Source organism: Porphyromonas loveana (assembly GCF_003096695.1).
Taxonomy (GTDB): Bacteria; Bacteroidota; Bacteroidia; order Bacteroidales; family Porphyromonadaceae; genus Porphyromonas; species Porphyromonas loveana.
In genome coordinates, this window is the sequence record NZ_QEKY01000015.1 from 1 (window position 1) to 55,396 (window position 55,396).

Annotated in this window: 46 protein-coding genes, 1 tRNA gene and 1 pseudogene; 16 read left to right on the forward strand and 32 right to left on the reverse strand. The window is 52.1% G+C overall.

Features of this window, described 5'->3' with window-relative positions; translation table 11 throughout:
- The 25 genes and pseudogenes from C7382_RS08190 to ribD form a co-directional block, all read right to left on the reverse strand.
- Positions 1–523, reverse strand: a pseudogene (locus C7382_RS08190) (hypothetical protein); the annotation flags it as partial.
- A 101-nt stretch (positions 524–624) separates the two neighbouring features.
- Positions 625–2,424, reverse strand: a complete 1,800-nt coding sequence (typA, locus tag C7382_RS08195; protein WP_116679802.1) for a translational GTPase TypA — start codon at positions 2,422–2,424, stop codon at positions 625–627.
- 580 nt (positions 2,425–3,004) lie between these two features.
- Positions 3,005–4,279, reverse strand: a complete 1,275-nt coding sequence (locus tag C7382_RS08200; RefSeq protein WP_116679803.1) for an MgtC/SapB family protein — start codon at positions 4,277–4,279, stop codon at positions 3,005–3,007.
- Positions 4,280–4,420: 141 nt separating this feature from the next.
- Positions 4,421–6,568: a peptidylprolyl isomerase gene (locus C7382_RS08205; RefSeq protein ID WP_116679804.1), complete on the reverse strand. Its 2,148-nt coding sequence runs from the start codon at positions 6,566–6,568 to the stop codon at positions 4,421–4,423.
- A 106-nt stretch (positions 6,569–6,674) separates the two neighbouring features.
- Complete coding sequence (locus C7382_RS08210; protein WP_116679805.1) at positions 6,675–7,928, reverse strand: hemolysin family protein; 1,254 nt, start codon at positions 7,926–7,928, stop codon at positions 6,675–6,677.
- Between the two features lie 25 nt (positions 7,929–7,953).
- A complete protein-coding gene (gene lptC / locus C7382_RS08215) occupies positions 7,954–8,604 on the reverse strand; it encodes an LPS export ABC transporter periplasmic protein LptC (protein WP_116679806.1) in 651 nt (216 codons plus the stop codon).
- A gap of 30 nt (positions 8,605–8,634) precedes the next feature.
- Positions 8,635–9,987 carry a tetratricopeptide repeat protein gene (locus C7382_RS08220; protein ID WP_116679807.1) on the reverse strand — a complete coding sequence of 451 codons (1,353 nt, stop codon included), beginning with the start codon at positions 9,985–9,987 and terminating at the stop codon, positions 8,635–8,637.
- 39 nt (positions 9,988–10,026) lie between these two features.
- A complete protein-coding gene (locus C7382_RS08225) occupies positions 10,027–11,331 on the reverse strand; it encodes a hypothetical protein (RefSeq protein WP_116679808.1) in 1,305 nt (434 codons plus the stop codon).
- The gene (locus C7382_RS08230; protein ID WP_116679809.1) at positions 11,324–12,058 is read right to left on the reverse strand and encodes a type III pantothenate kinase; all 735 of its coding nucleotides are present in this window, start codon (positions 12,056–12,058) and stop codon (positions 11,324–11,326) included. The genes C7382_RS08225 and C7382_RS08230 overlap by 8 nt, the downstream gene beginning before the upstream one ends.
- A 399-nt stretch (positions 12,059–12,457) precedes the next feature.
- Positions 12,458–13,801: a lytic transglycosylase domain-containing protein gene (locus C7382_RS08235; RefSeq protein WP_116679810.1), complete on the reverse strand. Its 1,344-nt coding sequence runs from the start codon at positions 13,799–13,801 to the stop codon at positions 12,458–12,460.
- A 14-nt stretch (positions 13,802–13,815) separates the two neighbouring features.
- Complete coding sequence (locus C7382_RS08240) at positions 13,816–14,523, reverse strand: DUF5683 domain-containing protein (protein ID WP_116679811.1); 708 nt, start codon at positions 14,521–14,523, stop codon at positions 13,816–13,818.
- Between the two features lie 18 nt (positions 14,524–14,541).
- Positions 14,542–15,408 carry a ParB/RepB/Spo0J family partition protein gene (locus tag C7382_RS08245; protein ID WP_116679812.1) on the reverse strand — a complete coding sequence of 289 codons (867 nt, stop codon included), beginning with the start codon at positions 15,406–15,408 and terminating at the stop codon, positions 14,542–14,544.
- A gap of 5 nt (positions 15,409–15,413) precedes the next feature.
- Positions 15,414–16,190 carry a ParA family protein gene (locus C7382_RS08250; RefSeq protein ID WP_116679813.1) on the reverse strand — a complete coding sequence of 259 codons (777 nt, stop codon included), beginning with the start codon at positions 16,188–16,190 and terminating at the stop codon, positions 15,414–15,416.
- A gap of 131 nt (positions 16,191–16,321) precedes the next feature.
- A complete protein-coding gene (locus C7382_RS08255; RefSeq protein WP_116679814.1) occupies positions 16,322–17,200 on the reverse strand; it encodes a carbon-nitrogen hydrolase in 879 nt (292 codons plus the stop codon).
- A 13-nt stretch (positions 17,201–17,213) separates the two neighbouring features.
- Positions 17,214–18,239: an agmatine deiminase family protein gene (locus tag C7382_RS08260; protein ID WP_116679845.1), complete on the reverse strand. Its 1,026-nt coding sequence runs from the start codon at positions 18,237–18,239 to the stop codon at positions 17,214–17,216.
- A gap of 566 nt (positions 18,240–18,805) precedes the next feature.
- A complete protein-coding gene (gene secG / locus C7382_RS08265; protein ID WP_116679815.1) occupies positions 18,806–19,189 on the reverse strand; it encodes a preprotein translocase subunit SecG in 384 nt (127 codons plus the stop codon).
- A 3-nt stretch (positions 19,190–19,192) separates the two neighbouring features.
- Complete coding sequence (locus C7382_RS08270) at positions 19,193–19,888, reverse strand: tetratricopeptide repeat protein (protein ID WP_116679816.1); 696 nt, start codon at positions 19,886–19,888, stop codon at positions 19,193–19,195.
- A gap of 10 nt (positions 19,889–19,898) precedes the next feature.
- A complete protein-coding gene (gene lptE / locus C7382_RS08275) occupies positions 19,899–20,435 on the reverse strand; it encodes an LPS assembly lipoprotein LptE (protein WP_116679817.1) in 537 nt (178 codons plus the stop codon).
- On the reverse strand, positions 20,416–21,675 hold the full coding sequence (locus C7382_RS08280) for a sigma-54 interaction domain-containing protein (protein ID WP_116679818.1): 1,260 nt from the start codon (positions 21,673–21,675) through the stop codon (positions 20,416–20,418). Before C7382_RS08280 ends, lptE begins: the two co-directional genes overlap by 20 nt.
- 27 nt (positions 21,676–21,702) lie before the next feature.
- Positions 21,703–22,959: a LysM peptidoglycan-binding domain-containing protein gene (locus C7382_RS08285; protein ID WP_116679819.1), complete on the reverse strand. Its 1,257-nt coding sequence runs from the start codon at positions 22,957–22,959 to the stop codon at positions 21,703–21,705.
- Between the two features lie 34 nt (positions 22,960–22,993).
- Positions 22,994–24,298: a 30S ribosomal protein S12 methylthiotransferase RimO gene (gene rimO / locus C7382_RS08290; RefSeq protein ID WP_116679820.1), complete on the reverse strand. Its 1,305-nt coding sequence runs from the start codon at positions 24,296–24,298 to the stop codon at positions 22,994–22,996.
- The gene (gene ftsY, locus C7382_RS08295) at positions 24,295–25,248 is read right to left on the reverse strand and encodes a signal recognition particle-docking protein FtsY (protein ID WP_116679821.1); all 954 of its coding nucleotides are present in this window, start codon (positions 25,246–25,248) and stop codon (positions 24,295–24,297) included. Before ftsY ends, rimO begins: the two co-directional genes overlap by 4 nt.
- A gap of 33 nt (positions 25,249–25,281) precedes the next feature.
- Complete coding sequence (gene nspC / locus C7382_RS08300) at positions 25,282–26,418, reverse strand: carboxynorspermidine decarboxylase (protein ID WP_116679822.1); 1,137 nt, start codon at positions 26,416–26,418, stop codon at positions 25,282–25,284.
- Between the two features lie 10 nt (positions 26,419–26,428).
- Positions 26,429–28,192, reverse strand: coding sequence for an aspartate--tRNA ligase (gene aspS / locus C7382_RS08305; RefSeq protein WP_116679823.1), 1,764 nt, complete (start codon positions 28,190–28,192; stop codon positions 26,429–26,431).
- Between the two features lie 513 nt (positions 28,193–28,705).
- Positions 28,706–29,698 carry a bifunctional diaminohydroxyphosphoribosylaminopyrimidine deaminase/5-amino-6-(5-phosphoribosylamino)uracil reductase RibD gene (ribD, locus tag C7382_RS08310; protein WP_116679824.1) on the reverse strand — a complete coding sequence of 331 codons (993 nt, stop codon included), beginning with the start codon at positions 29,696–29,698 and terminating at the stop codon, positions 28,706–28,708.
- A gap of 25 nt (positions 29,699–29,723) precedes the next feature.
- Here ribD and prmC point away from each other — a divergent pair, with 25 nt between their 5' ends.
- Genes prmC through C7382_RS08325 form a run of 3 tightly spaced genes read left to right on the forward strand, consistent with a single transcriptional unit; the run spans position 29,724 to position 31,814 of the window.
- Positions 29,724–30,605, forward strand: coding sequence for a peptide chain release factor N(5)-glutamine methyltransferase (gene prmC, locus C7382_RS08315; RefSeq protein ID WP_116679825.1), 882 nt, complete (start codon positions 29,724–29,726; stop codon positions 30,603–30,605).
- Positions 30,602–31,087 carry a regulatory protein RecX gene (locus tag C7382_RS08320; protein WP_116679826.1) on the forward strand — a complete coding sequence of 162 codons (486 nt, stop codon included), beginning with the start codon at positions 30,602–30,604 and terminating at the stop codon, positions 31,085–31,087. Before prmC ends, C7382_RS08320 begins: the two co-directional genes overlap by 4 nt.
- Complete coding sequence (locus C7382_RS08325) at positions 31,065–31,814, forward strand: ComF family protein (protein WP_243405682.1); 750 nt, start codon at positions 31,065–31,067, stop codon at positions 31,812–31,814. Before C7382_RS08320 ends, C7382_RS08325 begins: the two co-directional genes overlap by 23 nt.
- 102 nt (positions 31,815–31,916) lie before the next feature.
- Here C7382_RS08325 and C7382_RS08330 read toward each other — a convergent pair whose 3' ends face one another.
- The 3 genes from C7382_RS08330 to C7382_RS08340 all read right to left on the reverse strand — a co-directional run bounded on the left by C7382_RS08330 (position 31,917) and on the right by C7382_RS08340 (position 36,294).
- On the reverse strand, positions 31,917–33,980 hold the full coding sequence (locus tag C7382_RS08330) for a M13 family metallopeptidase (RefSeq protein ID WP_116679828.1): 2,064 nt from the start codon (positions 33,978–33,980) through the stop codon (positions 31,917–31,919).
- 35 nt (positions 33,981–34,015) lie between these two features.
- Positions 34,016–34,924, reverse strand: coding sequence for a nucleotidyltransferase family protein (locus C7382_RS08335; protein WP_116679829.1), 909 nt, complete (start codon positions 34,922–34,924; stop codon positions 34,016–34,018).
- A 194-nt stretch (positions 34,925–35,118) separates the two neighbouring features.
- Positions 35,119–36,294, reverse strand: coding sequence for a T9SS-dependent choice-of-anchor J family protein (locus tag C7382_RS08340; RefSeq protein WP_207772729.1), 1,176 nt, complete (start codon positions 36,292–36,294; stop codon positions 35,119–35,121).
- A 1,214-nt stretch (positions 36,295–37,508) separates the two neighbouring features.
- On the opposite strand from C7382_RS08340, the gene C7382_RS08345 reads away from it, so the two are divergent.
- From C7382_RS08345 to C7382_RS08405, 13 genes are all read left to right on the forward strand, one after another.
- Entirely contained in the window at positions 37,509–37,862 is a 354-nt protein-coding gene (locus C7382_RS08345) for an FtsB family cell division protein (protein WP_116679831.1), read from the forward strand.
- A gap of 48 nt (positions 37,863–37,910) precedes the next feature.
- Complete coding sequence (locus C7382_RS08350; RefSeq protein ID WP_116679832.1) at positions 37,911–38,288, forward strand: hypothetical protein; 378 nt, start codon at positions 37,911–37,913, stop codon at positions 38,286–38,288.
- Between the two features lie 30 nt (positions 38,289–38,318).
- Positions 38,319–39,293, forward strand: a complete 975-nt coding sequence (locus C7382_RS08355) for a pseudouridine synthase (RefSeq protein WP_116679833.1) — start codon at positions 38,319–38,321, stop codon at positions 39,291–39,293.
- A gap of 37 nt (positions 39,294–39,330) precedes the next feature.
- Positions 39,331–41,394 carry a protein-disulfide reductase DsbD family protein gene (locus tag C7382_RS08360; RefSeq protein ID WP_116679834.1) on the forward strand — a complete coding sequence of 688 codons (2,064 nt, stop codon included), beginning with the start codon at positions 39,331–39,333 and terminating at the stop codon, positions 41,392–41,394.
- 17 nt (positions 41,395–41,411) lie between these two features.
- On the forward strand, positions 41,412–42,194 hold the full coding sequence (gene mazG / locus C7382_RS08365) for a nucleoside triphosphate pyrophosphohydrolase (protein ID WP_116679835.1): 783 nt from the start codon (positions 41,412–41,414) through the stop codon (positions 42,192–42,194).
- 59 nt (positions 42,195–42,253) lie between these two features.
- Positions 42,254–44,215, forward strand: a complete 1,962-nt coding sequence (gene gyrB / locus C7382_RS08370) for a DNA topoisomerase (ATP-hydrolyzing) subunit B (protein ID WP_116679836.1) — start codon at positions 42,254–42,256, stop codon at positions 44,213–44,215.
- Complete coding sequence (locus C7382_RS08375) at positions 44,208–46,013, forward strand: gamma-glutamyl-gamma-aminobutyrate hydrolase family protein (RefSeq protein WP_116679837.1); 1,806 nt, start codon at positions 44,208–44,210, stop codon at positions 46,011–46,013. Before gyrB ends, C7382_RS08375 begins: the two co-directional genes overlap by 8 nt.
- A 734-nt stretch (positions 46,014–46,747) precedes the next feature.
- Positions 46,748–47,878 carry a tRNA guanosine(34) transglycosylase Tgt gene (gene tgt, locus C7382_RS08380; protein ID WP_116679838.1) on the forward strand — a complete coding sequence of 377 codons (1,131 nt, stop codon included), beginning with the start codon at positions 46,748–46,750 and terminating at the stop codon, positions 47,876–47,878.
- Between the two features lie 19 nt (positions 47,879–47,897).
- Complete coding sequence (locus C7382_RS08385) at positions 47,898–48,980, forward strand: LptF/LptG family permease (RefSeq protein WP_116679839.1); 1,083 nt, start codon at positions 47,898–47,900, stop codon at positions 48,978–48,980.
- A 30-nt stretch (positions 48,981–49,010) separates the two neighbouring features.
- Positions 49,011–49,472 (forward strand): SsrA-binding protein SmpB, encoded by a 462-nt coding sequence (smpB, locus tag C7382_RS08390; RefSeq protein WP_116679840.1) that lies wholly within the window; start codon positions 49,011–49,013, stop codon positions 49,470–49,472.
- 50 nt (positions 49,473–49,522) lie between these two features.
- The gene (locus C7382_RS08395) at positions 49,523–51,700 is read left to right on the forward strand and encodes a S9 family peptidase (protein WP_116679841.1); all 2,178 of its coding nucleotides are present in this window, start codon (positions 49,523–49,525) and stop codon (positions 51,698–51,700) included.
- A 24-nt stretch (positions 51,701–51,724) separates the two neighbouring features.
- Positions 51,725–52,573: a lipoyl synthase gene (gene lipA, locus C7382_RS08400; RefSeq protein ID WP_116679842.1), complete on the forward strand. Its 849-nt coding sequence runs from the start codon at positions 51,725–51,727 to the stop codon at positions 52,571–52,573.
- 107 nt (positions 52,574–52,680) lie between these two features.
- Positions 52,681–52,752: transfer RNA gene (locus C7382_RS08405), tRNA-Met, on the forward strand.
- Positions 52,753–52,849: 97 nt separating this feature from the next.
- Here C7382_RS08405 and C7382_RS08410 read toward each other — a convergent pair.
- The 4 genes from C7382_RS08410 to C7382_RS10105 all read right to left on the reverse strand — a co-directional run bounded on the left by C7382_RS08410 (position 52,850) and on the right by C7382_RS10105 (position 55,206).
- Positions 52,850–53,758, reverse strand: coding sequence for a helix-turn-helix domain-containing protein (locus C7382_RS08410; protein WP_243405683.1), 909 nt, complete (start codon positions 53,756–53,758; stop codon positions 52,850–52,852).
- Positions 53,759–53,860: 102 nt separating this feature from the next.
- On the reverse strand, positions 53,861–54,535 hold the full coding sequence (locus tag C7382_RS08415; protein ID WP_116679844.1) for a YggS family pyridoxal phosphate-dependent enzyme: 675 nt from the start codon (positions 54,533–54,535) through the stop codon (positions 53,861–53,863).
- Entirely contained in the window at positions 54,532–54,975 is a 444-nt protein-coding gene (locus tag C7382_RS08420; protein WP_116679846.1) for a DUF4494 domain-containing protein, read from the reverse strand. The genes C7382_RS08415 and C7382_RS08420 overlap by 4 nt, the downstream gene beginning before the upstream one ends.
- A gap of 78 nt (positions 54,976–55,053) precedes the next feature.
- Positions 55,054–55,206: a hypothetical protein gene (locus C7382_RS10105; protein ID WP_165815147.1), complete on the reverse strand. Its 153-nt coding sequence runs from the start codon at positions 55,204–55,206 to the stop codon at positions 55,054–55,056.
- Positions 55,207–55,396 lie beyond the last annotated feature (190 nt).

The window sequence follows — 55,396 nt, forward strand, 5'->3', positions numbered from 1 at the left end:
CCAGAATAGAAGAAGCTACCTCGCCGTTAATTTCCATTGTGAACTCACCTCCGTTTTCGGCCAAAGTAAAGTCCACAGTCCCTTCAGCCGCTTTTTCCAAACGTTCTTTGAGAGCCTTCAGAATCTTGGCATCTCCGGAGGTCGGTCCGAAAGCTAATGACCCGTACGTAGTCGTTTTGGTACGGTCAATCAGACCTCCGGGGTAGCCTGTTATGCCGAAAATGTTTGTGAGAGCGGCGGTCAGCTTTTTTGCCTCGGGGAATTGTTGGGTGATGAAGTCGTTATGGTGGATATAGCTGACGATTACACGGGCCTGGTCTGCTTCGGGGAGTTGCTTGATGGCTCTTTCAACAAAGAACTTTCCGAGAGGGCACCAGCCACACCATTCTCCTGTAAATACTTCCACAACGGTGTTGCGGGGGTATGAATCGGCACGATTGTTATCTGCCGTTTGTGCAAGTGCACTAAGTCCCAAGAGGGATACTCCGGCGACAACGAGTGCTAATCGAGAAAAGAATTTCATCTTGGTTTATTTTTTTATAGGTGAAACAATTTGTTTGCCTTTATCGTTTTTCGGTCGCCAAAGTACGGCGATAATTTGAAACATGCAAATCTTTTGCTTTGTTATCGTCCTTGACGTTTGCGTTCTGTTTCGTCGAGGATGATTTTACGCATGCGCATGTTCTTGGGCGTTATCTCCACATATTCATCGTATTTGATGTATTCCAGCGCATCTTCGAGGCTGAAGACTACGGGCGGAGCCAGTGATACTTTGTCGTCGCTGCCGGAGGCTCGCATATTGGTGAGCTTCTTGCTCTTGCACACATTGACGCAGAGGTCGCCTTCTTTGGTGTGCTCTCCTACCACCTGGCCGGCATAAACCTCTTCTTGCGGAGAGATGAAGAAACGGCCGCGGCTCTGCAGGTTGTTGAGGGCATAGGCATAGGCCGTCCCGCTTTCGAGGGCGATGATGGAACCGTTATTGCGGCGTTCGATCTCTCCCTTCCACGGTTGGAAGTCGAGGAAGCGATGGGCTATGACGGCTTCTCCGGCAGATGCCGTGAGCACGGCGTTGTTCAGCCCGATGATGCCTCGTGAGGGGATGTGGAATTCGAGGAAAACGCGCTCGTTCTTGTTGTCCATCATCACCATCTCTCCCTTGCGTCGGGTAACGATGTCGATGATGCGGCTGGAGCATTCCTCCGGCAGATTGATGGTGAGGAGCTCGATGGGTTCGCACTTCTGGCCGTCTATCTCCTTGATGATGACCTGTGGCTGGCCTACCTGTAGCTCGTATCCTTCGCGACGCATGGTTTCGATGAGGACGGAGAGGTGCAGGACGCCGCGGCCATAGACGATCCAACTGTCGGCGTTGTCCGTCGTCTCCACGCGCAGTGCCAGGTTCTTGTCCAGCTCTCGCATCAGACGGTCGTGGATGTGACGGCTGGTGACGAACTTGCCTTCTTTGCCGTAGAAGGGCGAATTGTTGATGGTGAAGAGCATGCTCATCGTGGGTTCGTCGACGGCGATGGCCTGTAGGGCTTCGGGATTGTTGGCATCGGCAATCGTCTCTCCGATCTCAAACTCTTCCAATCCGATGATGGCGCAGATGTCTCCTGCGTCCACCTGGTCAGTCTTGGCACGCCCCAGTCCTTCGAATGTATTCAGCTCTTTGATGCGTTGCTTCTGCATCGTGCCATCACGCTTGCACAGCATGATGTCCTGCCCCTCGCGTAGTGTGCCTCGATGTACGCGCCCCACGGCGATGCGACCGACGTAGGAGGTGAAGTCGAGCGAGGTGATGAGCATCTGTGTGGCGCCATTGAGCTGTTCAGGAGCGGGGATGTATTGGACGATGGCATCGAGCAACGGGGTAATGTCCTCTGTGGGGTGGTTGTAGTCCGTGCTCATCCATCCTTGCTTGGCAGAGCCGTATATGGTGGGGAAGTCGAGCTGATCTTCCGAAGCGTCGAGGCTGTACATGAGGTCAAATACCATGTCCTGTACCTCGCTGGGGCGGCAGTTGAGCTTGTCTACCTTGTTAATGACGACGATGGGCTTGAGTCCCATCTCGATCGCCTTCTGCAGTACAAATCGGGTCTGAGGCATCGGGCCTTCGAAGGCATCGACAAGCAAGAGACAGCCGTCGGCCATGTTGAGCACACGCTCTACTTCCCCGCCGAAGTCGGCGTGTCCCGGGGTGTCGATGATGTTGATTTTGCATCCCTTGTAGCGTATGCTCACGTTCTTGGACAGGATGGTGATCCCGCGCTCACGTTCCAGATCGTTATTGTCAAGGTAGGTATCTACTTCGGCCGCCTTGTCGTCTCTGAAAAGTTTACCGGCTAATAGCATCTTGTCCACGAGTGTCGTCTTGCCGTGGTCTACGTGGGCAATGATGGCAATGTTCCTGATGTCCTGCATTTTCTTTTGTCTAAATAATGGGGACAAAGGTAGTAAAACGGGCTGTTTCTCGTGCGATGAGGACGGAAAACTACAGGAGAATCCCTATCTGAGGTCTTCTTCTCAGCGATAAGTGCTCTCGCAGTTAGGCGAAGAGTATTTCATTCTCTGGTGACTCCAAGTTTGAAAGTGTATTGAAAGCTGTCGAGAACAAAGAATGTAGCTGACTACATAGAAAAAACCAATACAGCATCATCTTTTTTAACGTACTGCTTGGTGTCGGAAGCAGTGAGGCGTGCTTTGCGAAATTATGAGCTAATAACGGCCGGAATATGGCGCCGAAAACAGAGAAAAAGTTGCGCCAAAATTTTTTCGATTTGGCGCCAAATCTCGTTGGAAATGGTGCCAAAATATTTTCTTTTTGGCGTGAGTTTTTTCGATGTTCTGTGCAGATTGGAGATTGTAACACATCAGCATACTTTTTTACAAGAGGGGAATTGTAGGTCTATCCCATTGTAAAAGAGAAGAGGACGAGCCAAAGTTTTCTTTTTGACACGCCCTCTATGGTGTAGCTTTCCGTCCTTATGCGGCTCAAATGCAATCAGAGAAGATAGAGCAACAGGATGACTGCCACGTTGAGCGCAATCACAATACCAAAGCCTCGCCAGGTCCATTTGGTTGTTTCGACTGTGCTCCAAAGTCTGGCATAGGCACACTTGAGGATGTTGTTGCTGACCATCACTTGCATGGTGGCGATGAGCACCATGGTCGATGTGATGCTGTAGTGCCCTTGAAAGAGGTTGAGCAGGAATGGCGTAATGTCCGTGAAGCCCACGATAAAGGAGAGGGCTGTGAGTCCTGCGGCTCCGAACTGCGTGACCATGAACTGCGTTACGGCCGAAAAGAGCAGATAGAGTCCTGCGAAGACCACGGCTACTTTGAATTCCAACGGGTTGCTGTTAGAGAAGGCTGCCGTCTTATCGCCATGGACTTTCTCTCCCCGCTTATAGAGGAAGTAGCCCGTCGTCATGGACACAAGGAAGAGTAGCAGGAAATAGAGCCACGAAGCGAGAGCCAAGTCGCGATTGAAGATGAAGAGCAAAACATAGACGCGGAAGTACATCATGGCCGAGGCGATGATGATGGCTCCGGCATACATCTGCGGGCTGTACTTCTTCTCTTTGCTTTGCTTGGCGAGGATGATGGTTGTGACCATACTGCTGTACAGACCACCCAATATGCCAGAGAGGATGAGACTTGCCTTGGGGAACATATAGCGGCGGAGGAGGTAGCTGAAGTATGACACGGCGGAGACCACCACGACAGCGAGCCAGATCCGGTAGGGCGATACGGGTATCATCGGAGAAAGATCTTCATTCGGCAGAGACGGCAGCACGATGAAAGCGATGGTGATGAACTTCGCCAAAGTGATAAACTCCGTCTCGCTCACCTGTGCACTCAGATTTTGTAGCGGCTTCTTGATCTCTGCCAAGATCAGGACTACGACGAATATCAAGAGAGATATCCACAGCGGTGAGCGATCGATGAGTAGCGGGAAGGTATAGACGAGCAAGCCGAGCATGACGGTGGTGAGTCCGTATTGGCCATCCTCGCGTATTCGCATCAGGTAGAAGATCATCATGAAACAGGCAATGACGACAAAGCCGATCAGAAACGGCCATAGCTGATCCTTCGAAGGAAGCAAGAGTACATAGCCCAATAGGCCGAAGAAGGTGAACGTGCGATCGGTTCCGAATACTTTCTTGTCCGTATTCGCGATGCTTTGCTTGTGCTGCTCCATGCCCAAGCTAAAGGAGAAAAGCAGTACGAGGACGAAATTGATAACTTCTTTGGGGATAGATGACCAGAGTTCCATGTCGTTCAATAATGATTTCTTCCCAAAGGTAAATAATTCTCCTGCGTAACTCCTTTTTATAATAAAGAAGCCCCGCTCCAAAAAGGAGCGGGGCTTCTCAGTATTTCGTCCGTCAGTAGGGGTGTTCCCCTCTGAGATGATTTAGTAGAAACGAGCGCGGTTATCCGTTACCGGCACGAGATCAAGCATCTTGCGGAATGCGCGATAAGCTGTTTGCTGACCGAGAGCACGACGTTTTTGTGCGCGCTGTGCTTCCAAACTCTGACCGGCTGCCTTATCCGTTTCGCTCAACGGCTTCACTACCATGACGTAGTTGCGAGCAGCAAATGGTTCTGACAGTTGCGAGATGGGAGTCACCATAGAATAACCGGCCAGCTCAGCAGCTTGTGAACCGGTAGGCATAAAGCTAACGCCTACGAGCGTGTCAACTTTTGAGCTCATGGCGGTGGCATAGGCATCGAGGTCATTCAGTTTCTTGGCTTTGAGGTCAGCAACTAACTTTTCTCCTTGTTTCTTGATACGCACTTGTTCGGTGATCTGATCTTTCAGCATAGCCATCGGACGGTATCCGGACGGCACCTGATCCTTGACAGCGGCAATCACCAGATTGTTTGTGCCACAACGGAAGATCTTGTCGTGTACTTCGTCTTTCTTGGCTTTGAGTGCCCAGCTGACGATCTCGCGAGAAGAAGTAATGTCGCTAAGACGATCGGAGAAAACTGACACCTCAGCATTTTCTTCTACGATCAGACCCTTTTTACGAGCCTGCTCAGCCATTTTGGCAAATGTGCTACCGGAATTGAGGAGTTCGGTCAATTCTGCATATTTCTTGTTGTATGTTTCGTCTGAGAAACTGGCATCAACCCCAATGTAAGCGATTCGGTATTTGTCAACCATACCCTTAGCATTGAACGCCTTGGCGAGGAAAACAACTTGATTCTGATTCACCTTGATAACCTTATTAGCCGGAACTTTAAACAGAGTGTCCAGACGCATCTGCTGGGCCATGGCTTCCGTTACTGCGCTGTCGGGCATCTGAGTGAACTGATTGGGGAATACAAGTACACCGCCAGTCTCGCGAGAGGAGGGATCTGCACTGTACTTGCGGGCAGCTGCTGCGAAGTCACCGCCTGCATTCAATGCGTCGCAAATACTGTCAGCCTTTGCCAGATTGGTAGAGTCCAGAGCGATAATCGCAATGTTCATGGATTCAGGAGCTGACTTCTTGGCCATAAGCTTAACCAAAGAGTAGTGATTGTTCTCCAATATGGGAGTGTTCACTTCGCCGATGGCAGCTGTTTTGATGAATTCTGTGATGCTGGCACCGAGATTCATGCGGTCGAGTTCGGTAGGCGTCAAGAACGAAGGTGCAACGAACTTCTCAGAGTAGTTACGTGCAAGTGCTTCCATATCGTTCTGTTGCAGCATCTCTGTGCGAGTCTTTTGCATCTCAGTTTCAGCGGAAGCCAGGTCCTGTGCACTGGGTACTACCTGTGCCCTGATGTATTGAACGATCGTAGAGGGATATTTCTGTACGAAGAACTCTTTGTGTTCGTCGTAGTATTTTTTCACCTCTTCGTCCGTCGCCTTGATATTGGCGTCGCCAATTACAGATATGGGAGCCTGTACAAGTGCAATTTCGCGATTAGGTACTCCGGATTCATACTTGGCGTCAATGTCGTTGATGGCGTATGACCTTGTCAGCAATGCAGCGAGCTTTTCTTGCAAACGAGTGTCCTTGATTTGCTTTTCCACGTTCCGCCATTCGTTTTGGATGGCATATACATAACTTTGCTGATCGGCCGGCAGCGTTTTGATTTGCTTGTCGCTGATCTGATTGAGGAAGTCGTTTACGGCAACCTTGTCCGTGCTGTTGATGCCGTATTGAGAAAGAAATTGCTGAGCGATCATCGAAGGTTGAACGCCGTCGCCGATGATCAGAGCCAAAAGCTCGTCTGCACTCACTGCAAGTCCCAACTTGCCGGCTTCTTGTTCGAGCACATAGTCTTGGATATACTGCTGTGCCAGTTGGTTGTTGATTGCTGCTCGTTGTTCATCGGTCATCTGAGTACCGTTGCGCTCAGCGAGGGTCTCCATTTCGTGGAGTCGCTGTTGATAGTCATAGATCTTGATCTTCTCCCCGTCAATGTCCAGAACTACTTCCTGGCTTTGGCGGAAGAAGGTCGATCCTGAACGGAGGAAGTCGCCGATAATAAAGGCAAAAAGAGCCAGACCCACCACTACGATGAGCAAACCGGCTTTGCCTCTGATTTTCTCTAATGTCGCCATCTTGTTATTATGTTTTCAATTTAATATGCACTGTTATGAGAGTCTTTATCAAGGCACAAAGATACAAAGCAGCATCAAAATGCCAAGTCTTTCAATTAATAGTTTTCTAATTTGGTGGATCGTTGATGATCATTTTCACTAATTCGATCTTGGTGGAGGAGGATCTGAGTATGGTAAAAGTATATTCTCCTATCTCTACCACTTCTTTTGTGTGAGGGATGCTCTGATGTGTATTGAGGATGAACCCTGCTACGGTGAGATAGTCGTCAGATTCAGGCAGGGAGAGACCGAACCGTTCGTTTACATCGTCAATTTCCATGCGGCCACTGAGCAGATAAGTGTGCTCGTCGATCTGCTTGGCGGTGGTTTTACGGGTATCGTGTTCGTCCTCGATGTCCCCGAATATCTCTTCCACCAAATCCTCTAAAGTAACCATGCCGGCTGTTCCGCCCAGCTCGTCAATAACAATGGCAATGCTCTTTTTGCGTTGCATGAGCAGTCGCATAAGCTTATTGGCATACATGCTTTCGGGGACGAAGACAGTCGGGTTGATGCGCTTTTGCCAGTCTTTGCCCCGAAACATTTCGCTTGAATGGATGTAGCCTACCACATCATCAATACTCTGTCTGTAAATAACAATCTTGGATAATCCTGTATCAATAAATGTTTTTTTGAGGACATCAATGTCGGTGGTGGTCTCGCAGGCAATCATCTCGTTGCGCGGAATCATACAGTCACGTACTTGAATGCTTGAGAAGTCCAATGCATTTTGGATAATTTTTACTTCGGTGGTCAGGTCGTTCTGTTCCTTCTCCAATGGCATATTCTCTGCCAAATAATGATCTAAGTCCACGCGCCCCAATACCATTGTCGAGGGGACGTAGCCCTTGTCCACCAGACGGATGAAGAAACGGGACAGGCCCGTGAAGAGTGTGGACAGCGGGTAGAGAAGATAATAGACCGCTGCGATGGGAATGGCGAATATGCGCATCATCATGTTCGCATTGGTCTTGAATATGGTTTTTGGCAGAAATTCGCCCGTCAAGAGAATGATAATCGTCGAGATAACGGACTGTGCGGTGACGATCATGGCATCGTTGTCGAACCAATGCATCAAAGGTGCTTCCAAGAGTCCCGCCATGAGTAGGCCATAGACTACCAAGACAATGTTGTTGCCGACGAGTAGCGTCGTGACCAATTGGTCAGGATGGCGGTATAATACCCCCAAAGCTCTGCCACGTAAGCCCCCTTTGTTGCGATCCAGCTCCAGACGTAATTTGTCGGCAGAGAGAAAAGCAATCTCTCCGCCGGAGAAGAATCCGGATAGTAATAGTACAATTAGTATGTAGAGATATTCCATCGTCAGTCTGAGGATAGTGTAGAGGTCATTGGCGCAGAGTGGTGGCTGTAGTAGTGGCTACAGGTATGCTGTCGTGAGTCTGACCGTCTTCGTCCGCCACAAAGTAGTCGCCCGAGTGATTGAATATGGAGTATCGGCTCATGTCCTGTGTAGCGCTGAAAGAGGTTCCGCGTAATATCTTGTCCGGACTTTGGATGTATACCGTGTCGTCGGAGTAAACGATCGCATTCCGTTTGTCCCAAATAAAACGGGGCGAATGAAAGTTCTCGTTATTCATGTTGCGGATATGTGCGTGCCCGATGAGAATGAAGAGATCCTCGTTGGTCATATAGTATGCTGTGTCGGCAGTGATGGTGGCCAAAATGTGGTTGAGCGTGTCGAATCGCTCAACATAGATGCCGTTGGGGAAAAACCAATGGGGAGTGGCTCCCTTGTCGTATATATACCAGTCTTTGGCTTTCATCCGGAACTGTACGAGTCCGGAATCAGAGATGAGTGTATTGACGTCCGTCGTGTGCATGGTGTAGGCCGAGTCGAGATTGAGGTCATGCTTGCCTACCTCTGTCTTGCTTCGGCGGCAGCTTGCCGTAGAGAGGATATAAAAGAACACAACAACTGCTCCGGAAAGAAGCAGTGTTGTGTTCTTGATTGTTCTTGATCGTCGATCGGAGCTCATGCGCAAACGAATTTGCGTGCTCGGGAGGGATTAGCGAATGACTGTTGATTCGCCGATCCAACCACCGATATAGAGGCTCTTGCCTTTCTCCAAATCCGGATGCATGAACACGTCGGCAGGAGAGGGGAAGTTGCGGCTGTATTGTCCGATCAGACGGTTGGCTCTGGGAGCACAAGAGGGGTCGATCGTCTTGGCACGCTGTAGTTTGTCCACTGCCAGATAGTATACGCAACGAGCCTTGATGGCATCGCCCGGGAAGATTGAGTTGGCTGTAGCTGCATACATCTGAGCGATGAGGATGAGTGCGTCGCCCATAGAGGCATCTTCGGCCAAAGCCTTGTTGCAATATGTGCGAGCCGATGCGTAGCGACCCTGTCTCATCTCGAGCAGACCGAGCGTGTAGTTGCAGGCGGCACGGTCGCGAGCACTCTTGCTCAGACTGATAGCCTGTTGGAGGTACTTGCTGGCTTCGTCGTAGCGGTTGCTCTCCATCGCTTCCTTGGCCAGACCCATGGCTGCCGTTGCAGAAGGTTGTACGGCAAAGAGGTACTTACTGGCTTGGAAGTAAAGTGAATGATTCTCACAGTCAGAGGCGTGGAACATGCCGAGCATATTCTTCAAGAAGGTCGTATCCGTCTTGTTAGCTTCCAACTTGTCGCCATACATACGCACCAGAGTCTCGCAGTCAGCCAGACCACTGAGTGCGAAGAGTTCGTCAGTCTGTGTCTTGAGTGGCTGGATTTCTTCTTTGGCAGCATCATCGGCCGTGGCAAGTTGCTTGTCCAATGCTTCGGTTACATAGGTGTAGTCCTTCACATAGTTGTCGTGCCATGCTTCGTCCTTGATTGCTTTGTTCAGAGAAGAGTAACCCAGATAGAAGAGCGCACGGGGAGTGGCGTTCTGTCCGTATTGGTCAATGGCAGGTTTGATCCATGAGTATATCTTGTTGTAGTCCGTCTGGTCACCCATGTATCGCATATAGTCCGATACCTTGCTGGCCATGATGAAGTCCAGTCCGTACTTGGGATCGTCTCCGAAATACTTGGCGCGGTCGTCGTATAGCTTCAAAAGCATGTCGAGCGCTTCCTGACGCTTGGCGGGATCTTGTTCGTTCTGTAGGCGCCACTCGGCTATCCGCACTCCATAGATGTATATGTTCTTGGTCGATGCGGGGCATTCCTCGTAGGCTTTGAGCCAGAAGTCATAGGCTTCTTGAAAATTGCCGGAACGGGCATGTGTGGAGAAGAGGCTGATGTTCTGGCGGCAACGGATGCTGTCTTCACCACTGCCGAAAGGCGTATTTGTTTGGGCTCCGGTCTGAGCATAGACAGAACCCGCAGAGAAGAGCAAGGCTACTGTGACAAACAAATTTCTTGTATTCATTTCTTCTTTATTGTTTTAGGTGTTTAACATTATCTTGGTTTAGTTCACTTTCAGCTTCTTGAACCACGATTCGTTGAACGTGAGTCCGAGGGTCAGCTTCAGGGCGTTCTCCGTTACCATGCCACTCTTGGGGATCAATCGGTCGTATTCGAGCGAGATATTGAGGAACGAGCGTCTGTCATTGAGCGGAATACCCATGCCTACAATGGCTCCAACGATGTTGTATCCTTTGAATGCATTGCCCTTCGTAGGTACTTTCATGTACGAATTCTCTCCATGTAGTCCGAAGCGGTAGCGTACTTTTTTCCACATACCCACGCCGTTCACATCCGGAATAATCTCTCCACCGAGAGCCAATCTGAAGCGATCTTGGTATTCGCATTCCGATTTGTAGAACTTGGCATCTGACCACTTACTATATTGGAGGTCAGCTCCGAGCAGAAGTTTATTGGTTTGGGTGTAGGATACACCGAACCCGAATACGTCCGGTAGTGAGTAGTAGTCTGTCCCTTTGAGGTGTTCTTGTGTTTCGCTTTCGACGATTACAGCTCCTTGTACTTGGTTTTTGAGTCGTGTGTAGTCGCTGTGCAGCTTCACGCTCGGGCTATAGACGGCCCCGAACACGAGCGAACGCTCCTTGCCCAGTGAGAGGTCATATTGCAGACCGAAGTCGAACTTGGGTGCTTTGAGCTGTAGGATGTTCACATGTACAGGATTGTAAGGGGCTTCCGTCGTGAAGATAACCTGCCTGCTATGCGTGAAACGTCCGAAGAGAAAGGATGCATTGGCTCCGATGGACAGGTTTTTGATCGGGTTCACTCCGATGCCGAGGTAGAGTTCGTTCAGATTGCCCGAACCCAAATACTTACGGGTGTACTCCGTAGTGCCGCCATCGACTTGTGCAACGGAACCAAACTGATAGCCCGCAGCCGAATAGGGGAGTATCCCTGCACTCATGCCCAAAGACTTGCCCAGAGGGAAAAGCAAAGTGATGTATTCGAGATTGCCCATAGTCCTGTTGTCGCTCTTTCCTCCTTCTGCGTACCAAGTGACGCCCGAAGAGGCGGCGAGGTCGAAGATGAAGGTCATCGAGTCGACGGCTGAGTATGAGGCCGGATTGGCCGCATTGATGTAAGATCCGTGGCGCAAACCGATGCCCAACCCTCCCATGGAGTGGCCGGCTATGGTAGCACGATCGCCCAGACGCCCAAGCCCGAAGCGGGTGTAGGGTGACTCGGTGAAGTTGTTGTTCTGAGCCTGCATGCTGCCTGCTGCTAACAGCAACACAGCGAGCAGTGCGCCCCAATGACGTAGTGCGCACAAACCTTTGTGACCTTTATACATTATGCTCTAAAATTCTATTTAAGCCCAAAAGTACTAAATCGGTATGAATTAGTGTTCGGCTTTGTAATATCTGTGCCAAATAGTTGGCATTTCCTCCGGTCATTATAACGCGTGCTTGTTCCGTTTTAGCGTGTAGGGTACTGATATATCCGTCGATCTCATGGGCCAATCCTCGTATTACGCCGGCGACGATGGCTTCTTCTGTTGTGCCGCCATAGAGGGGTATTTCTTGCGAGAGGCTTGGCTGCTCGACGAGGGGGAGCCTGCCGGTAAAGTGGTGTAGGGCCTTGAAGCGGAGCTGTATGCCCGGTGCTATGTTGCCTCCGAGGTAGGTGCCGTCGGCCGCTATGTGTTCGTAGGTGATGGCAGTGCCGGCATCAATGACCAGTAGTTCGCAGTTCGGATATAGGCTGTGTGCCCCCACGGCTGCTGCCAGACGGTCGGCACCGAGCGTACGCCGATCATATGCCACTCGTATGGGTACGGGTGTGTCCTGCCCCATGAAGACAACGTTCGTGGCGGAGCGCATCACGACAGTTTCGGCCACGGCATCGCGTTGCCCTACCGAGGCGTATATGGCTCCGTCGAACTGCTGTCCGCCGATGAGCTGTTCCAAGGCTTCTCCGGCTGTGCTCGACAGCAGGGAAATGTTCTCGATGGCGTGATCACGAACGAGAGCGACCTTACAAGTTGTATTGCCTTGATCAACGATCAGGTGGTAGGACATGAGATCTTGAGTTCTGCTTTATTCTGCAGGAAGATTAGGCTCTGCAGGCGGACAAAGTTAGTCCATTCCGCGGGACAAAACAGAGGTGTTGCCGACAACGCTCGTGCCAAACGACTCTGATGTGCTGTCGAGAAGCTGCGATATAGCGGTTTGTAGAGAAGGGTTTTCGGGTGAAAATTTGCCGAAAACATGCGCCAAAATCCGTGAAAATACGCGCCAAAAATTTTTCGACTTGGCGCCAAAATTTTTTGAAAATGGCGTCATTTTCAAAATAAATACACGCCATGTTTTTCGGTGCGATGCGTTACAAATTTATCGGGCATAATTGGCAAGGAACGAAAAAAGAGACAGAGCTGCAAAGAATACTTGCTGCGCTGTCTCTTGATGTTGGGAGGATGCCTATTTTCTCCTCTTACGAGATTTCCGCTTGGAGGAGGCTTTGCTTTTCTTGGATCCGGACGAACCTTTGGTGATTTTGAGCTTTTGTCCCACTTTGAGTGTGGTGGATTTGATGCCGTTGGCTTTCTTCACCGCTGTGACGGTGGTGCCGTAACGTCTGGCGATGGAGGAGAGTGTCTCATTTCGCTTGACTGTGTGGTAAATGGTAGTTCGGCCAGAGCCTTCTGAGCGTCCCCCGCCGCGTTCGGGCGAATCAGCCACGGTGACTTCCAGATCAGGCGAATAGAGAGAGTCGCGCACCTTGTCCAATTGCTTGATGGCTCCGATGGGGAGACGTAGTTGGCAGGGCTGCGTATTGCCGGGTATGACTTTTCTCCTGTATTGCGGATTGAGTAGGTTGAGCTCATCTTGGCTGACGTTCGTGAGCTGGCGGATGCGATCGAAGCTGACTTGCTGTGTGAGCATGATGGTGTCAGTGGCCAAAGGTACGCCCACTTCGCTCGCACAGATCCGATGCTCTACGTGGTAGTGCATGGCGTAGTAAGCCCCGATGAAGAGGGGAATGTAGTTGCGCGTTTCGCGTGGGAGGTAGGGATATATCTGCCAAAAGTCGGTCTTGCCACCGGATTGGCGGATGGCTTTGTTCACGTTGCCGAGGCCACAATTGTAGGCTGCGATGCAGAGGAGCCAGTCATGATAGATATTGTACATATCCTTGAAGTAGCGGCAAGCAGCTTCGGTACTCTTCTGAATGTCGAGACGTTCGTCCACGAGGCTGTTGATCGTGAGCCCGTATATTTTACCTGTGGCGAGCATGAACTGCCAGATGCCTGCCGCGCCGGCAGGAGATACTGCCGTAGGATTGAGGGCGGACTCGACAATGGTCAGGTACTTGAGTTCGATCGGGAGATTGTGTCGGTCCAGTGTCTCTTCGATGAGGGGGAAGTAGAGATCGGCCAGTGAGAGCATATAGCGTACGAGTCGGCGACGCTCCTCGGTATATAGCTTGATGCACTGCTTGACAGCGGGGTTGAACTGCATGGGTATTGCCGTCGGAAGGGCAGAGAGCCTTTTGAGATAGACAGTGTCCGAGGTGTGCGGACTTACATCGGCATCGGTGCAGGGGACAGCTCCGCGCTTCGTCTTGGTGGAATATCCTTTGTGCCAAGTGCGAAGGAGTCGCTCCAGGTCATTGTCCAACGCGGTGGACGGGAGCAGATTGCGGGCTGCATTGCGCAGTTCTTGTGCGGAGTCCGGAGCCAAATTACTGTCGGCAGCATGCAGCGGCCGGCTCCCGAGGAGCATCAGCAAGATGGCAATTATGATGGTGAGATAGTATTTCATCCGAAGTAAGTGGATCAGAAGGTGAAACCACAGCTAACCCCATAACGGAAAAGGCCGGACTTGTCGTCTGTGCCCAACGTAGGGGTAACGTGCAAAGAGAGGTCGGGGGAGATGTTGAAGTCGAATAGCTCGGCATCGACATAGGAGTCGAGCATCGTCAGGAAATAGACGCCTATGGTGATGATGACACTCAGGTCCCGATTGCGACGATAGTAATCCATGCCGCGCTTGAGACGGGAGCGCAGCTGCTCGCTATTGACGTAGTCGGCAGGATCGGCACCATAGGGGAGGAAGTTGTGCCAGGCCGTATGAGTGGGATCGCCGCCCATGAAGTCGGCATAGGCGTTGCGATACTCGGTGTAGGTCTTGTTGTTCCAGAGGATGGCATAGGCGCATCCGGTGAATGCACCCCACACGATGGGGAGCTTCCAGTACTTCTTGTTGTAGATCTGTCCCGCCCCGGGCAGGAGAGCCGAGTAGAGTAGGGCGCGGGAGGAGCTGGGTTTCCACTCCTTTCGGCTTTGGAGTTTGGGCAGAGGTTGCGTAGCGGCAGGCAGAGGAGGCGTCTCTATGCGGAGCGTATCGGGCAGCTTGTCCGTCACGGAGTCGGCAGCATGAATGGCGTGACTGCCGATACTATCGGGCGTCACCTCCTGTGCCTTGGCCGATGACAGGCATAGGCACAGTAATAAAAGAGCGATTCTCCAACGACTTCCGATCATACGCAATGGCTGGAGGGGTTAGCGAATACGTTCGAGTAATCCCATGATGCGCTCAAGCTCTTCTTCTGATTCGAACGGGATGGTGAGTTTGCCTTTGCCTTTGTCGTTGCAGTCGAGCTTGACAGTGGTCTGGAAGAATCTGGAGAGTTGTCCCGTCAGCAGGCGGAATTCTTCCGAAAGAGGCTGCCTGCTTTTCTTGGATTTGGCGGCGGAGCTTCCCTCGTCGCGGTAGCGGGCAGCCAAACTCTCGACAGCACGGACGCTGAGTCCCTGGCGAATGATCTCGGCGTATAGCGCCAACTGATGTTCGGGATCGGGGATACTCAGCAGAGCGCGGGCATGTCCCATGTCGATCTTCTTCTGGGTAAGACCTATCTGTATCTCGGCAGGGAGCTTGAGGAGGCGGAGGTAGTTGCTGATGGTCGTGCGCTTCTTACCTACGCGTGTGCTCAGTTCTTCCTGTGTGAGGTTGTTCACCTCGATGAGCTTCTGGTAGGCAAGGGATATTTCTATGGCGTTGAGATCCTCACGTTGGATGTTCTCGATCAGTGCCATCTCCATGACATGTTCGTCCTCTTCCGTCTTGATGTAGGCGGGAAGGGAGGTCATGCCGGCTATCTGTGCTGCGCGCCAACGGCGTTCTCCGGAGATAATCATATAGTCGTTGGCGGACTTCTTCAGTAGGGTGATGGGCTGTACCAAGCCGATCGAACGGAGAGAAGCGGCCAATTCTTTGAGCGATTCCTCCTCGAAGGTTTGGCGGGGTTGTTCGGGATTGGGGTGTATCTCGTTTATGGCTACTTCGCTGATGGATGACGAGCCGATGACTTCGGCATCGAGTAGCGTGTCGAGACCGCGACCGAGTGTTTTCTTGTTCTGCTTCATGAGGATTAGACGCTTTTCTGCTTATGCTTTTTGATTAGTTCCGCGGCCAATTGCATGTGATTGACTGCTCCGCGGCTGTCGGCATCGTATAGCAATGCGGGGATACCGTGGCTGGGTGCTTCGCTGAGCTTGATATTGCGCTGGATGACAGTATCGAATACCAGGTCGCGGAAGTGACGTTTGACCTCCTCGTATATCTGGTTGGCCAGGCGCAGACGACTGTCGTACATGGTCAGGAGGAAACCTTCTATCTCGAGAGAGGGATTGAGTTTGCTCTTGATGATGCGGATCGTATTGAGCAGCTTGCTGATGCCTTCGAGGGCGAAGTATTCGCACTGTACGGGGATGATGACGGAATGTGCGGCCACGAGCGAATTGACGGTGATGAGCCCCAGCGAGGGCGAACAGTCGATGAGGACGTAGTCGTATCGGTCGGCAAAGCTGCGCAGGAGGTTGTACATTACCTTCTCACGGTTGGGTAAGTTGAGCATCTCTATCTCGGCACCGACGAGATCGATGTGCGAGGGGATGATGTCCAACCCGTCCACCGGCGTGGACTGTACGGCCTCGGCGACGGGCAGATTGCACACGAGGCATTCGTAGATGGTGTTCTGCAATGAGGCGATGTCCACGCCAAGACCGGAAGATGCGTTGGCCTGGGGATCGGCGTCAACGACCAGTACTTTCTTTTCCAGCGTGGCAAGGGACGCGGCCAAGTTGATGGTCGTTGTGGTCTTTCCCACGCCACCTTTCTGATTGGCTAAAGCGATAATTTTACCCATATCTCAAGAATATCTGTGTGCCAAAACTACTTAAATCCGATTTACTAACGTGACACATGCGTGGAACATTGTGCCACAACTGTTGATAACTGCCCGTAATTGTTGATAATCTGTAGGAGACGTCCGTATTTTCATCCCAGAAGGAAACGTTCGGTGAGCCCGTCGAAGGCGTCGATGCGGCGATCTCTGAAGAACGGCCACCAGCGACGCACCTGTTCGGTGCGGGCTTTGTCTATTTCGACGACGGCTTCGGCTTCCTCTGTTGTGCTCAGGGAGACGAGTAGTTCGCCCTGCGGCCCCGTGGCGAAGCTCGTGCCCCAGAAGGAGATTCCTCCCGTCCGGCCGGATGGGTCGGGTTCGTGTCCCACTCTGTTGACGGCGATGACGGGGAGCCCGTTGGCGACGGCATGCCCTCGTTGGACGAGTTGCCACGCGTCGCGCTGGCGGAGTTGTTCGGCCGCTATGTCGGTACTTTCGGTGCCGATGGCCGTGGGGTATATCAATATGTCGGCCCCTCGCATGGCCATCAGCCGGGCAGCTTCGGGATACCACTGGTCCCAACATACCAATACGCCGAGGCAGCCGACAGAGGTTTGGATGGGGACGAAGCCGAGATCGCCCGGGGTGAAATAGAACTTTTCGTAATAAGCCGGGTCGTCGGGGATGTGCATCTTGCGGTATTTGCCTGCGATGGAGCCGTCTTTTTCGAGGACGACAGCCGTGTTGTGATAGAGGCCAGGGGCACGACGCTCGAAGAGGGAGAGCACGAGGACCACGCCGCATTCGCGGGCGATCGCCCCGAAGAAATCGGTGCTGTGACCGGGGATCGGTTCGGCCTGATCGAAGACATCGACGTCTTCCGTCTGGCAGAAGTACAGGCCGTTGTGCAGTTCCTGCAGGACGATTAGCTCCGCTCCGTCGAGGGCGACCCGGCGGATCTTCGTGGCGAGCCTTTGCATATTGGAGGCGATGTCGCCGCCATTGGCTTGTTGGATGAGACCTACTTTCATGAGGAGTGATGTATTAGCGGATGAAACCTTGGGGATATTGCATTGTGACGCAGTGCAGACTGCCGTGTTGTTTGATGAGGGGGCGGCAGTCGATGCCGATGATCGCACGGTCGGGGAATAGTCCCTGCATCACGTCGAGAGCCGCGGCATCACGTTCGCTCGCATAGGTGGGGACGAGTACCGCGCCGTTGATGATGAGGAAGTTGGCATAGGTGGCGGGGAGTCGTTCGTCTCCTTCGTACACGGCTTCGGCCATGGGGAGCGGTACGAGCGTGTAGGGATCGCCGTTGGCTTGGCGGAACGATTTCAGTTCCTCCTCCATGGCAGCAAGCGCGGGGTGATGCGGATCGGTCGCGTCGTCGCAGCGGACATAAGTAATGGTATGGGGATTGACAAAGCGAGCCAACGTGTCGATGTGCCCGTCTGTGTCGTCGCCCGCCAAGTGTCCGTGCCGGAGAGAGAGCACGCGATCGACGCCGAGCGACACCTTCAGGCGGTCGATAATGGCTGTCCTGCTCAGGCCGGCATTCCGATTGCGCTCGAATATGCAGCTGTCTGTCGTGAGGAGCGTGCCCGCTCCGTCGGTCTCCAGCGCACCGCCTTCGAGGACGAAGGATAGCTCGTTGCGGAGGGAAACATCCGCGGCGAAAGCTCCACGGCCGTGTAGTTCGCGCGTGATACAATTGTCGTAATTGGCGGCAAACTTCTGTCCCCAGCCGTTGAACGTGAAGTCGGCCACCGTCGGACGACCATCTCTCAGCAGGGAGATGCCCCCGTGGTCGCGCGCCCATGTGTCGTTGGACGGGATGTCGAAGCACGTGAGTCGGTGATGCAGCTCCGTAGGCAGCAGGCGGAAGATCCGTTCGCTGTCGGGGGCAACGACGATAAGCCGCTCGTGGCGGAGCACGGCGGTGGCGATCCGGACGAAGCAGGTTTCCACTTCATCGAGCATATAGGCCCAGTCGGACTGAGCGTGAGGCCAGGTCAATTGTACTGCCTCTTGTGGTGCCCATTCGGGCAGGAAGAGCGTTTGTGTCATCTTAATAGGGCGGCGACGTCGGGGCGACTTCGCCATTTGTTGCTGTTCTTTTCGGGGGAACAGACCTCTCTGTCAAACGGGATTAACCCGTCTGTCGGAGGGAATCAACCCCCACGGTTAAATGGGAATGTCGTGCGAATTGTTTCGCCGGCTCCTGTCCTTTCCGAAGTAAAATACCGTCCTCGATTTCGGTCGCACTCGGCGTCTCCGACGAAAGGTGCTGAAGGGGTGGGGAAAAGATACTGTCGTTCCTCGCAAAAGATACTGTCGTTTTGTTCGAAAGATACTGTCGTTTTCAATGAAAGATACTGTCGTTTTTCTGCGAACATCAGTATCTTCCTCCGGAGAGGGTCTGATCTTCCTTTCGGAACGGCCCGATTATTGCCTCGAAAGGGGCTGAAGCTTCGGCCGGGAAGATCGTTTCTCTGCCTCCGTCTCTTCCCGTCCCGACGGTGGTGCGGGCATGTCCCTAAACTGAAAACGTCCCTGCCCTCAAGCTACAGCTCAAAGACAGAGACGTTAGGTCCGTACCTGCGAAAGGGGGGGTGAAATAGTGGGCAGACCGCTTATTCAGCTTGTCCTTCCTGCTGAGGAGTCTCGCCTGCAGGCTGGGCAGGGGCCGTCGTGGCAGCGTCTCCGCCGAAGTTGGGCACGGCTGCGGGCATTTCGGTCTTCACCTTCTTCTCCAATGATTGTTGCAGAGCATTCTGGTTGTCTTCGCCGCTGCCTGAGTGCAGGAAGTGGGTAGAGACGATGGTGAGGACGGTGATGATACCGGCCGACCACCAGGTAGCCTTCTCAAGAAAGTCGGTAGTCTTGCGGACTCCCATGATCTGATTGCTGGATGCAAAGCCTGCAGCCAAGCCGCCTCCCTTAGAGTTCTGTACCACTACTACGAGGATAAGAAACAGTGATACGAGCAGGATGAGAATAGTCAGTGCGATGTACATTTTCTATATTTTGTTTTTATCGTTAGTAATCAACTTCTCGAGGAACCGAATTTGATCGGCAAAGTAAAGGTTTTTTTCCGGATAATTCAAACTAATGGTCTTGATAATCCTCAGTGCCTTGTCGTAGCGCCCCTGCTTGATGTAGATGCGTGCCAACGTCTCGGTGAAGAGCTCTTCTTCCAGTTCTTCCGTCGAGAGGCTCGTGGCGGGTTCCTTCTCAGCCGGTGTAGAGGCCGGTGTAGGCTCCGTGACGGGCGGCACGGTGAACACGGGGGTAGTCGCTGCCTCGTCGGGCATTATCGAAGCGAAATAGTCCGCTGCGGGGGCTGCGCCATGCTCGCTCCCGTAAGATATCTCGGAAGGGAGATCGGCTCCGCCGCGGGACATCTCGTCCAAGAACTCGTCGATGAGGGAGAAGGCATCGGGTTCTTTCTCCGCTTCGGTCGGTTGCAAATGCTCGGGATGCGTGTATTCCTCTACGAGCAAATACAGCTTGCGTCTGTCCGGCAAATAGGGCGCGAGGCGGCGCAGTTCGGATGCGTAGCGCACGTCCTGCACGACATACATATTATATAGGTATAGAAACACGAATGTGGAGCAGAACGGATAAGCCTCATACAGCGCTTTCATCTCCGGCAGCGTGGCAGCCGATAAGCGCGAGGGGTGCTCCATGTAGGCGTATAGATCGTCCGTCGTCATCGGGGTGATTTTACCAGTTCTCTACCGTAGCGTTGTATATCTGCTTCACGAGGTCCTCCACCATATTGGCAAGCAGACCGTCTTGTACGTCCACAAGTTGCTGGCTGCTGTCGAAGTCGGTCGTGGAAGTGAAGCTGTTATCGAAGCTCTGTTCGGGGAAAGCCTTGTTCTCATAGTGCACCTGGACCGTCAGTGTCACCTTGGTACGAGCAGCCAAGTCGTTGTCTTGGACGGCGAGGGGAGCGAGGTCGTAATTGGTTATCATCACCTCGATGACCATATCGGCATCGTTCGTTCGCGCCATGCTCAGTTTGGTACGTCGGGTAAATTGGTTCTGCAGAGCCTCGGTCATGTTTTGCGCCAACGGGGGATATACGCGGGTCGCCTGATTGGTTACGTCCGGCATGAAGAGGGTCTTGACACGGGTATAATCCAGCGAACCGCCACGGGGACTATAGGAGATGCTGCAAGCCGACAGAGCCGTCAGGCCGATAAGTACTGCCACGAGGGCAAAAAGAGCGTAAATTTTATTCCTGATCGATGCCATACTCCTTCAGTTTGCGGTATAAGGTTCGTTCCGATATCTTCAAGTCTTTGGCCGCCGGTCCCCGCTTCCCTCCGTGCCGTTCCAGTGAACGACGTATCGTTTCTTTCTCTAATTCCACCAGCGAGAGCGTCTCCTCAGTGTACTCTTTGGCCTCTTGTATAGGCTCGGCCGTCAGGTCCGTGTGGATGGGTTCTGCGTGTGTGTGCTGCGTCCAAGACTGTTCCCTCGCGGGCAACTCCTCGTTCTCCCACACCTTACTGCCCACGGTCCAGGAGGGTTGTTCGTGATGTGCTATGCGGTTGATCATGTTCTTCATGTCGGCTATCTCCTTCTTCATGTCGTATAGCACCTGATAGATGATCTCACGCTCATAGTGGGGTATCTGCTTGTCCTCGGAGCGTGCATCGTTCTGCCTGATGATGACCGGATGAAGATCTTGCATGGCATCCGCATTCAGATAGCGGGTGATGGTCTCGGCAGAAACCGTTCGTTCCTCTTCTAATATACTGAGCCTGTCGGTGATATTGCGCAGTTCTCGCACATTCCCCGGCCAGCGATAACGCATGAGTACGACGCGCGCTTCGTCCGATAGACGCAGGGGCGGCATCCGGTATTTCTCCGCACTGTCGGCGGCAAAGCGACGGAAGAGTAGCGGCACATCGTCGGGGCGCATACGCAGCGGCGGCACTTCGATGGGCACAGTATTCAGGCGGAAGAAGAGGTCTTCCCTGAACTTGCCATTGGCCACAGCTTCCTTCAGATTCACATTGGTGGCAGCAACGATCCGTACATCCGTCTTCTGCGGTTGGCTAGCACCAACGGGGATGAACTCGCCCGTCTCCAGTATTCTGAGGAGTCGTGCCTGTGTGGGTAGGGGGAGTTCGCCCACTTCGTCCAGAAAGATCGTCCCGCCCGAAGCCTCTTCAAAGTATCCTTTTCGGTCCGATACGGCACCGGTGAAAGAGCCTTTGCGATGGCCGAAAAGCTCCGAATCGATAGTCCCTTCGGGGATAGCCCCGCAATTGACTGCTATATAACTATAGTGTTTGCGGGCGCTGTAGTGGTGAATGATCTGTGGGAAGAACTCTTTCCCCGAACCACTCTCTCCCATTACGAGGACAGACATGTCCGTAGGGGCCACCTGTGCAGCCACGCGGATGGCATGCTCCATCAGCGGACTGCTGCCGATGATGCCGAAGCGTTGCTTGATTTGTTGTACGTCTATACTATTGGTACTCATTATCACAAAGTTAGCAAAACACCGATGCTATTTCCGTTTCTTCGCACTCCCGATCTCGAATTGGAGTGCCAATGCTCGCCTGAGCGAAGCTGTGTCGGCGGCATTGATCGCGTATTTCTCAGGAAGAGGCAGCACTAATTCCGTGCCCAAGGGCACATTGTCGGGGTCGGCGATCTTCTCTTTGTTCTCTTCATATATATAGACCCAGAAGATGCGGTCGCCATACGTCTCTCGGGCGATGCGCGTAAGCATGTCGCCTTTGCGCATGACGATTCTTCCCAAATTGGTCGGCGCAGGAATAGCCTGCACAGTATCTGTCGCGATGGGGGTCGTGTCACGAGGGGCAGGAACTACACTCTCTTGGGGCTGCTGCTTCGGTGCCTTCCATGAGGGCATGGGCAGACGTTGGAGCAAGAAATAAGCTGCGGTACCGATGATGAGAAATGCTGCGACCAACAGGTGTCTGCGCATGGTCATGATGCGTTCTTTCTCTCGTTTGGGGCGGGGAATTTCGGTAGGTGCTGCTGTTTCCTCAGTCGGTTGTGCCTCTTCTTTCGGGCGAGTCTCCTCGTCCTCGGAGTTTGCTTCTGCGGTCGGAGCCTCTTCTTCCGTGGTCGGGAGCGGGGCGATGGGGATTTCTTTTTCCGTTGTTATGGGAGTAGGTTCGGATTTGTTCTCCTCCTCTCTATGGCCCGTGCGGAATAAAATAAAGCAAGTGGATGCGGCTTCCAGTGGTCGTGTCTGCGTATCGGCTATCTCAGTCTCCGGCGACAATTCGATTGTGGGGAACATGGAGAACGGTCGATTGAGCAATTCCGACAATTCACCTTCGGCGATGAAACGGCAACCCGTCAGTTCCTCCTCTTCCTTTATCGGCTCGAAACGACCGAACTGTGGCCAGGAAACCGGATGCCCCTTCTGCAACAACGCCGATAATACCTCGGGAATAGCCTTCCACCAGCGCACGACCACGACCTCGGTGTAGGGCGTCAAATCGATAAGCGCTTGCAGCATGGTCTCTCGTGTCGGGGAGGATACAGGGCCGATTAGGCGCAACTTGATACGAGGGGGGACCAACACACGCGAACCGTCGGGGCGTATGCCTACGTATTCATCCTCCTTCACAGCTTGCCACAGCCCTATTCCCTCTTGGCGGATGGTCTCGCCTTTGGATAATAGTTGTCCCGTCAGCCGACAGTAATGCGACCAGAGCTCGTCTGATGTGGATACGTCAGTATCCGATGCCGTCGCCAGCTGAGCGATCCATAGCTCTTGTTGTATCATTCCTGCCAGTTGTTTGTCGATCCGATTGGGATTCTCAATCTATGATTCGTGCATATAGGTCGAAGGGCTCTGCCTCTGTGATCTCCGCCATATGGAACTGCCCCGGCTTCAATACTTGACCATCTACAAAAGGTATGAGTACCTCCGGATCCACTTCCGGAGAGTCATATTCGGTACGTCCGATGTAGAATCCGTCTTCTGCGCGATCGATGACCACACGCATACGGCTGCCCACTTTCGCTTCGTTGTATGTCGCCGCAATGCGCTCTTGCACAGCCATGAGTTCGCCCAGCCGTTCTTGTTTGACGGATTCGGGTATTTTGTCTTGATAATGCTTGTCGCAGTAGGTGCCACTTTCATGCGAATAGGTGAAAGCTCCTAATCGTTCGAAGCGAATATCACGCACGAACTGAAGTAGCTCTGCAAAGTCGGCATCCGTCTCTCCCGGGTGTCCCGTCATGAGCGTCGTGCGCAAGTGGATGCCCGGCACCTCGCGGCGAATTGTCTCGATCAGGTCGTAGGTCTCTGCCTTGGTGATCTGTCGGCGCATCAGCTTGAGCATGGGATCGCTGATGTGCTGCAAGGCCATATCCAAGTACTTGCACACGTTCGGACGCTCACGCATCACACGTAGCAGATCGAGAGGGAAGTGTGCCGGATAGGCATAGTGTAGGCGCAGCCACTCCACGCCCTTAATGTCCGACAGACGTTCGGTCAGCTCCGCCAGTCGATTGCCCCCGTATAGGTCGATGCCATAGAAGGTGAGGTCTTGGGCGATGAGCTGAAACTCGTGTGTGCCCCGACGGACGAGCGCCCGCACCTCTTCTTCGAGATCCTCTATCGGTCGCGAATGGTGGCGACCGGTAATAATAGGTATGGCACAATACGAACAGCTGCGGTCGCAGCCTTCGGATATCTTCAGATAGGCATAGTGGCGGGGAGTCGTCAGTTTACGTCTGTTCTCAGCCTCTGCATAGTAGGATTTGCCCAGATGAGAGAGTAGTTGCTTCCAGTTGAACTTGCCGTAGTAGGCATCGACTTCGGGGATTTCTTTCTTCAGATCGTCCAGAAAGCGTTCGCTCAGACAGCCCATTACATATAGTTGCCCGATGCGTCCGCTCTTCTTGGCCTCCACCATCTCCAAGATGGTATTGACCGACTCCTCTTGAGCATCACCGATGAAGCCGCAAGTATTGACCACGACGATCTCGCCACTTACCGTGGCCGGATCGTGGTGCACAGTATAGCCGTTGGCCATGAACTGGCGCATGAGTACCTCACTGTCCACCAGATTTTTGGAACAGCCGAGCGTAATGACATCTACTCTGTTTCTTCTCATTCGCCGAATAGAGAGTCTACAAATTCTTTCTTACGGAAGACTTGCAGGTCGTCGATGCCTTCTCCCAGTCCGATATACTTCACCGGTATTTTGAACTGATCGGATATGCCGATGACCACGCCGCCCTTAGCGGTGCCGTCCAGCTTGGTAACAGCGAGCGCATTTACTTCCGTTGCGGCCGTAAACTGTCGGGCTTGTTCGAAGGCGTTCTGTCCTGTTGAGCCGTCCAGTACCAGCAATACCTCATGAGGTGCGTCGGGGATTACCTTTTGCATGACACGCTTGATCTTGGTCAGCTCGTTCATGAGGTTGATCTTATTGTGCAGACGGCCGGCCGTGTCGATGATCACCACATCGGCTCCGTTGGCAACGGCCGAACTCACCGTGTCATAAGCCACCGAAGCGGGGTCGCTGCCCATCTGCTGCTTGACTATGGGCACGCCTACTCGTTCCGACCATATCTCCAGCTGCTCCACTGCTGCTGCACGGAAGGTGTCGGCAGCACCGAGGACAACGCTCTTACCTGCCTGACGGAAGCGATTGGCCAGCTTGCCGATGGTAGTTGTCTTGCCCACGCCGTTTACCCCCACCACCATGATCACATAGGGTTTTTGGTCTGCTGGGATGTCGAAGCTCTCGCCATCGGCCGAGCCGTTCTCAATGAGCAGAGAGGCAATCTCCTGGCGGAGGATGCCCGTAAGCTCCGAAGTGGAAACGTATTTGTCCCGAGCTACGCGCTCTTCGATTCGTTTGATGATCTTGAGCGTCGTGTCCACTCCCACGTCGGAAGTCACCAGTACGTTCTCAAGCTCATCGAGTACTTCGTCGTCGACCTTACTCTTACCTGCGACGGCACGAGTGATCTTGGCAAATACGTTTTCTTTCGTCTTGGACAAGCCTTCGTCGAGCGTCTCCTTTTTCTTCTTGGAGAATAATCCGAATAGTCCCATGATGTCTCGTATATCCTGTGTTGTATTCTGTCCTTAGTTCATTCTGTTCTTGTAGTCCTCGTAGTCGAAGCTACGCAGCATCTCTTTCTTGCCATCGGTGCGCAGCAAGACGATATCCGGATGGCGCACACCATTGAACATCGTAGTCTTCACGGTCGTATAGTGCAGCATGTCCTCGAATATCAGTTCGTCACCCACCTGTAGAGGTTTGTCGAAGCTCCAGTCTCCGATGAAGTCGCCGCTTAGGCAGCTGCATCCTCCTATGCGATAGGTCGGCAGTCCCTGCACCGGCTCTTGGTGAGCTCCTCTGATCACAGGCTTGTAGGGCATTTCCAGACAGTCCGGCATGTGGCAGGTGAAGGACACGTCCACGATGGCCGTGGCTATGCCTTGATGCTCTACAATATCTACGACGGTGCTCTTGAGGAACCCCGTCTGCCAACCGAAGGCACTACCTGGTTCCATGATCAGGTGCAGATGAGGATGTCGACCAGAGAAGTCCTTGAGCAGGCGCACCAAGTGCTCCACGTCATAGTCCTTGCGCGTCATCAGATGCCCACCCCCCATGTTGAGCCAACGTGCCTGCTTGAGCACGGCAGCGAAGCGATCTTCTATGATGGCGAGCGTCTTCTCCAGTTCGTAGCTGGTGCTTTCACAAAGGGTGTGGAAGTGCAATCCCTCGATGTCCTCGGGCAGGGTGTCGCCCAGCTCCGATGCCGAGACGCCGAAGCGTGACCCGGGCGCACACGGATTGTAGAGTGCTGTCTCCACGGCCGAGTATTCGGGGTTGATCCTGAGCCCGAGCGAAACGCCCACGTTCTTGACCATGGGGGCAAGCAGACGGTACTGACTGAGCGAATTGAATGTGACGTGGCTGCTATAACGCAGTATCTCCGGAAACTCCTCTCGCGTGTAGGCGGGGCTGAAGGTGTGCGCCGGCGCTCCCATCTCTTCGAATGCGAGACGTGCCTCCCATACCGAGCTGGCAGTGCTGTGCGGCACGTATTCCGTGATGATCGGGAATGTGCGCCAGAGTGCATACGCCTTGAAAGCGAGGATAATCTCCACGCTGGTGCGATCGGTTACAGATGCTATCAGAGCCAGATTGCGCCTCAGGAGGTCTTCTTCCAGTACGTATGCGGGAGATGCTATGTCGTAGTATCGTGCCATCGTCGGGGGATTAGTTCTCGTGCGGTTTCAGAGCCAAGAATAGTTCGTCGAGCTGTGTGTCGTCGATGGCAGAGGGAGCATCGATCATGACGTCGCGCCCGGCGTTGTTTTTCGGGAAGGCGATGCAGTCGCGTATGCTGTCCAGTCCGGCAAAGAGTGATACCCATCGGTCCAGACCATAGGCCAGACCGCCGTGAGGAGGTGCACCGTATTTGAAGGCATTCATCAAGAAGCCGAACTGCTCCTGTGCTTTCTCGTGTGTGAAGCCGAGCAACTCGAACATTTTCTGCTGCAGTGCGCTGTCGTGAATACGGATGGAGCCTCCACCTACTTCCACGCCATTGATCACCATGTCGTAGGCATTGGCACGCACGGCACCCGGGTCGGTGTCCAATAAAGGTATGTCCTCCGGCTTCGGGCTGGTGAAGGGATGGTGCATGGCATAGAAGCGCTGCGTCTCTTCGTCCCATTCAAATAGGGGAAAGTCCACCACCCAGAGGCAGGAGAATGTATTCTTGTCGCGCAAGCCGAGCTGCGCACCCATTTCCAGGCGTAGCTCGCATAGTTGCTTGCGGGTCTTCATGATGTCATCGCCACTCAGGATGAGGATGAGATCGTTTGGCTCTGCTCCCATGGTCTTGCGCAGCTCTTGGAGCGTTTCCTGTGAGTAGAATTTGTCCACGCTGCTCTTGACGTTGCCGTCGGCTTCCACGCGAGCGTACACCATTCCTTTGGCGCCTATCTGCGGGCGTTTTACGAAGTCGGTGAGCGCATCGAGCTGTTTGCGGGTATAAGAGGCCGCACCTTTGGCGCAAATACCGCCAATGTAGGCAGCCGAGTCGAAGACACCGAAGCCATGTCCTTTGAGCACATCCATCAACTCCACGAAACGCATGTCGAATCGGGTGTCAGGTTTGTCCGAACCGTAGTATTTCATGGCGTCGTGCCACGCCATCCGGGGGAATGTGTCGGCTATCTCTACGCCGCGGATCGTGCGGAAGAGGTGCTTGGTCATGCCCTCGAATGTGGTCAGTACATCCTCTTGCTCCACGAAGCTCATCTCGCAGTCGATCTGCGTAAACTCGGGCTGACGATCGGCTCGCAGGTCCTCATCACGGAAGCACTTAACGATCTGGAAGTAACGGTCGAATCCACTTACCATCAGCAACTGCTTGAAGGTCTGAGGCGACTGGGGCAGGGCGTAGAATTGTCCCGGGTTCATGCGTGAGGGGACGACGAAGTCGCGTGCCCCTTCAGGGGTGGACTTGATCAGCATGGGAGTCTCCACTTCGATAAAACCTTCGCCGTCGAGGTATTTCCGCACCTCGAGAGCCATTCGGTGGCGCAGCTCCATATTGGAGCGCACACAGTGACGACGGAGATCCAAGTAGCGGAATCTCATACGCAGGTCGTCGCCGCCGTCCGTCTCATCTTCTATGGTGAAGGGCGGAACCTCGGATTGGTTCAGCACCTGCATCTCGCTTACTGCTATCTCTATATCGCCCGTGGGTATGTTAGGGTTCTTGCTGGAGCGTTCCATCACGGTGCCGGTAGCACGGATCACCCACTCGCGTCCCATGTGTTCGGCGCGATCGCATAGTTCGGCAGAGGCCGACTCGCGGTTGAAAACCAACTGTGTCGTGCCGTAACGGTCGCGCAAGTCCACGAAGGTCATGCCTCCCATTCGGCGTACGCGCTGTACCCAGCCGCTGAGGGTTACGGTCTGCTGAAGGTGGGTAAGGCGTAGCTCGCCGCAGGTATTTGTTCTGTACATGATGATAAAGGATTCTTCTGTTTGTGATTGTTTTTGTGGAACAAAAGTACTAAACATAGCGGACTTATCCACGTAAAGCGCTTAATCTCAACGGGAGTGCCCCGTTTTTCTGTGTACGCGTTCGCCGATTCTTGTGGCTATTCTATCCATCGAAAAACAAGCATGATGCACCCCTTTTGGATAAATTGAGGTGGGCTTGTGAAAAAGTATGCAATTGTGTTATGATTTCCACTCTGCGCACTTTGTCGGAAAAACTCGCGCCAAAAAGAAATTATTTTGGCGCCATTTCAGAAAAATTTATGCGCCAAATCGAAAAGTTTTTGGCGCGGTCTTCTTGCTGTTTTTGGCGCCATGTTTTCGTCGATTTAGGCTCATAGTTTTGCGAAGTACGTTCCGTTGCCTTTGACGCCGTGTGGTGAGTTAAAAAAAGTGATGCTTAGAAAAAGGCTGACACTCCCGAGCGTCAGCCTTTTTCTGTCTAAGTATGTCGAGCTGGATTGGGGTGCGTCAGACTCAGTTGCGGGGTAGGGTAGGAGCCGGTGTGCCGTCGTGCAAGAGGCAGGAACAGCGCTCGATGCGCACATCATCATACAAACCACTGTCTATAAACGACTGGTGTAGCTGTCGGCCACCCTCCACGAAAAGCGACTGTACGCCGCGGCTGTATAGTTCGGATAGGATTTGTTCGATGATCGGTCGGGAGCTGTCGATGTGTGCGAAGGACACGGACGGGGGGAAGTCGGTCGGTACCTCTCTCTCGGTAAACACCAGTGTGGGGGTGCTGTCGTCGAAGAGTCGAAGGAGGCGGGGGAGTTTCAGTTCGCGATCGATGACCACGCGGAGAGGATGGCGTCCGTACCAGTGGCGCACGGTGAGGGAGGGATCGTCCAGGAGGGCGGTGCGGGTGCCCACCAAGATAGCATCGTGCAGCATCCGTTTGTGGTGTACGAACCTGGTGGTCAGCGGGCTGCTCAGTCGCACAGGAGGCGTGGAGGCATCATCACGCAGGGCATCGATGAAGCCGTCGTTGCTCTCTGCCCATTTGAGCGTGACGTAAGGGCGGTGCAGGCGTTGGGCCGTCAGGAAATAGCGGTTGAGTTGCTCCGCTTCCTTTTCCATGAGTCCCACTTCGACCGTCACGCCTCCGTCGCGTAGCATCTTGATGCCGCGCCCCGAGACAGCAGGGAAGGGATCGAGCATGGCGACTACTACGTGGGGGATGCCTTCTCGGAGGATGAGTTCGGCACAAGGAGGCGTCTTGCCATAATGCGAACACGGTTCCAAGCTGACGTAGAGGGTGCTTTCCTTCAGCAAGGCCTTGTCGCGTACGGAGCGCACGGCCATGACCTCGGCGTGGGGCATGCCGGCTTGGTGGTGATAGCCCTCGCCGATGATGCGGTCGCGAGCCACGATGACGGCTCCGACGAGGGGATTGGGGGAGGTGAAGCCCTCGGCATTCTGTGCCAATTCGATGGCACGGCGCATATAGAGGGAGGCGGGAGTCATACCTTTATTGCTAATTTTGTTTCTGATGATAACGTTTGACGAAGCCGGACAGCGGATCGAGTCGGCACTGCTCCGCCTGTACGAACCGGACGAACTACGCAGTATAGTGCGCGAACTGCTGTCGGAAGCCACACGGCTGAGCCGTACTCAGCTTTTGCTTGCACACAAAGATACGCTTTTATCGAGCGAAGCCGAGGGTACACTCACGCGCTGCCTCGACCGCATGCGAGAGGGAATGCCCCTGCAATACGCTGTGGGGCATGCTCCTTTCATGGGACGGGAGTTCGAGGTTAGCCCTGCGGTGCTGATCCCGCGCCCCGAGACGGAAGAGTTGGTGGAGCTGGTTCTCAGTAGAGAAAAGGCGACTGTCACTCTGCTTCATCTGCTGGATGTGGGCACGGGCAGCGGGTGTCTGGCTGTTACGTTGGCGAGAATGCTGCCCGCCGAGGTGTGGGCGATGGATGTGTCTTCCGAAGCGCTGGTGGTGGCCGGCCGTAATGTGACGGAGGGTGCGCGCATCACATTGGTCGAAGCCGATGTATTGGTGCCCGATGCCCGATGGGATTTGTTGCCTCCCGTGGACGTCATTGTCAGCAATCCGCCTTATATCATGCCTTCGGAAGGTGCGGCCATGGCTTCTCATGTGCTGGACTATGAGCCTTCCTTGGCTCTCTTTGCTCCCGAAGCCGATCCACTCCTGTTCTATCGTGCTATTGCCGACATGGCAGAGTCCGGGAAATTACGTCCGGGCGGACGTCTCTATGTGGAGCTGAATGCACGGTTGGCTGAGGAGACGTGCGCTCTATTTAGAGCACGTTCCTCTTGGCATGGTGTGGAGTTGCATAAGGATCTTTCGGGGAAGAATCGCTTTCTCTCGGCTCAATATCTGACCTCTGCTGCCATATGAATACGGAAAAGAAGTTGCTGAATCGTATGCAGGCCTACTGTGCTCGTGCCGAGCGTTGTCGCTTCGATGTGGAGACCAAGCTGAAGCAGGCGGGGGCCGATGCTGCTCTTTGCGAACGGATCTTGCAGCAGCTTGTGGAGGAACGTTTTCTCGATGACGAGCGCTTTGCCCATGCTTATGCCCGTGATAAGTATTGCTTCAACGGCTGGGGGCCGCGACGAATCGCGCTCGAACTGGGACGGCGTCGCATCCCTACGGCTGTGGTTACGGCTGCTCTCTTGGCCCTTCAAGAGGGGGATGACAAGCCCGAAGACACATTGCCGCAACTGATGGAGCGGAAGCTGCGCACGGTCAAAGCCGCGGACGATCGCACCCGTATGCAGCATTTGGTGCGATGGGCTGTTGGGAGAGGTTTTGAATATGATCGTGTGATGAAAGAGGCTTCGCGCCTGATACAGAATGCCGATGCGGAAGAATGGTAGCCCACACTCCCTGAGGCTGCGATTGTTTGTGCGCAAGGCGTTGGATTTTTTCTTCCCGCGCTATTGTCCCGTCTGTGAGGCGATGCTCGCGGAGACGGAGATTGGCGTTTGCTCTCATTGCGTGGTAAAGATGCCTCGTTACATAGAGGGGATTCAATATGGGTTGGATCGTCTGAATGGAGACATTTATATCGATGCGCTCCATGCGCTCTTCATTTTCAAAGATGATGGCGGTGTCCGTCCCATGATCCACGCGCTCAAGTATCGTGGCCATGCCGAGGTGGGGGAGATGCTCGGCCGTATGGCGGGGCGTCGCTACCCGATGCTGTCCCGTGAGTACGACCTCATCGTTCCGGTTCCGCTTCATCCGCGCAAACAACGCGAGCGCGGTTACAATCAGGCCCTGCTCATTGCGCGCGGCCTGAGCCACGTGACGGGAATCCCCGTATGCGAGGCTTTGATTCGTAGTACCTACACGGAGAGCCAAACAGGACAGGGCTATGTTGAACGCAAGACGACCATGACGGGACGTTTTGCACTCCATTCAGCAGCCCATCCTGCCGGCGTTCGTATTCTGTTGGTGGACGATGTGCTCACGACGGGAGCCACCGTGCAGGCCGCTGCCGAACCCCTTGCAGCTGCTTCTGCCGCAAAGATCGGCGTCTTGGTAGCGGCTGTTACTCGTCGTCCTTCTCTTCGTACGCTGCTCTCCGTCGCAGCGGAATAGCAAGCACGCTTCTTTATCAGAAAAGAGAGAGGCCGTGTCGCAGGGAGTCATCCTTGCGACACGGCCTCTCGTTCGTTAGCCGTAGACGGAGCAGTCGTCAGTTTACCAAACGACTACGCGCTTTTCGGGAGCCAGATACATCTTGTCTGTCGGCTGAACATTGAAAGCTTCGTAGAAAGCTTCGATATTGCGCAATGCCTGATTTACGCGCAATTCGCCGAGACTGTGTACGTCAATCTGCGTCAGTCGGAGTACTTCTTCGGGACGAATGTTCTGTCCCCAAAGACGAGCATAACCGATGAAGAAACGCTGATCGGGCGTAAAGCCGTCCAATTTCTCCAAGTTCTGTCCCTTCGTGGCGTTGCGGAAAGCTAGATAGGAAACGAGGAGACCTCCTTGGTCGGCAATGTTCTCGCCGAGCGTCATGTTACCATTGGCATGCACACCGTCGGCTACGAATAACTCGTTGAACTGATCGGCCAATTTCTTCGTTGTGGCTTCGAATTTCTTCGCGTCCTCAGCTGTCCACCAGTTCACCATATTGCCATTCTTGTCGAAGTTGCGCCCTTGGTCGTCGAAGCCATGCGTCATCTCGTGTCCGATCACCACGCCGATACCACCGTAGTTGACAGCATCGTCAGCGTCCATATTGAAGAACGGCGGTTGGAGGATACCTGCAGGGAAGCAGATCTCATTCGTGATGGGGCTGTAATAGGCATTTACTTCTTGCGGGTTCATATGCCAACGATCGCGATCCACGGGCTTGCCCAGATCGGCCATATTGTCATCGTGCATCCACTTGTATGCGCGCTTGATGTCGGCATAGTAGTTGTCACCCTTGATCTCCATCTTGGAGTAATCCTTCCATTTGTCGGGATAACCGATCTTGATGATGAAAGTATTGAGCTTCTCTTGTGCTTTCATTTTGGTGGAGTCGCCCATCCAAGGCAGGCCGTTGATGCGCTCGCCGAGAGCCGTCTGCAGATTCTTCACCAGCTTGAGCATACGCTCTTTGGCTTCGGGCGGGAAGTATTGTTTCACATACACTTCACCCAATGCTTCGCCGAGGATGCCGTTTACCATGTCCACGGAACGCTTCCAGCGCGGGTGCATTTCGGTCGTGCCGCTGAGAGTTTTGCCGAAGAAGTCGAATTTTGCCTGCTCGAACTCGTCGCTCAGATAAGAAGCTGCACCGCTGATTGTGCCGGCGAGGAGGTAATCCTTCAGCTCGTTGAGGTCTGCTTTGGCATACCAAGAGTCGAACTTCTTGAAGAAGTCCAGCTGCTCCATATCCCATTCTTCCAAGTTGGCCAATTGGCGATCGGCCATGTAAGTCTTCCAGTCGAAGCCGCTGTACTTGCCTGTGAAGTCCTTTACGGCCATTTTGTTGTAGTTGCGATGAGTGTCGCGCAGCTCTTCTTTGCTGTAGCATATCTGAGCCAATGCTGTCTCTGTCTTCATCGCATTGGCAGCGATGCGCTTGGCGGCCGCTTCGTCATAGCCGGCCAGTCGTGCTATCCGTTCGAGGTAAGCCACGTATGCGTTGCGGATCTCTTGTGACTTGGCATCCTGCTTGAGGTAGTAGTCGCGATTGTCCAATGCCAATGATGTTTGCATCATGTGGAAGATATTCATCTCGCTATTCTTGGCATCGGCATAAACATAAGAGCCGAAGAAGGTGCCTCCACCCATATTGTCCTGTGCCGCGGCATACTTTACCATGCCGGCTTTGTCGGCGATGGCTTCGATCTTGCCGAGATCCTCACGAATCGGAGTGGCACCGTCCTTATTACGCTTCACGCTGTCCATGGCTTGGCGGTAAAGCGTGGCTATGCGGTATTCATTGGTCCCTTTTTCGTGATCTTTGGCTGCGAGGCGGTCTACGATCTGATGCACGCGTTCGGTCGTGCTGTCACGCAGAATGTCGAACGAGCCGTAGCGGCTGTATGCCGGCTTGAGGGGATTGTTTTTCATCCAGTTGCCGTTACAGTAGCGATAGAAATCGTCCTGCGGGCGCACTGTTGTGTCCATGGCCGTGAGGTCGATGGCGGGTACCGGTACACGCTTCTGTTCTGAGCTTGAGCGGTCTTTGCCGCCGCAGCCGGACAGAGCCAGAACTCCGACAACGGCCGGAGCCAGAATAAGAAACTTGATTGTCTTGTTCATCTTGCTGTATTGTAATGATTAGTAGTGATAATAACTCATCGTTGGAATAATTGTTCGGGATACTCTCCTGCCGCTGTCAGGGCTCGGAGCTTGGCAACTACGCCGTCGCGGTCGTCCGGATAAGTAACGCCGAACCATCGAGCCGTCGTATCCAATACTTCCACAGAGGCACGGCCGGTGTGGATGAGGTCGTTCACCGCGTAGGGAATGTAGTATTCGCTCTTGAGCTCCTGTCCGCGTTCTTGTAGGAATCGTACGAAAAGCTCCTCCGAGTAATCGAAGTAGTCGGGCGTGAAGCCCCACATGTTCATGGATACGGGAGTGTCTTCTGCCAACGTATGCTCGCGATCTTCTTCGTCATGGAAGGTGATAACTCCTCCTTTGCGCTCGATTTTGAAGCGTTCCACCACGCCGGTGAGCAGATTGTGCTCGTCCATGCTGCACACTCCGCGGGATACGCCACCGCTTTCGCTCAGCGTATTGCCCACGCGATAACCCACCATACAGTATTTGCCCTGCTGCCCTCCCAGAGAGGAGAGCTTGCGTGCCAGCACTTCGAAGGCATTGCGTCCGTAGAAGTCGTCCGCATTGATCACAGCGAAGGGCTCGCTTATCACCTCACGTCCCATTAGGACGGCATGATTGGTGCCCCATGGTTTTTCTCGCCCTTCGGGGCAGGTGAATCCTGCCGGCAGCTTGTCGATCTCTTGGAAAACCACTTCCACCGGAATGCGATCTTGGTACTTGGTGATAATCTTCTCGCGGAAATCCTGCTCGAATGAGTGACGGATGACAAATACAAGCCGACCGAATCCGGCTCGTATGGCATCGTAAACGGAATAGTCCATGATCGTGTCGCCACCCGGGCCTATGCCGTCAAGTTGCTTGAGGCTACCGTAGCGGCTGCCCATGCCGGCAGCCAAAATAAAGAGTGTGGGTTTCATCAGAGTTCTTGTAGTTCTATTTGTATCGTGTTGATTGAGAATGTGTCGCCGCAAAGGTAAGCATTGGCGTGTGATATGGGTCAAAGCTCACTGTGTTGTTCATACTTTTGTGTCTTCCTCACATATTATGAGCGATGAAAGGCAGTGCCAAAATCTTCGACACTGCCTTCCATTGTCGTCTATGAGTGTTAGGTCTAATCCACCCTTACTTTCGTTTGCAGAGAGCGTGTGTCACCGACCATCTTCACGAGATAAAGGCCGGAGGAAAGCTCTACGCGCTTTTGTCCGGTTACCTCTCCGCTGTGGTACAAACGTCCGCTCATATCGTATATCCACACTTGCGCGTGCTCTGCCATGAGATTGATGGCTCCTTGCGTGCCTTGTGCCGTAAAGGCTGCACTCTCTGCCATTCCCATTCCGGTGGTATTGACTGTGAGGCATACCGGTTCGGATTCTTCACCATCCAAAACGGCACGTACGCAGTACTCGGCATTCTCTTCCTCCACGTTTTGGAAGAATGAAGTAGAGGGCCAATTGCCCTGTAGCAATTGCCCGTTCCGATAGATATTGTACACATAGTCGCTGGCCGGACTTTCAGTCGTGATCAGCACATCGTCTATCCGCACGCACCAATTATCGGGGCCTTCAGAATCGAAATGTCGGAAAGCCACATACTTGGTACCTTCCGGCAGATCAAAGTCCTTTTGATGCCATGTAAATGTTGTCTTAGCTTTTGTCGCATTCTCAACAAAAATATCGTTTTCGTAAATGCAAATGAAGTCCTCTTTTTGTATACCTGTTGTAGAAACATATACGCCGTAGTGATCCAGATAGTAATCAGACATATTCGCCACCCAGAAGCTCAAGTGTTTAGCTCCTGCGATATTCGGCGTTATCAGATATTCATCGGGGAATATTGTCGGCTGTCCATTGCTAACCCTCGAATATGAATAACAGGCTACATCGTCATTGTGCCCTGCTTGCCAACCAGCTTTTGGTAAATTCAAAACCACCCAACTAAATCCATCATTATTACCGTCAATTGTTTGCCAACCGGAAGGTAATTCGTAAGTCAGAATATCCGTGAAGCTTTCGTCCACCAAAATGCCACCTCTGGGAGTTGGATTAGGTGCGTTCCACAAGATAGATAGCTGCCCATTATCATAACTGTAGCTTAGGTTCTGTATAGGATTGACGGCCTTTTGTTTTAACTGACGCAATCCTGATAGTGCATAGTCTTTGTAGTTGTCATTGTGGCGGATAACCTCAAGGGTGTATTCTGTATTTCGATCAGAAGGAATAGAAAGCATTTGTCCGGAGCCTAATAAATTGCCTGCAGAGGAATTGTTTGGGGAAATGATCTCCTGCATTCCTGCATGAATCACGGAGTTTGCTCTAATGCTGTTCACAGCAGTAGAGAAGCGAAAAGAGCCTACTTCACTTGAAGTATACAGCTGACGGACTAACTGTAGTGCATCAGATTTTGAAACTTGCTGTGCTAAAAGCATCATCGGCATCATTAGGCATAAAACCAAAAGAGTAATTAGCTTCTTCATGTGAATAATGAGTTAAATGTGTGAAACATGCCGCAAGGTAAGAAGAAAGAAAAAAATATGCAAGAGTAGAAGAGTGCGTTTTTATGCAGGAACGCTTCGATCGGCAAGCGGTCGGTTCATTGTCTTTTTGTTACCTTTGTGCATCGGCAAGGAGTTTGGCGTTGTGTAAATGATTGGATGTCAGAAAGTTCCGATTGATGAAATTGAATAATAGTGGTAAATGACAATGATGATAAATGCTAGCCTCGGGAGTGTAGTCTGCCTGACTACTCCTGTTCCCGTCTTCTTTTCTTGTATGTGCATGCATGGCAGTCGCTGTGTGGTAGAGCAGTGTGTGAATAAGTGTTTGCGGACTGGTGATAGATAGCATGATATAAGGCTTCGATAGACCGCTAAAAGCACTAAGCCCGTGTTGCGTTCATGGCAGAACGCAGCACGGGCTTTCCCTTTTCAGTCCGTCAAAGAGGCCTTTCGGAGATGTAAATATTATAATTATTGCCTTTTAATAATTAGAAGTTTGGAAGTGATTATTATAATTATTTGAAATCATTTTTATAAAGATCATATCTAACTTTTATATATCTTGTTCTCCTCGCTCTGAAAAGTTGGATTTCTACATTCCGAACAGCATTTTTTATCTCCTTCAGGTCATCAGTCACCTTCCCTAAAGCTCCTTATTTAGAATGAGTCTAACTTTGTCTTCGGTGTTGATAACTTTTTTGGAACAAAAGAATTGAGATCGGCGTATCGTAATTTAACAGATCGGATGCGTGCCGATTCCAGATGGAAAAGTGTCGAGGGCATCATCCTAAGATTTCTCCTCCATTGCTTGTTAATTTCTGTGTTTTTGGATCGGATGCAGTTGCTTCGAGGTGTTCGGTTGCGAAAAATAGAGCGAGCAGAGGAGTTGACGAGCTTGTAGATCGGCTGCAATAATCCTATTGGAATATATGGAGAGAGGTGTTGATGCCGTGTCGTGGAAAAATGATACATTTGCAGGTCTCATGTGTGGGAATTAAGTCGCCGGTATGGATATTCGCGGTTGGAAAGCCAAGGTCGAAGAAAGAATACAGCGCGTAGTTGCGTGGTGGGGTCGTCACAAGTATGTCAAGTACTTAGTGGTGATCGGATTCTTCGTATTGGTGACTTTCGTCTTCGGCGATGCCAATATCGGCCGACGCATCCGCTATGCCAATCGGATCAACAGCCTCAAGAAGGAGCTGCGCGAAGTCCAAGAGCAGTACCATCAGGACAGCTTGCGACTAGAAGAGATTCGTGCCAATAAGCAGGGCATCGAACACACGGCGCGGGAGCTCTATCTGATGAAGCGCCCCGAGGAGATCATTTTCCTCATCCGAGACAGTAGTGTGCGTGCTGACTGACGTGGAGCAGTAAGACCGTATCACTTAAATATAATACCTCATCAAGCGATGAATGCTCAGCAAATACGTGAATATGGTTACCGCGTCGGCAGCTTGCTGCTGATATTGGGTGCCGTGCTACGGCTGTTGCCACTCGGCGGCATGGCGGCGGGCGACTATATGTATGCCCTCGGAGCCTTGCTCTACCTGCTGTCTTTCATGCTGACGCCCGTGGCGGACTTGGATATGCGTACGCGCAGACTCTATAGGATGAATGTGCTATCGGGAGCCTTCTTCGTCGTGTCGGCTGCTTTGATTTTTCTCAGGAACGATTCGCTCTGGCTCTTATTCTTCACCATCGGCGTCGTCTATATGATCTACGCTTCGGTACTTCTGCTGTGGCGCAGCGGGAAAAAGGGGGAGACGAACAAAAAGTCGAGACAATAAAGTCGGGACAGCGACAGAAATACAACCAATATGCAAAACAAGAATACACGCCCATCTCGTCCGCGACGAGCACAGGATAGGATTTGGACTGTGGATCAGGCCGATACGCTTCTGCCTTTCCTTATCCGTATGCTCACGGACAATAGTCGCACGACTGTGAAGCAGTACCTGACGAGCCGACGTGTCTCTGTCAATGCTGTGCCGAGCACGCGTCACGATACGGAGTTGAAGCCCGGCGACAAGGTGGTGCTGCATCGCGTCCAACTGCCCGAAGAGCTGCGACATCCGTTGGTGAGGATCATCTGGCAGGACGACTATTTCATCCTTGTCGAGAAGAAGGTCGGCATTCCCACCGTGGGGAGTGGCATCCAGAAAGACAGGACGGCTCTGCGCATCGTGAGCAATCACCTGAAGCAGTACGATCCCGAAGTGAAGGTGTTCATGCTCAATCGGTTGGATCGAGACTCTGCCGGTATCATCCTCTTTGCCAAGACCAAGCGCGTGCAGGAGTATGTGGTAGGGCGTTGGCCGGAGGTCGTGCCCGAGCAGCGATTTGTCATGGCCGTCGAGGGCGACATGCCCGCCGAAGAAGGTCTGCTGGCTCCTCCTCGTCATGAAGACCAGTCCCGAGGACGCCGCACGCAAGTGGTGGCAGAGGCACCGTCGGGCGATTCGGCCGGTGCCGCCCGCTACAAGGTAATCCGCAAGGGTGCCGTCTGTACGCTGGTGGAAGTGACACTGCTGAACGGACGCAACAATCAGCTGCGCAGACAGATGGGCCAGCTTGGTATCCCCATCGCGGGAGACTGGCGACAGGGAAGTTCGTTCCGTCATCTGGACTGTCTGGCTATTCAGGGGACGCGCTTTGTGATGCGCCATCCCGAGACGGGAGAAGAGCGGGAGTATAAGCTGCCTCTGCCCAAGTTATTCCGTCAGCTGATGCATCTCGAAGAGGGTAGCGTACGCACGGAAACAATATCTAAGGAAAAAAAACGTTCGAAATAGTATTGCGAGTAATATAATCCCAAACAAAAATATAAAGATGAACATGAACCTCAGAAACTGCAAATGGATGTTGGCTTTGGCCCTTCTGTTTCTTTCGATGCTGCCGTTCGGGGCATCGGCTCAGATGTTTACGGATGTAATTGTCTGGAAGACGTCGCTTCAGGACAGCGACACGCCGGAGAAAACGTTGGTCTTCACGGCCACGATCAAGCCCGGATGGCACTTGTACGACCAGAACTTGCCGGATGACGGCCCCACTTCGTTGGAGTTCCTCTTCGACAAGATAGTGGGAGCCAAATTGGTGGGCAAGGCTCAGGCAAACAAGGCTCCGATCAACAAGTACGACAAGCAGTTCGAAATGGATCTGCGTTGGTTCGAGTCCTCCGTAACTTTCCGACAGAAGATTCAGGTGACCGATCCTGCTAAGTTCAGCATCAAAGGTGGTGTTCGCTTTATGGCTTGTAACGATGAGAACTGTCTCCCTCCTGAGACGACAGATTTTTCTTTCGATGCATCGATGATCAAGAGCAAGGCTGCTGCTCCCGCTACTGAAGGAGAGGCGCCATTAGACGTTGCCGACCAAGATACTGCTGCATCGACGACCACTGCCGACAGTCTGTCGCAGACCGCTGCCGTGGGAGCTCTCTCATCCAATGCCGACCTTTGGACGCCGGTTGTCAGCGAGCTCCGCGCTTATGGGGACAGCACACTCCAGCAGGCAGAAAGCGCCCCGTGGAAGATATTTATCTACGGATTCCTCTATGGCTTCGTGGCACTGCTTACGCCTTGTGTGTGGCCTATGATCCCGATGACGGTGAGCTTCTTCCTCAAGCGCAATAAGGACAAGAAGAAAGCCGTGCGTGACGCAGTTACCTATGGCGCTTCTATCATCGTTATCTATGTGGTGCTCGGATTGCTCATCACGGGTATATTCGGTGTGAACTCGCTCAACAGCTTGGCCACGAATGCGGTATTCAATATCATATTCTTCCTCCTGTTGGTAGTATTCGCGATCTCATTCTTCGGAGCATTCGAATTGGTACTGCCTGCATCTTGGACCAACAAATTGGACAGCAAGGCCGACTCTACTACCGGTCTGCTCAGTATCTTTTTCATGGCCTTTACGTTGGCTTTGGTGTCGTTCTCTTGTACGGGTCCCATCATCGGTACTCTCTTGGTACAGGCAGCTACGGCAGGTTCCAAATTGGCTCCTGCCATGGGGATGTTGGGTTTTGCCACTTCGTTGGCATTGCCTTTCACGCTCTTCGCCATCTTCCCGAGCTGGTTGCAGGGAATGCCCAAGAGCGGTGGTTGGCTCAATATGGTGAAGGTGGTGCTCGGCTTCTTGGAGCTCGCGCTTGCCCTCAAGTTCCTCTCCGTGGCTGACTTGGCTTACGGGTGGCATATCCTCGACCGTGAGACGTTCCTTTCTCTCTGGATTATCATCTTTGCTCTGCTGGGCTGCTATCTCTTAGGCTGGATCCGATTCAGTCACGACAGCGAATGGCCGCATCTGACCGTACCGCGTTTCATGATGGCGACTGTGTCGTTGGCTTTTGCCGTCTATATGGTGCCGGGTCTGTGGGGTGCTCCTCTCAAGGCTGTGAGTGCTTTCGCTCCACCGCTCCATACGCAGGACTTCAATCTATATAGTGGCGAGGTGCATGCACACTTCACCGACTACGAGGCCGGTATGGCTTTTGCCCGTCAGGAAAACAAGCCTGTCCTCGTGGACTTCTCTGGTCACGGCTGCGTGAACTGCCGCAAGATGGAGAATGCCGTATGGATCGACCCCACTGTAAAGAGCATGTTGGAAAAAGACTATGTCCTCATCACACTGATGGTGGACGAGAAGAAGCCGCTTGCCGAACCGCTGAAAATCGTATTCGACGGCAAGGAAAAGACCCTGCGTACAGTGGGTGACAAGTGGAGCTATCTCCAGAGCAGTAAGTTCGGAGCCAATGCACAGCCATTCTACGTGGCACTCGACCACGAAGGCAAACCACTGGGAGCTTCCTATTCTTATAACGAAGACGTGCCATTGTACATCGACTTCCTCAAGGGCGGTCTGAATGAATTTAAAAAGCGTAAGAACAAATAATCGCAGATCATCTGACGATGCACACACGCGCTGAAAAGTTGGAGGCTTTCGGTCGTCTGTTAGATGTCCTGGACACCTTGCGAGAGCAGTGTCCTTGGGATCGGAAGCAGACGAACGAAAGCCTCCGAACGAATACGATAGAAGAGATCTATGAGCTTAGCGAAGCCCTCTTGAACGATTGTCCCGACGATATTTGCAAGGAATTGGGCGACGTGCTCCTGCACATTGTCTTTTATGCGAAGATCGGAGAGGAGAAAGGAGACTTCGACATAGCCTTGGTATGCCATGCACTCTGCGACAAGCTTATCTACCGCCATCCGCATATATATGGACAAGTGCAGGTGGAGGATGCTGCCGAAGTGGTGCGCAATTGGGAGCAGCTCAAGCTTCGCGAAAAGGACGGCAATAAGTCCGTCCTCTCCGGTGTTCCTCGCTCTATGCCGGCCCTCGTGAAGAGCTATCGGATGCAGGAGAAAGCTGCCGGAGTGGGGTTTGACTGGGAGGCCCGCGAAGATGTGTGGACCAAGGTGGAAGAGGAACTGGACGAGGTGCGCGCTGCCATCAAGGAAGAGGCTACTGCTACCGAGGCTGAGTTTGGTGATCTGCTCTTTGCCGTGGTCAATGCCGCTCGTCTCTACGGCGTGAATCCCGACAATGCTCTGGAGCGCACCAATAGGAAATTTGACAGCCGCTTCTCCTATGTGGAGCAGCAGGCCAAAGCACAAGGAAAGGCGCTCAAAGACATGACTCTCTCTGAGATGGATGCCCTGTGGAATGAGGCAAAACAAAAAGGATTATAGATCTCATTACGAGCGGAAACAACTATCTTTGTAAGAACGATTTTAGCATTATTACTATAATGAACGAAGACATTAAAAACACCTCTGCATCGGAATATTCGGCCAGTAATATTCAAGTGTTGGAGGGATTGGAGGCCGTGCGTAAGCGTCCCGCCATGTATATTGGTGATATAAGTGAGAAGGGTTTGCATCACTTGGTCTATGAGGTTGTAGACAATTCGATTGACGAAGCCTTGGCTGGCTATTGCGACAATATAGAGGTCACCATCGAAGAAGACAATTCCATTACCGTCAGCGATAATGGGCGTGGTATTCCCGTGGACTTTCATGAGAAAGAGGGCAAGAGTGCTCTAGAAGTGGTGCTCACCGTACTCCATGCCGGTGGTAAGTTCGACAAAGGTTCTTATAAAGTATCTGGTGGTCTGCACGGCGTAGGGGTTTCCTGTGTGAATGCACTCTCTACCTATTTGCGAGCAGAGGTGTCTCGAGATGGCAAAATCCATATGCAGGAGTACAGCTGTGGTAAGCCGCTACATGATGTGGAAGTGATAGGCACGACCGATCGTACCGGTACTACTATCCACTTCGCGCCCGATAGCTCCATCTTCGTTGTCACAGAATACCAATATTCCATCTTGGCCAAGCGCCTGCGCGAACTTTCTTTCCTGAATGCGGGAATTACCCTCTCGCTGACAGACAAGCGTGTGATGAAAGAAGACGGTAGCGGTTATAAGCAAGATGTTTTCTATTCAGAGGAAGGTCTGAAAGAGTTCGTTCGTCATCTCGATCGTATGAAAGAGCCCCTCGTGGACAATGTGATACACATTGTTACAGAGAAGCAGGGTATCCCCGTAGAAGTGGCCATGACCTATAATACTTCTTATCTGGAGAATGTGTATAGCTACGTGAACGACATCAATACCATTGAAGGGGGTACTCACTTGGCGGGTTTCCGTCGAGGTCTCACCCGCACGTTGAAGAAGTATGCCACAGACTCCAAACTCCTGGACAAGGTGAAAGTGGAGATCACGGGCGACGACTTCCGCGAAGGATTGACAGCCGTGATCAGCATCAAAGTAGCAGAACCTCAGTTTGAGGGTCAAACCAAGACTAAACTCGGTAACAACGAAGTGACCGGGGCCGTGGATATGGCCGTAAGCGAAGCCCTTGAATACTATCTGGAAGAGCATCCAAAGGAGGCTAAGCTCATCGTGGATAAAGTGGTATTGGCCGCGACTGCTCGTCAGGCAGCTCGTAAAGCCAGAGAGATGGTACAGCGCAAATCTCCCCTCTCGGGTGGAGGCTTGCCGGGTAAGTTGGCCGACTGTTCTTCCAAGGATCCTGAGCAATGTGAGCTTTTCCTTGTCGAGGGGGATTCGGCAGGTGGTACAGCCAAGCAAGGTCGTGATCGTGAATTCCAAGCGATTCTCCCCCTCAGAGGAAAGATCCTCAATGTGGAGAAGGCCATGCAGCATAAAGTATTCGAGAGTGAAGAGATCCGCAACATCTATACTGCTCTCGGGGTGACCATCGGTACGGAAGAGGACAGCAAGGCACTTAATCTCTCCAAACTTCGCTATCATAAGGTGGTAATTATGACCGATGCCGACGTGGACGGTAGTCATATCGCCACGCTTATCCTCACATTCTTCTTCCGCAATATGCGTACACTCATCGAGAATGGCTATGTCTTCATTGCCACTCCGCCGCTATACCTTTGTAAGAAGGGTAAGGAACAGCAGTATTGCTGGACAGAGCAGCAGCGTCAGGCCTTTGTCGATCGCTTTGCAGATGGCAATGAGAGCCGTGTGCACGTACAGCGTTATAAAGGTCTTGGTGAGATGAACGAAGAGCAACTTTGGGAAACGACTATGGATCCTGCCAACAGAACGCTCCGTAAAGTAACCATTGAGAATGCAGCCGAGGCAGACTCCATCTTCTCCATGCTGATGGGGGATGAAGTGGGACCGCGTAGGGAGTTTATCGAAGAAAATGCTACTTATGCTCGAATAGATGCTTAGTCCTAAGAACTATCAAGATTATCCTGCGGCGCTCCGACAACTCTACCAAGAGCTTGACGGTGCGCCGCAAGTCTTTAGAGGCGAACGAGATGCTCGTCCTCTGATCGGCCTGTCGGCTAATTACAATGCTTCGGGCTCATGTATCGCTCGTGCTTATACCGAGTCGATTATCCAGGCGGGTGGATTGCCGGTACTCATTCCGTTGACCACAGATATAGAGGTGTTGCGTCGCTATGCTGCTCAGATTGACGGGCTACTTCTGTCCGGCGGGGATGACCTGTTGCCGGCTTATTTGGGCGAAGATCCTATTCCGACTTTGGGCGAAGTAAACCCCGAAAGAGATAGGAGCGAACTCCTGCTCGTCGCAGAAGCCGTGCGCCGCAATGTGCCGATACTGGGTATCTGTCGAGGTCATCAACTCCTCGCCACAGCTTTTTGTGGAGGAATGTATCAGGATATCTATGCACAGCTGCCGAACGCTCAGGGGCATAATCCGCAGATACCCAAGACTCTCCCTGCTCATCAAGTGTGTTTGCAGGGCGATTCTGTATTGGCACGCGTATTGGGACTGCAAGATGGCGATGCCATTCAGGTCAATAGCATACACCATCAGGCCGTGAGCAGGGTTCCGAAATCTTTCCGTGTGACTGCCCTTGCAGCGGATGGTGTTATCGAAGCTATGGAAGCCTATCCGGAGAAATCTATTCTTTCAGTGCAATGGCACCCAGAACAGATGGCTTATGCAGGAGACGTTCTACAACAAAAGCTATTCGCTCATTTGGTGTCAGAGGCTACGCTCTTCGCGCAAGCCAAGGCTGTACATCGCTCCGTTATCGTTCTGGATTCGCATGTGGATACACCCATGCACTTTACACCGGACTTCGATTTGAGGCAGCGAGGCAATACATTGGTCGATCTCCCAAAGATGGAGGAAGGATTGGTTGATGTATCCGTCATGGTCGCCTATCTGCCGCAGAGAGAACGAGATGATGACTCGCTCCGACAGGCAACGAACTATGCCGTGGACAAGTTGGAATCCATCCGCAGACTTACCTTTGCTCATCCCGATATCGCCACAGTGGCCACGACTGTAGAAGAGATTCGCAGAGCCAAAGAGCTTGGCTTGCGTGTCATTGTACCGGCTATTGAGAATGGTTATGCTATAGGAAAAGACATCTCCAACGTGGCACGTTTCGGCGAAATGGGTGTTTGTTATATTACACTCTGTCATAACGGAGATAACGATCTCTGTGATTCAGCTCGTAAGAGTAAGCAGGAGCATGGCGGACTCAGTGACTTGGGCCGCGAGGTCGTTCGTGAGATGAATCGTCAGGGTATTATGGTTGATGTTTCTCATGCTGCACCTACGACAGTCCGCGATGTGCTCAGCATCAGCACGGCTCCCATCATCGCCAGTCATTCTTCTGCACGGGCATTATGTGATCATCCGCGAAATCTGACCGACGAGGATGCTTTGGCTATTGCCGAGCGAGGAGGAGTCGTGCAAGTGTGTCTCTATGCTGGCTTTATTTGCGAGCAGGAAGAGGCTGCGTCTGTAGTCATGGCGGCTGACCATATTGACCATTTTGTGCGTTTGCTTGGTATCGAGCATGTGGGCATCGGATCCGATTTCGATGGTGATGGCGAGCTGATCGGATGTCGTGGAAGTAACGATTTGATCCGTCTGACCGTCGAATTGTTGCGCCGTGGCTATACGACAACGCAACTCCGACTCCTTTGGGGGGAGAATTTTTTGCGAGTTATGGAAACTGCAAAAGCTCAGTCAAAGTGTCAATAAAAATACTTTTTCGGTGTGTTTTGGGGTGGAAAAGCGCTGTTTTCATGGCAAAAGATTTGGTAATATGAAAATAACGCCTATCTTTGCTTCGTGGTTTTTTCATAATAGTATTAGATTTAAGGTTAACAGAAGATCGAAGGCTGTCGGGAGACAGCCTGAGATTGCGAAATCCCGCCCTGCGTTTCTACGCGAGGTGGGTTTTTTGTTTTAGGGTTGTTCTGTCTCGCGCTTGCGGAAGGTATCCACAACAGGGCAACTGCATCATATAGGGGTTATCTTCCCGGGATCCCCTCAGTAGATACCATCGAACGGATTTAGGACATTGTGATGCAGTTTTCTTGGGAGGGGGGCCAAATTCTCGTTTGCTCTTATCTGCCGGCCGAATGGTGGAATGGCGATGTGTGTGGCCGATTATATAGAAAAGCTGTTTTGTCCTTAGGTAAGGACGGTTCTATCCTCAGTCGAGGACAAATCTATCCTTTATAAAGGACACTTTTGTCCTTTGTGATGTTGTTCCTCTGCAGTCCTCTTTTCGTTAGTCTGTAAAAGACAGTCTGGCTATTTATCGAATTTGACTTTCTACACTGTTATAGATTGTTTTTGAAAAACTGACGAAAGTAGTCCCTATTTTGAAGCGGTTGCCCTGAGTGTCCGGACAGTGCTTTTTGCTCGGAAGGGAGGAAAGGCTACGGCGAAAAAGACTACTTTTGTTGTTCGGAAATAAAGAAGCATCAATGACATTCGATCTCCAATATACATGTGCCGACTGCGAAGCACGTGCCGGTGTACTCACTACAGATCACGGCGCCATAGAAACTCCCATTTTCATGCCTGTGGGCACTGTGGGGAGTGTGAAGGCTGTGCACATGCACGAACTGGAGGAAGACATTCGCGCCCAGATCATACTGGGCAATACCTATCACCTCTATCTGCGTCCCGGCCTCGATGTGCTCCGACGTGCAGGAGGGCTGCATCGCTTCAACAGTTGGGAGCGTCCGTTGCTGACCGATAGCGGTGGATTCCAAGTTTTCTCCTTGGCAGAAAATCGCAAAATCACAGAGGAGGGCGTGACCTTCCGCTCGCATATAGACGGCTCTAAGCATCTCTTCTCACCCGAGTCGGTGATGGACATACAGCGTGTCATAGGGGCGGATATCATCATGGCATTCGATGAATGCTGCCCGGGCGATGCGGATCACGACTATGCCCGCCGTTCCATGCTCCTGACGGGTCGCTGGTTGGAACGTTGTCTCAAGAGAATGGCCGAGACGGAGCCGCTCTATGGTCATGAACAGCAACTCTTCCCCATCGTACAAGGGTGCGTGTATCCCGATCTGCGCCGCCGCTCAGCCGAGATGGTGGCTGCCGTAGGTGCCGCTGGAAATGCTATCGGAGGCTTGGCCGTGGGTGAGCCTACGGATAAGATGTATGAGATGATAGAACTGACCAACACCATCTTGCCCAAGGATCGTCCACGCTATCTCATGGGAGTGGGTACGCCTATCAATATACTGGAGGCCATAGCCCGTGGGGTAGATATGTTTGACTGCATCATGCCGACGCGTAACGGCCGTAACGGGCAGCTCTTTACTTGGCATGGTACGATCAACATACGCAATGCCAAGTGGGCAGATGATTACTCTCCACTTGATCCGGAGGGGACGTCTTATGTGGATAGTCGCTATAGCAAAGCCTATCTGCACCATCTTATCCATACACAGGAGTTGTTGGGATTGCAGATTGCTTCCATCCACAACTTAGCGTTTTACCTTGATCTGGTGAGACAGGCGCGGGAGCATATACGACAGGGGGACTACCGTAGTTGGAAGACGGCCATGGTGCGTCAGCTTGATAATCGGTTGTAAGTAATAGCAGAACGAAATAATGAAGGGGCTTACACGGTTAGACAGGTATCTGATCAAACAGTTTCTGGGGACGTTTATCTTCTCCATTCTGTTGATCATATCGGTCTCTGTCGTTTTCGACATCAACGAAAAAATCGACGACTTCATGAAGCCGGAGGTCTCGCTTCATAGTATCATCTTCGATTACTACCTGAACTTTATTCCCTACTATGCCAATCTGTTCAGTCCGCTCTTCGTCTTCATCTCGGTCATCTTCTTTACCTCACGATTGGCCGATAAGTCGGAGATCATCGCCATGCTCTCTACAGGCATGAGCTTCAAACGGTTGATGGTGCCTTACATGATATCGGCAGCGGTGATTGCATTGCTGACCTTCTTGCTGAACAGTTTCGTTATCCCACCGGGCAATGCGACTCGCATTGAGTTCCAAAACAGATACATCAAGAACAAGCGAGTGGAGTATGCCGAGAGCGTGCAACTGGAAGTGAAGAAAGGTATCTTTGCCTTCTTTGGCTCCTATAGCGATGCCATGCGCACCGGCTATCAATTCAGCTTGGAGGAGTTCAAGAACAAGCAACTTGTCTCTCGTCTCACGGCTGAGCGCATCGAATATGACTCGCTATACAATTGGCGCGTGTACAACTATAGGATACGTCACTTCGGTCGCTATAAAGAGACTGTGGAGAGTGGTAGTTCGCTTGATACCATCATAGAAGTGCGGCCGGCAGACTTCCTCGTTGCAGAGGATGATGTGCAGACGATGACCACTCCCGGACTACAGTCCCACATCTCACGACAGAAGGAAAGGGGAGTGGGGAATGTGAAATTGTTCGAGATTGAACTGCACAAGCGTTATGCTGCGATCTTCTCGGCTTTTATCTTGACCATTATCGGTGCTTCACTCTCTTCGCGTAAGGTCAAAGGCGGTATGGGCATCAACATTGCGATCGGCTTGGGACTGAGCTTCGCCTACATCCTCTTCTTGACCATTGCCGGCACCTTTGCCGTCAGTGGTGCGCTCTCTCCGTTTATGGCTGCATGGGTGCCGAACTTTGTGTTTATCATCATTGCCATTTATCTCTACAAAAAGGCTCCGCGATAGATCGATCCGGAGACAAATTATCAGACGGTTATGAAAGAAAAGATTCAGAAAAATATCCTCATAAAGAACAAACGTGCCACCTTCGATTACGAGATACTGGACGTCTTTACGGCTGGTATTGTATTGGTGGGTACGGAGATCAAATCGCTCAGGCAGGGCAAAGGCAGTCTTGTGGATACATACTGCTACTTCCATGGTGGTGAGTTGTGGGTGAAAAATATGTATATAGCCGAGTACTTCTACGGCACATACAACAACCATGTGGCGCGCCGAGATCGTAAGCTCCTGCTCAATCGCAAGGAACTACGCAAGCTCGAAGAGGCGTCCAAGAGCGTGGGGACGACCATTGTGCCTACAAAACTCTTCATCAATGAGAGAGGACTGGCCAAGCTGCAGATAGGACTGGCACGAGGAAAGAAAGAATATGACAAACGTGCATCCATCAAAGAACGTGACGATAGGCGCGAGATGGATCGTGCCATGAAACGATAGAGCAACGGGGAGGCCCCCTTGCATGACAGAAAGAACAAATACTCTTACTTATGAAAAGACAAACGATAACGCTACTCCTTGGCATCATCTTGGGTATGAGTGCCGCTTATTCTCAGACGGGGAGCAAGATTGTAGACCTGAAGGAAATTACCGGCGGAGCTTTCTATGCACGCAGTGCGGGCGGAGGCATCCGTTCCATGGCAGATGGGGAGCATTATACGGAGATGAACCGTGAACGTACGGCCATCATTCGCTATAGTTATGCTTCGGGGCAGGCAGTTGACACCCTCTTTAATGTGAACAGGGCGCGCGAATGCTCTTTCGACCGTATCCAAAACTATGAGGTGAGCAGCACCGGCCATCATATCCTGCTCTACACTGATATTGAGGATATCTATCGCCATTCCTATCGTGCCACCGTGTATGACTACGATGTGCGTCGCAATTTGGTGAAGCCGCTGAGCGAGAATTCGGGCAAAGTGATGATACCGACGTTCAGTCCTGATGGACGGATGGTGGCCTTTGTGCGAGACAATAATATCTTCATCAAGAAATTTGACTTCGACACGGAAGTGCAGGTGACCACCGACGGACGCGTCAATGCCATTCTCAATGGGGTTACCGACTGGGTATATGAAGAGGAATTAGTCGTGACCAATCTGATGAGTTGGAGTGCGGATAGCGATTTCCTCGCCTATGTGCGTAGCGATGAGACGGCCGTGCCCGAGTATCGTATGCCGATGTACGAGGGCTTGCTCTACCCCGAAGACTATGCATACAAGTATCCGAAAGCCGGAGAGCGCAATAGTTCGGTCTCTCTGCATCTGTACAACGTGACAGATCGGAGTACCAAAGCCGTAAAACTGCCCATTGATGAGGGGAGTTATATCCCTCGTATCGCTTTCACCGACAATGCCGATGAGTTGGCCGTTATGACGCTCAATCGTCAGCAGAACGACTTCAAGATGTACTATGTGCATCCCAAGAGCCTTGTTCCCAAGCTCATCCTCCAAGATGTGAACAAACGCTATGTGGACAGTGACTGGGTGCAGGGTCTCGTCTTTACAGTCGGAGGCGGATTTGCCTATGTAAGCGAAAAGGATGGGTTTGCACACATTTATCTCTATGACAATAAGGGGGTGATGCGTCGGCAGGTGACCTCCGGTAGTTGGGATGTGACCAAGTTGTACGGTGTGGATGCCGTGGGTACGGTCTATTATCAGTCGGCAGAGGAAAGCCCGATACGCAGAGCTGTCTATGCCGTGGACACCAAGGGCAAAAAAACTAAGTTGAGTCAAGGCGTGGGTACGAACGATGCCATGTTCAGCAACAGCTATGCATACTATATTCAGACCTATAGTAACACCACTACTCCCACCGTGGTTTCTGTCTATCGTACCAAGGGTGCCAAGGAATTACGCACATTGGAGGACAATGCGGCTCTCCGTGAGCGACTTGCCACATATCGTTACAATGCGAAAGAGTTCACCACGATTCGCACTGATGCAGGTCTTGAGCTGAATGCATGGATCGTGAAGCCCCTCGACTTCGACCCTTCTCGCAAATATCCTGTTCTCATGGTACAATACGGTGGCCCCAATTCTCAGCAGGTATTGGATCGCTATAGCTTCGATTGGGAGCATTATCTCGCTTCCAAAGGATATGTGACTATTTGTGTAGATGGACGTGGCACGGGCGCTCGTGGCGAAGAATGGCGCAAGTGCACGTATATGCAGCTTGGTATATTGGAGAGCGATGACCAGATTGCCGCAGCCAAAGCGATCGGACGTCTGCCCTATGTCGATGCCGATCGCATCGGAATCTGGGGATGGAGCTATGGTGGTTATATGACGTTGATGAGCCTTTGTCGTGGTAATGGGACTTTCAAAACCGGAATCGCTGTAGCTCCCGTGGCCGATTGGCGCTTCTACGACACGGTCTATACTGAGCGTTTTATGCGCACACCCAAGGAAAATCCGGCCGGCTACAAGGCTTCTTCTGCCATTGAAGTAGCTGCTCAGCTCCAAGGCAAGCTTCTCATCATCAGTGGTTCGGCTGACGATAATGTGCATTTGCAAAACACCATGCTCTTTACCGAAGCCTTAGTGCAAGCCAATATCCCCTTCGATATGGCCATCTATACGGACAAGAACCATAGTATCTATGGCGGCAATACGCGACACCACCTCTATACGCGCAAAGCCAAATTCTTATTCGATAACCTCTGATCACGAACTGTAAACAGATTTTCCATGGCTCTACATGTCAAGAAACCCGAGTGGTTGAAGATTCGTCTTGGCGGCAATGAAAAGTTCACCGAGACTAAAAGGATAGTCGAAGGTCACTGTCTGCACACGATTTGCACCAGTGGCAAATGTCCCAATATGGGTGAATGCTGGAGCCGTGGTACGGCAACGTTCATGATTGGAGGTGACATCTGCACACGCTCTTGTCGCTTCTGTAATACGCTCACCGGTCGCCCCAATCCGCTTGACGAGGCAGAGCCCACTCGTGTAGCCCTAAGCATCAAGCTCATGAAGCTCACCCATGCTGTGGTGACAAGTGTGGATCGTGATGATCTGCCCGACTATGGAGCTGCTCACTGGGTCAGGACTATCCAAGAGATCCGTCGCATCAATCCGGATGTGACGCTTGAGGTCTTGATCCCTGACTTCAGAGGTCGATTGGACTTGGTCGATCAGATTATCGAAGCTGCTCCCGATGTTATTTCTCACAACTTGGAAACGGTGCGTCGTCTCACCCCCTCTGTCCGCAGTGTGGCTACCTATGACACCAGTCTCTCTGTTCTGCGTCGCATCGCTCAGGCTGGCAAGATGCCGGCCAAGACCGGTCTTATGCTTGGTCTTGGCGAGACGGAGGAGGAGGTGTTGGAATTGATGGACGACGCTCTCGCTGCAGGCGTCTCGGTTATTACCATAGGACAGTATTTGCAACCCTCTCGTAAGAATCTACCCGTTGTGGAGTATGTTACCCCGGAGCAGTTCGAACGTCTCCGCCTCATAGGTGTTGAGAAAGGCTTCAATAAGATAGAGAGTGCACCGCTCGTACGCAGCTCTTACCATGCAGAACGTCATCTATAATCGCTATTTACGCGCAGGAAAAGCAGTCGAATAGTCTGAATTGTTGATTTTTCGGGCGTATTCTTTGGAAGTTCACCAAATATGATTACTTTTGTGCCACAATTGATCGCGGAGTGGAGCAGTGGTAGCTCGTTGGGCTCATAACCCAAAGGTCGTAAGTTCGAGTCTTGCCTCCGCAACTATAGTGCAATAGGCTGTCCCAATGACACTGAGTCGAGGACAGCCTATTTTCTTTTTTATATCTGTTTTGTGATGATTTGTACGGAGTTGGGAGCCTCAGTCTTCTCGCTCTGCCTCCGTTTGCAGCGCAGCTTGGTTGTCCAGGCTGCGATATTCACCGGGACTCATGCCTGTGTGTTGCTTGAAGTATTTCCCGAAGAACGACTGTGTCGAGAAGTTCAGCTCATATCCGATTTCCTGAATTGTCTTGTCCGTGTAACGTAGCTGCGACTTAGCTTGTAGGATGATGAAGTCGTTGATGATCTTCAATGCAGATTCCCCCATCACATTCTTGACCGTCAGTGCCAAGTGTTTCGGGCTTAGACAGAGCTTCTCAGCGTAGAACTTCACCGTATGCTCCTTCTTATGGTGATCGGAAACGAGGAGCAGGAAGTTGCGGCATATCGTATTGGCTCTTGATGGCTTTCCGTTGCTTTCTGCTTTTTCGGACAGAAGGTCATCCACAAAATAGAATAGTGTCTGAAGAACATGGATGATCATCTCCTCTTTGTGACTGTTTCTGTTATGCAAAGTCTGCCGGATAAGATCAAGAATCGACGTGAAAAAGACATGCTGTTCAGTGCCGAGGTGATTCAGTGGTTTATTGTGTAGCTTGTTGGCAATAGAGACAAAACTATTCATCTTTACGAGGGAGTGAGACAGGATCTCTTTGCTCAAGAATAGGTACTTCCCCTCAAACCCCTCGGATTCAGCCATTTGTATCACCTGTCGTGGCATGAGGGCAAGCAGGTTTCCCTCCCGCATCACTATTGCTGTCGAATCCATGTTCAGACGCAACCGACCTGCCGTGCATACGACAAAAACCAGAGATTCGAAAGCGAAGGAAGCAGCAGACCGATCCTTTGGCAAGGGAAGTTGTCCCTCAAGTAGGAGAATTTTGTTGCCCAGTATATGCGATTGAGCATTCGAGCAGTTAGCCAATTCCGCTATGGAATATATTTTCAAAGGTTTTGTCATGTAGTCCTTTCTATTTGTCCATGGGTATTTCTTTCACAGCGAGTAGTTCGTTGCAGCATTTCCTCTTCCGTAGGCTTTGGGGTAATGGTGTCAGTACCGACGCTCTCCGAATATCGTTGTCCCGATGCGCACGATCGTACTCCCTTCTTCGATGGCCAAGTTGTAATCGCCACTCATCCCCATGGACAGCTCGCAGAAGTTTGCGCAGTCAGGAAAGAAAAGTTCTTTCATTTCCTTGTATAGTGTCGATAACATGTGAAATTCGCGGCGGATTTGCTCTCTGTCGTCGGTGAATGTCGCCATTCCCATCAGACCTGCAATCTGAATTCCGCTCTCCGGCCCGCGAGCCAATACAGACTCCAAAACTGTGGGTAGCTCCTCGGGAGAGAATCCACTCTTCGTCTCTTCATCGGCTATGAACACTTCCAGTAGGATGGGGATTGTACGCCCCACTTTGAGTGCCTGCCGACTGATTTCATCAAGCAGTCGCATCGAAGAGACACTGTGGATCATTGAGATAAAGGGGGCGATATACTTCACTTTGTTCGTTTGCAGCGGCCCGATAAAGTGCCACTCCACATCCTTGGGCATGGCATCCACTTTGCCTGCAAGCTCCTGCACGCGGCTCTCTGCGAATATCCGTTGGCCGGCATCGTAAGCCTGCATCAGTTCTTCCACTGGGTGGAATTTGGAAACGGCTGCGAGTCGTACGCCCTCTGGTAGTGTCTCAAGGATCGCCCGTAGGCGGTCTGCGATTTGTGTCATTTGCTCGGCACGTATTGAAATACGTCCATCAGAGACGTTTCTGTCACAGAGGCAATCTCATAGTCCGCAAGCCCTTTGTCCATCTGCTTTTCCAGTTCTGCCACGGCATGGGGTAGGCTGTCCGACTTTACAAGTACAAATACCGGAGCTTTCTTTTCTACTCCGTTCTTTTCATCTATGGTTACGTACAAGACTTTGCAGCGGTAGTATCTGTCGCATTTGTCCTCCTCGTTGAGGAAGAGTTCGGCGTAATTTACTTTGCGGATATTGCTGATATTAAACTCTCCCATGCTTACAAAGGGAGTCACCTCTTCGATTATTCTTGCTTCAGCCAGCGTGAAGGAATCGGCATCCACCAGATAACTTTCCGATACCTTCTTCGGCATTCCATTGTCGGCTACCTTCTCATAGGTAACCTTGCATTCGAACCATGCAGCCATTTCTTCTATGTCTATGTTTAATTTGTTGGGATACAAAGGTAGCAAAAACGATTGTCTGCCCTTGTTCTTGGACCAATGCTAAGCACTGTAAATGCCCCTCTTGGTCACGAGAAAGGTCTCGGAAAAATCCTTTTCAAATGCTGTCATGGCGATATTCCCGGGCTTGTCCCATAGAATCAAGCCGATACCCTTAATATCCCGACTACTTAAGACAGCTCGATGTCGGATCATCTTTTTTGTTTTTAGTGGAGGTTTAAAAACGGGAGGTAGGGGGACTTGCAAAGTTATGCGCCGAAAAGGCGGAGGATATGGCGCCAAATAAATGGAAAAACTCGCGAGCAAAGGGATTTTCTTTGGCGCCATTTCGGGAAAAATTATGCGCCAAAACGAAAAAGTTTTGGCGCAAGTATTCAAGGTGTTT

Bases quoted from the DNA above. Each gene is read 5' to 3' on its own strand.
- C7382_RS08345 (WP_116679831.1), top strand. From the start codon at position 37,509: ATGGATATTCGCGGTTGGAAAGCCAAGGTCGAAGAAAGAATACAGCGC.
- smpB (WP_116679840.1), top strand. From the start codon at position 49,011: ATGAAAGAAAAGATTCAGAAAAATATCCTCATAAAGAACAAACGTGCC.
- C7382_RS08415 (WP_116679844.1), bottom strand. From the start codon at position 54,535: ATGACACAAATCGCAGACCGCCTACGGGCGATCCTTGAGACACTACCA.
- tgt (WP_116679838.1), top strand. From the start codon at position 46,748: ATGACATTCGATCTCCAATATACATGTGCCGACTGCGAAGCACGTGCC.
- C7382_RS08200 (WP_116679803.1), bottom strand. From the start codon at position 4,279: ATGGAACTCTGGTCATCTATCCCCAAAGAAGTTATCAATTTCGTCCTC.
- C7382_RS08360 (WP_116679834.1), top strand. From the start codon at position 39,331: ATGAACATGAACCTCAGAAACTGCAAATGGATGTTGGCTTTGGCCCTT.
- C7382_RS08240 (WP_116679811.1), bottom strand. From the start codon at position 14,523: ATGATCGGAAGTCGTTGGAGAATCGCTCTTTTATTACTGTGCCTATGC.
- C7382_RS08255 (WP_116679814.1), bottom strand. From the start codon at position 17,200: ATGAAAGTAGGTCTCATCCAACAAGCCAATGGCGGCGACATCGCCTCC.
- mazG (WP_116679835.1), top strand. From the start codon at position 41,412: ATGCACACACGCGCTGAAAAGTTGGAGGCTTTCGGTCGTCTGTTAGAT.
- C7382_RS08350 (WP_116679832.1), top strand. From the start codon at position 37,911: ATGAATGCTCAGCAAATACGTGAATATGGTTACCGCGTCGGCAGCTTG.
- ftsY (WP_116679821.1), bottom strand. From the start codon at position 25,248: ATGGGACTATTCGGATTATTCTCCAAGAAGAAAAAGGAGACGCTCGAC.
- C7382_RS08285 (WP_116679819.1), bottom strand. From the start codon at position 22,959: ATGATACAACAAGAGCTATGGATCGCTCAGCTGGCGACGGCATCGGAT.
- C7382_RS08205 (WP_116679804.1), bottom strand. From the start codon at position 6,568: ATGGCGACATTAGAGAAAATCAGAGGCAAAGCCGGTTTGCTCATCGTA.
- rimO (WP_116679820.1), bottom strand. From the start codon at position 24,298: ATGAGAAGAAACAGAGTAGATGTCATTACGCTCGGCTGTTCCAAAAAT.
- C7382_RS08355 (WP_116679833.1), top strand. From the start codon at position 38,319: ATGCAAAACAAGAATACACGCCCATCTCGTCCGCGACGAGCACAGGAT.
- C7382_RS08280 (WP_116679818.1), bottom strand. From the start codon at position 21,675: ATGAGTACCAATAGTATAGACGTACAACAAATCAAGCAACGCTTCGGC.
- aspS (WP_116679823.1), bottom strand. From the start codon at position 28,192: ATGTACAGAACAAATACCTGCGGCGAGCTACGCCTTACCCACCTTCAG.
- lptE (WP_116679817.1), bottom strand. From the start codon at position 20,435: ATGGCATCGATCAGGAATAAAATTTACGCTCTTTTTGCCCTCGTGGCA.
- secG (WP_116679815.1), bottom strand. From the start codon at position 19,189: ATGTACATCGCACTGACTATTCTCATCCTGCTCGTATCACTGTTTCTT.
- C7382_RS10105 (WP_165815147.1), bottom strand. From the start codon at position 55,206: ATGATCCGACATCGAGCTGTCTTAAGTAGTCGGGATATTAAGGGTATC.
- gyrB (WP_116679836.1), top strand. From the start codon at position 42,254: ATGAACGAAGACATTAAAAACACCTCTGCATCGGAATATTCGGCCAGT.
- C7382_RS08220 (WP_116679807.1), bottom strand. From the start codon at position 9,987: ATGAATACAAGAAATTTGTTTGTCACAGTAGCCTTGCTCTTCTCTGCG.
- lptC (WP_116679806.1), bottom strand. From the start codon at position 8,604: ATGAGCTCCGATCGACGATCAAGAACAATCAAGAACACAACACTGCTT.
- nspC (WP_116679822.1), bottom strand. From the start codon at position 26,418: ATGGCACGATACTACGACATAGCATCTCCCGCATACGTACTGGAAGAA.
- C7382_RS08270 (WP_116679816.1), bottom strand. From the start codon at position 19,888: ATGACGACGGACGATCTATACGCCTACATGGAGCACCCCTCGCGCTTA.
- C7382_RS08250 (WP_116679813.1), bottom strand. From the start codon at position 16,190: ATGGGTAAAATTATCGCTTTAGCCAATCAGAAAGGTGGCGTGGGAAAG.
- C7382_RS08225 (WP_116679808.1), bottom strand. From the start codon at position 11,331: ATGTATAAAGGTCACAAAGGTTTGTGCGCACTACGTCATTGGGGCGCA.
- C7382_RS08210 (WP_116679805.1), bottom strand. From the start codon at position 7,928: ATGGAATATCTCTACATACTAATTGTACTATTACTATCCGGATTCTTC.
- prmC (WP_116679825.1), top strand. From the start codon at position 29,724: ATGATAACGTTTGACGAAGCCGGACAGCGGATCGAGTCGGCACTGCTC.
- typA (WP_116679802.1), bottom strand. From the start codon at position 2,424: ATGCAGGACATCAGGAACATTGCCATCATTGCCCACGTAGACCACGGC.
- C7382_RS08375 (WP_116679837.1), top strand. From the start codon at position 44,208: ATGCTTAGTCCTAAGAACTATCAAGATTATCCTGCGGCGCTCCGACAA.
- lipA (WP_116679842.1), top strand. From the start codon at position 51,725: ATGGCTCTACATGTCAAGAAACCCGAGTGGTTGAAGATTCGTCTTGGC.
- C7382_RS08235 (WP_116679810.1), bottom strand. From the start codon at position 13,801: ATGAAATACTATCTCACCATCATAATTGCCATCTTGCTGATGCTCCTC.
- C7382_RS08330 (WP_116679828.1), bottom strand. From the start codon at position 33,980: ATGAACAAGACAATCAAGTTTCTTATTCTGGCTCCGGCCGTTGTCGGA.
- C7382_RS08395 (WP_116679841.1), top strand. From the start codon at position 49,523: ATGAAAAGACAAACGATAACGCTACTCCTTGGCATCATCTTGGGTATG.
- C7382_RS08385 (WP_116679839.1), top strand. From the start codon at position 47,898: ATGAAGGGGCTTACACGGTTAGACAGGTATCTGATCAAACAGTTTCTG.
- C7382_RS08420 (WP_116679846.1), bottom strand. From the start codon at position 54,975: ATGGCTGCATGGTTCGAATGCAAGGTTACCTATGAGAAGGTAGCCGAC.
- C7382_RS08340 (WP_207772729.1), bottom strand. From the start codon at position 36,294: ATGCAGGAGATCATTTCCCCAAACAATTCCTCTGCAGGCAATTTATTA.
- C7382_RS08245 (WP_116679812.1), bottom strand. From the start codon at position 15,408: ATGAAGCAGAACAAGAAAACACTCGGTCGCGGTCTCGACACGCTACTC.
- C7382_RS08325 (WP_243405682.1), top strand. From the start codon at position 31,065: ATGCCGATGCGGAAGAATGGTAGCCCACACTCCCTGAGGCTGCGATTG.
- ribD (WP_116679824.1), bottom strand. From the start codon at position 29,698: ATGACTCCCGCCTCCCTCTATATGCGCCGTGCCATCGAATTGGCACAG.
- C7382_RS08335 (WP_116679829.1), bottom strand. From the start codon at position 34,924: ATGAAACCCACACTCTTTATTTTGGCTGCCGGCATGGGCAGCCGCTAC.
- C7382_RS08260 (WP_116679845.1), bottom strand. From the start codon at position 18,239: ATGACACAAACGCTCTTCCTGCCCGAATGGGCACCACAAGAGGCAGTA.
- C7382_RS08320 (WP_116679826.1), top strand. From the start codon at position 30,602: ATGAATACGGAAAAGAAGTTGCTGAATCGTATGCAGGCCTACTGTGCT.
- C7382_RS08230 (WP_116679809.1), bottom strand. From the start codon at position 12,058: ATGTCCTACCACCTGATCGTTGATCAAGGCAATACAACTTGTAAGGTC.